Origin of the sequence: Roseivirga seohaensis, assembly GCF_001592945.1 — a bacterium.
Classification (GTDB): domain Bacteria; phylum Bacteroidota; class Bacteroidia; order Cytophagales; family Cyclobacteriaceae; genus Roseivirga; species Roseivirga seohaensis.
On record NZ_LRPB01000005.1, the window covers coordinates 1 to 56,856 of the forward strand.

General features: G+C 38.5%; 58 protein-coding genes, 1 tRNA gene and 1 other RNA gene (1 of these 60 only partly in view). 30 read left to right on the top strand and 30 right to left on the bottom strand.

Going from position 1 to position 56,856, the window contains the following annotated elements; genetic code table 11:
- Positions 1-128: 128 nt before the first annotated feature.
- Positions 129-653, bottom strand: coding sequence for an NADPH-dependent FMN reductase (locus AWW67_RS02560; protein WP_053224573.1), 525 nt, complete (start codon positions 651-653; stop codon positions 129-131).
- 161 nt (positions 654-814) lie between these two features.
- Here AWW67_RS02560 and AWW67_RS02565 point away from each other — a divergent pair, with 161 nt between their 5' ends.
- Positions 815-1,633 carry a purine-nucleoside phosphorylase gene (locus AWW67_RS02565; RefSeq protein WP_062300043.1) on the top strand — a complete coding sequence of 273 codons (819 nt, stop codon included), beginning with the start codon at positions 815-817 and terminating at the stop codon, positions 1,631-1,633.
- Between the two features lie 140 nt (positions 1,634-1,773).
- Here AWW67_RS02565 and AWW67_RS02570 read toward each other — a convergent pair whose 3' ends face one another.
- Entirely contained in the window at positions 1,774-2,088 is a 315-nt protein-coding gene (locus tag AWW67_RS02570; RefSeq protein ID WP_053224575.1) for a YbjQ family protein, read from the bottom strand.
- A 92-nt stretch (positions 2,089-2,180) separates the two neighbouring features.
- Between AWW67_RS02570 and AWW67_RS02575 the strand changes: the two genes are divergently transcribed.
- From AWW67_RS02575 to gldG, 3 genes are read left to right on the top strand one after another with little or no spacing between them, the layout of a single operon-like run.
- Positions 2,181-2,882, top strand: a complete 702-nt coding sequence (locus tag AWW67_RS02575; RefSeq protein ID WP_062300044.1) for an SDR family oxidoreductase — start codon at positions 2,181-2,183, stop codon at positions 2,880-2,882.
- A gap of 23 nt (positions 2,883-2,905) precedes the next feature.
- Positions 2,906-3,832, top strand: coding sequence for a gliding motility-associated ABC transporter ATP-binding subunit GldA (gene gldA / locus AWW67_RS02580; RefSeq protein ID WP_062300046.1), 927 nt, complete (start codon positions 2,906-2,908; stop codon positions 3,830-3,832).
- On the top strand, positions 3,816-6,221 hold the full coding sequence (gene gldG, locus AWW67_RS02585) for a gliding motility-associated ABC transporter substrate-binding protein GldG (protein WP_062300048.1): 2,406 nt from the start codon (positions 3,816-3,818) through the stop codon (positions 6,219-6,221). Before gldA ends, gldG begins: the two co-directional genes overlap by 17 nt.
- Before the next feature lie 42 nt (positions 6,222-6,263).
- Here gldG and AWW67_RS02590 read toward each other — a convergent pair whose 3' ends face one another.
- The 9 genes from AWW67_RS02590 to AWW67_RS02630 form a co-directional block, all read right to left on the bottom strand.
- Positions 6,264-6,581, bottom strand: coding sequence for a rhodanese-like domain-containing protein (locus AWW67_RS02590; protein ID WP_062300050.1), 318 nt, complete (start codon positions 6,579-6,581; stop codon positions 6,264-6,266).
- 70 nt (positions 6,582-6,651) lie between these two features.
- On the bottom strand, positions 6,652-7,227 hold the full coding sequence (locus AWW67_RS02595; protein WP_062300052.1) for a precorrin-2 dehydrogenase/sirohydrochlorin ferrochelatase family protein: 576 nt from the start codon (positions 7,225-7,227) through the stop codon (positions 6,652-6,654).
- Complete coding sequence (gene cobA / locus AWW67_RS02600; RefSeq protein ID WP_062300053.1) at positions 7,217-7,990, bottom strand: uroporphyrinogen-III C-methyltransferase; 774 nt, start codon at positions 7,988-7,990, stop codon at positions 7,217-7,219. Before cobA ends, AWW67_RS02595 begins: the two co-directional genes overlap by 11 nt.
- Positions 7,990-10,134, bottom strand: a complete 2,145-nt coding sequence (locus AWW67_RS02605) for a ferredoxin-like domain-containing protein (protein ID WP_062300055.1) — start codon at positions 10,132-10,134, stop codon at positions 7,990-7,992. Before AWW67_RS02605 ends, cobA begins: the two co-directional genes overlap by 1 nt.
- A 165-nt stretch (positions 10,135-10,299) precedes the next feature.
- Positions 10,300-10,710 carry a response regulator gene (locus AWW67_RS02610; RefSeq protein WP_053224583.1) on the bottom strand — a complete coding sequence of 137 codons (411 nt, stop codon included), beginning with the start codon at positions 10,708-10,710 and terminating at the stop codon, positions 10,300-10,302.
- A gap of 6 nt (positions 10,711-10,716) precedes the next feature.
- Positions 10,717-12,960: a PAS domain-containing protein gene (locus AWW67_RS02615; RefSeq protein WP_062300056.1), complete on the bottom strand. Its 2,244-nt coding sequence runs from the start codon at positions 12,958-12,960 to the stop codon at positions 10,717-10,719.
- A gap of 268 nt (positions 12,961-13,228) precedes the next feature.
- Positions 13,229-14,533 (bottom strand): dihydrolipoamide acetyltransferase family protein, encoded by a 1,305-nt coding sequence (locus tag AWW67_RS02620; RefSeq protein ID WP_062300058.1) that lies wholly within the window; start codon positions 14,531-14,533, stop codon positions 13,229-13,231.
- A gap of 80 nt (positions 14,534-14,613) precedes the next feature.
- Positions 14,614-15,858, bottom strand: a complete 1,245-nt coding sequence (locus AWW67_RS02625) for a competence/damage-inducible protein A (protein ID WP_062300060.1) — start codon at positions 15,856-15,858, stop codon at positions 14,614-14,616.
- 7 nt (positions 15,859-15,865) lie between these two features.
- Positions 15,866-17,047: a trans-sulfuration enzyme family protein gene (locus AWW67_RS02630; RefSeq protein WP_062300062.1), complete on the bottom strand. Its 1,182-nt coding sequence runs from the start codon at positions 17,045-17,047 to the stop codon at positions 15,866-15,868.
- 152 nt (positions 17,048-17,199) lie between these two features.
- Here AWW67_RS02630 and AWW67_RS02635 point away from each other — a divergent pair, with 152 nt between their 5' ends.
- The 5 genes from AWW67_RS02635 to AWW67_RS02655 all read left to right on the top strand — a co-directional run bounded on the left by AWW67_RS02635 (position 17,200) and on the right by AWW67_RS02655 (position 22,618).
- Positions 17,200-17,979 (top strand): DUF6503 family protein, encoded by a 780-nt coding sequence (locus tag AWW67_RS02635; protein ID WP_062300064.1) that lies wholly within the window; start codon positions 17,200-17,202, stop codon positions 17,977-17,979.
- A 305-nt stretch (positions 17,980-18,284) separates the two neighbouring features.
- Positions 18,285-18,758 (top strand): nucleoid-structuring protein H-NS, encoded by a 474-nt coding sequence (locus AWW67_RS18860; protein ID WP_141655366.1) that lies wholly within the window; start codon positions 18,285-18,287, stop codon positions 18,756-18,758.
- A 71-nt stretch (positions 18,759-18,829) separates the two neighbouring features.
- Complete coding sequence (locus tag AWW67_RS02645; protein WP_245620839.1) at positions 18,830-19,369, top strand: hypothetical protein; 540 nt, start codon at positions 18,830-18,832, stop codon at positions 19,367-19,369.
- The gene (locus AWW67_RS02650; protein WP_062300067.1) at positions 19,366-20,199 is read left to right on the top strand and encodes a hypothetical protein; all 834 of its coding nucleotides are present in this window, start codon (positions 19,366-19,368) and stop codon (positions 20,197-20,199) included. The genes AWW67_RS02645 and AWW67_RS02650 overlap by 4 nt, the downstream gene beginning before the upstream one ends.
- Positions 20,186-22,618, top strand: coding sequence for a leucine-rich repeat domain-containing protein (locus AWW67_RS02655; RefSeq protein ID WP_062300069.1), 2,433 nt, complete (start codon positions 20,186-20,188; stop codon positions 22,616-22,618). Before AWW67_RS02650 ends, AWW67_RS02655 begins: the two co-directional genes overlap by 14 nt.
- Before the next feature lie 151 nt (positions 22,619-22,769).
- Here the strand turns inward: AWW67_RS02655 and fabF are convergent, their stop codons facing one another.
- The gene (gene fabF / locus AWW67_RS02660) at positions 22,770-24,017 is read right to left on the bottom strand and encodes a beta-ketoacyl-ACP synthase II (RefSeq protein WP_062300070.1); all 1,248 of its coding nucleotides are present in this window, start codon (positions 24,015-24,017) and stop codon (positions 22,770-22,772) included.
- Positions 24,014-24,619, bottom strand: a complete 606-nt coding sequence (locus AWW67_RS02665) for a TetR/AcrR family transcriptional regulator (RefSeq protein WP_062300072.1) — start codon at positions 24,617-24,619, stop codon at positions 24,014-24,016. The genes fabF and AWW67_RS02665 overlap by 4 nt, the downstream gene beginning before the upstream one ends.
- A 134-nt stretch (positions 24,620-24,753) precedes the next feature.
- Between AWW67_RS02665 and AWW67_RS02675 the strand changes: the two genes are divergently transcribed.
- Together AWW67_RS02675 and AWW67_RS02680 are read left to right on the top strand one after the other, a co-directional pair.
- Positions 24,754-25,299, top strand: coding sequence for a DsrE family protein (locus AWW67_RS02675; RefSeq protein WP_071387037.1), 546 nt, complete (start codon positions 24,754-24,756; stop codon positions 25,297-25,299).
- Between the two features lie 77 nt (positions 25,300-25,376).
- A complete protein-coding gene (locus tag AWW67_RS02680) occupies positions 25,377-25,919 on the top strand; it encodes a DsrE family protein (RefSeq protein WP_071387038.1) in 543 nt (180 codons plus the stop codon).
- A gap of 6 nt (positions 25,920-25,925) precedes the next feature.
- Here AWW67_RS02680 and AWW67_RS02685 read toward each other — a convergent pair whose 3' ends face one another.
- Complete coding sequence (locus AWW67_RS02685) at positions 25,926-26,993, bottom strand: zinc-dependent alcohol dehydrogenase family protein (protein WP_221405245.1); 1,068 nt, start codon at positions 26,991-26,993, stop codon at positions 25,926-25,928.
- A gap of 102 nt (positions 26,994-27,095) precedes the next feature.
- On the opposite strand from AWW67_RS02685, the gene AWW67_RS02690 reads away from it, so the two are divergent.
- Positions 27,096-27,533, top strand: a complete 438-nt coding sequence (locus tag AWW67_RS02690) for a hypothetical protein (protein ID WP_062300079.1) — start codon at positions 27,096-27,098, stop codon at positions 27,531-27,533.
- Between the two features lie 52 nt (positions 27,534-27,585).
- On the opposite strand, the gene AWW67_RS02695 is transcribed toward AWW67_RS02690, so the two are convergent.
- The 4 genes from AWW67_RS02695 to mscL form a co-directional block, all read right to left on the bottom strand.
- Positions 27,586-29,043 (bottom strand): M20 family peptidase, encoded by a 1,458-nt coding sequence (locus tag AWW67_RS02695; protein ID WP_062300080.1) that lies wholly within the window; start codon positions 29,041-29,043, stop codon positions 27,586-27,588.
- Between the two features lie 40 nt (positions 29,044-29,083).
- The gene (locus AWW67_RS02700; protein ID WP_062300082.1) at positions 29,084-29,956 is read right to left on the bottom strand and encodes a cation diffusion facilitator family transporter; all 873 of its coding nucleotides are present in this window, start codon (positions 29,954-29,956) and stop codon (positions 29,084-29,086) included.
- Between the two features lie 6 nt (positions 29,957-29,962).
- Positions 29,963-30,697 carry a 23S rRNA pseudouridine(2604) synthase RluF gene (gene rluF, locus AWW67_RS02705; RefSeq protein ID WP_062300084.1) on the bottom strand — a complete coding sequence of 245 codons (735 nt, stop codon included), beginning with the start codon at positions 30,695-30,697 and terminating at the stop codon, positions 29,963-29,965.
- A 149-nt stretch (positions 30,698-30,846) separates the two neighbouring features.
- Positions 30,847-31,272: a large-conductance mechanosensitive channel protein MscL gene (gene mscL, locus AWW67_RS02710; RefSeq protein ID WP_062300086.1), complete on the bottom strand. Its 426-nt coding sequence runs from the start codon at positions 31,270-31,272 to the stop codon at positions 30,847-30,849.
- A 315-nt stretch (positions 31,273-31,587) separates the two neighbouring features.
- Between mscL and paaN the strand changes: the two genes are divergently transcribed.
- Positions 31,588-33,249 carry a phenylacetic acid degradation protein PaaN gene (paaN, locus tag AWW67_RS02715; RefSeq protein WP_062300088.1) on the top strand — a complete coding sequence of 554 codons (1,662 nt, stop codon included), beginning with the start codon at positions 31,588-31,590 and terminating at the stop codon, positions 33,247-33,249.
- Positions 33,250-33,314: 65 nt separating this feature from the next.
- Here paaN and AWW67_RS02720 read toward each other — a convergent pair whose 3' ends face one another.
- Positions 33,315-35,525, bottom strand: a complete 2,211-nt coding sequence (locus tag AWW67_RS02720; protein ID WP_062300090.1) for a WG repeat-containing protein — start codon at positions 35,523-35,525, stop codon at positions 33,315-33,317.
- Between the two features lie 73 nt (positions 35,526-35,598).
- Positions 35,599-36,831 (bottom strand): glutamyl-tRNA reductase, encoded by a 1,233-nt coding sequence (gene hemA / locus AWW67_RS02725; RefSeq protein WP_311316217.1) that lies wholly within the window; start codon positions 36,829-36,831, stop codon positions 35,599-35,601.
- 248 nt (positions 36,832-37,079) lie between these two features.
- Here hemA and AWW67_RS02730 point away from each other — a divergent pair, with 248 nt between their 5' ends.
- From AWW67_RS02730 to AWW67_RS02740, 3 genes are all read left to right on the top strand, one after another.
- On the top strand, positions 37,080-38,030 hold the full coding sequence (locus AWW67_RS02730) for a ComEA family DNA-binding protein (protein ID WP_062300094.1): 951 nt from the start codon (positions 37,080-37,082) through the stop codon (positions 38,028-38,030).
- Positions 38,027-39,535, top strand: coding sequence for a bifunctional ADP-dependent NAD(P)H-hydrate dehydratase/NAD(P)H-hydrate epimerase (locus AWW67_RS02735; RefSeq protein WP_062300096.1), 1,509 nt, complete (start codon positions 38,027-38,029; stop codon positions 39,533-39,535). Before AWW67_RS02730 ends, AWW67_RS02735 begins: the two co-directional genes overlap by 4 nt.
- Positions 39,536-39,631: 96 nt before the next feature.
- Positions 39,632-39,967, top strand: a complete 336-nt coding sequence (locus AWW67_RS02740) for a T9SS type A sorting domain-containing protein (RefSeq protein ID WP_053224605.1) — start codon at positions 39,632-39,634, stop codon at positions 39,965-39,967.
- A gap of 95 nt (positions 39,968-40,062) precedes the next feature.
- Here AWW67_RS02740 and asnS read toward each other — a convergent pair whose 3' ends face one another.
- Positions 40,063-41,508, bottom strand: coding sequence for an asparagine--tRNA ligase (gene asnS, locus AWW67_RS02745; RefSeq protein ID WP_062300100.1), 1,446 nt, complete (start codon positions 41,506-41,508; stop codon positions 40,063-40,065).
- Between the two features lie 260 nt (positions 41,509-41,768).
- On the opposite strand from asnS, the gene rpoN reads away from it, so the two are divergent.
- From rpoN to AWW67_RS02760, 3 genes are all read left to right on the top strand, one after another.
- The gene (gene rpoN, locus AWW67_RS02750; protein WP_053224607.1) at positions 41,769-43,229 is read left to right on the top strand and encodes an RNA polymerase factor sigma-54; all 1,461 of its coding nucleotides are present in this window, start codon (positions 41,769-41,771) and stop codon (positions 43,227-43,229) included.
- Between the two features lie 218 nt (positions 43,230-43,447).
- Complete coding sequence (locus tag AWW67_RS02755) at positions 43,448-43,849, top strand: phosphatase PAP2 family protein (protein WP_176699985.1); 402 nt, start codon at positions 43,448-43,450, stop codon at positions 43,847-43,849.
- A 3-nt stretch (positions 43,850-43,852) separates the two neighbouring features.
- On the top strand, positions 43,853-44,632 hold the full coding sequence (locus tag AWW67_RS02760) for an enoyl-CoA hydratase-related protein (RefSeq protein WP_062300104.1): 780 nt from the start codon (positions 43,853-43,855) through the stop codon (positions 44,630-44,632).
- A 78-nt stretch (positions 44,633-44,710) separates the two neighbouring features.
- Here AWW67_RS02760 and AWW67_RS02765 read toward each other — a convergent pair whose 3' ends face one another.
- On the bottom strand, positions 44,711-45,418 hold the full coding sequence (locus AWW67_RS02765) for an outer membrane beta-barrel protein (RefSeq protein WP_062300106.1): 708 nt from the start codon (positions 45,416-45,418) through the stop codon (positions 44,711-44,713).
- Between the two features lie 129 nt (positions 45,419-45,547).
- Here AWW67_RS02765 and AWW67_RS02770 point away from each other — a divergent pair.
- The 8 genes from AWW67_RS02770 (at position 45,548) to AWW67_RS02805 (ending at position 50,860) form a co-directional block, all read left to right on the top strand.
- Positions 45,548-45,621 (top strand) — tRNA-Arg (locus AWW67_RS02770).
- A gap of 110 nt (positions 45,622-45,731) precedes the next feature.
- Entirely contained in the window at positions 45,732-46,274 is a 543-nt protein-coding gene (locus AWW67_RS02775) for a GNAT family N-acetyltransferase (RefSeq protein ID WP_062300108.1), read from the top strand.
- Positions 46,275-46,406: 132 nt separating this feature from the next.
- Positions 46,407-47,093 carry a DUF2064 domain-containing protein gene (locus AWW67_RS02780; protein ID WP_062300109.1) on the top strand — a complete coding sequence of 229 codons (687 nt, stop codon included), beginning with the start codon at positions 46,407-46,409 and terminating at the stop codon, positions 47,091-47,093.
- Positions 47,094-47,259: 166 nt separating this feature from the next.
- Entirely contained in the window at positions 47,260-47,595 is a 336-nt protein-coding gene (locus tag AWW67_RS02785; protein WP_053224613.1) for an arsenosugar biosynthesis-associated peroxidase-like protein, read from the top strand.
- 3 nt (positions 47,596-47,598) lie between these two features.
- Complete coding sequence (gene arsS, locus AWW67_RS02790; RefSeq protein WP_062300111.1) at positions 47,599-48,651, top strand: arsenosugar biosynthesis radical SAM (seleno)protein ArsS; 1,053 nt, start codon at positions 47,599-47,601, stop codon at positions 48,649-48,651.
- 7 nt (positions 48,652-48,658) lie between these two features.
- The gene (arsM, locus tag AWW67_RS02795; RefSeq protein WP_062300113.1) at positions 48,659-49,630 is read left to right on the top strand and encodes an arsenosugar biosynthesis arsenite methyltransferase ArsM; all 972 of its coding nucleotides are present in this window, start codon (positions 48,659-48,661) and stop codon (positions 49,628-49,630) included.
- 149 nt (positions 49,631-49,779) lie between these two features.
- Positions 49,780-50,340 (top strand): RNA polymerase sigma factor, encoded by a 561-nt coding sequence (locus tag AWW67_RS02800; protein WP_071387039.1) that lies wholly within the window; start codon positions 49,780-49,782, stop codon positions 50,338-50,340.
- Positions 50,330-50,860, top strand: a complete 531-nt coding sequence (locus AWW67_RS02805) for a hypothetical protein (protein ID WP_062300115.1) — start codon at positions 50,330-50,332, stop codon at positions 50,858-50,860. Before AWW67_RS02800 ends, AWW67_RS02805 begins: the two co-directional genes overlap by 11 nt.
- Here the strand turns inward: AWW67_RS02805 and AWW67_RS02810 are convergent.
- From AWW67_RS02810 to AWW67_RS02825, 4 genes are all read right to left on the bottom strand, one after another.
- Positions 50,847-51,557, bottom strand: a complete 711-nt coding sequence (locus AWW67_RS02810) for a cell division ATP-binding protein FtsE (protein WP_062300118.1) — start codon at positions 51,555-51,557, stop codon at positions 50,847-50,849. The two genes, AWW67_RS02805 and AWW67_RS02810, sit on opposite strands and share 14 nt — an antisense overlap.
- A 3-nt stretch (positions 51,558-51,560) precedes the next feature.
- Positions 51,561-51,764 (bottom strand): hypothetical protein, encoded by a 204-nt coding sequence (locus AWW67_RS02815; RefSeq protein ID WP_053224804.1) that lies wholly within the window; start codon positions 51,762-51,764, stop codon positions 51,561-51,563.
- 52 nt (positions 51,765-51,816) lie between these two features.
- Positions 51,817-52,473 (bottom strand): fructose-6-phosphate aldolase, encoded by a 657-nt coding sequence (gene fsa, locus AWW67_RS02820; RefSeq protein WP_053224619.1) that lies wholly within the window; start codon positions 52,471-52,473, stop codon positions 51,817-51,819.
- Between the two features lie 115 nt (positions 52,474-52,588).
- Positions 52,589-52,951 (bottom strand): hypothetical protein, encoded by a 363-nt coding sequence (locus tag AWW67_RS02825; RefSeq protein ID WP_053224620.1) that lies wholly within the window; start codon positions 52,949-52,951, stop codon positions 52,589-52,591.
- A gap of 222 nt (positions 52,952-53,173) precedes the next feature.
- On the opposite strand from AWW67_RS02825, the gene AWW67_RS02830 reads away from it, so the two are divergent.
- Positions 53,174-53,512 carry a single-stranded DNA-binding protein gene (locus AWW67_RS02830; protein WP_062300120.1) on the top strand — a complete coding sequence of 113 codons (339 nt, stop codon included), beginning with the start codon at positions 53,174-53,176 and terminating at the stop codon, positions 53,510-53,512.
- A gap of 81 nt (positions 53,513-53,593) precedes the next feature.
- Here AWW67_RS02830 and AWW67_RS19170 read toward each other — a convergent pair whose 3' ends face one another.
- The 4 genes from AWW67_RS19170 to ffs all read right to left on the bottom strand — a co-directional run bounded on the left by AWW67_RS19170 (position 53,594) and on the right by ffs (position 55,151).
- Entirely contained in the window at positions 53,594-53,722 is a 129-nt protein-coding gene (locus AWW67_RS19170; protein ID WP_260310861.1) for a hypothetical protein, read from the bottom strand.
- A gap of 205 nt (positions 53,723-53,927) precedes the next feature.
- Complete coding sequence (locus AWW67_RS18950) at positions 53,928-54,080, bottom strand: hypothetical protein (protein WP_157608601.1); 153 nt, start codon at positions 54,078-54,080, stop codon at positions 53,928-53,930.
- 133 nt (positions 54,081-54,213) lie between these two features.
- Positions 54,214-55,008, bottom strand: coding sequence for an MIP/aquaporin family protein (locus tag AWW67_RS02835; RefSeq protein WP_053224622.1), 795 nt, complete (start codon positions 55,006-55,008; stop codon positions 54,214-54,216).
- 45 nt (positions 55,009-55,053) lie between these two features.
- Positions 55,054-55,151, bottom strand: an RNA gene (ffs, locus tag AWW67_RS02840) — signal recognition particle sRNA small type.
- A gap of 195 nt (positions 55,152-55,346) precedes the next feature.
- Between ffs and AWW67_RS18955 the strand changes: the two genes are divergently transcribed.
- Complete coding sequence (locus AWW67_RS18955; RefSeq protein WP_176699986.1) at positions 55,347-55,517, top strand: hypothetical protein; 171 nt, start codon at positions 55,347-55,349, stop codon at positions 55,515-55,517.
- A 2-nt stretch (positions 55,518-55,519) separates the two neighbouring features.
- On the top strand, positions 55,520-56,856 hold the 5' portion of the coding sequence (locus AWW67_RS02850; protein ID WP_062300123.1) for a tetratricopeptide repeat-containing sensor histidine kinase. 346 nt of this gene lie beyond the right edge of the window; the window shows 1,337 of its 1,683 coding nt (coding positions 1-1,337); it begins with the start codon at positions 55,520-55,522; the stop codon falls past the right edge of the window.

Here is a 56,856-nt window from a genome sequence, read left to right on the forward strand (position 1 = left end):
TTAATCTCTTGGGGTTTTTTTTATGTACAATCTTTCCTAAACGAAATGAGGGAAAGGTACTACTGTAGTTATTAATGAGTTTTTTAGCTAGGTTTTGCCGGCAGACTCCTTAAAAGAAAAGTTGCCAATCAGAATTTTATAAATTTATCAATCTGAGTATTGATAAGCTCGTTATACAGGGCGTTTGTAATTCGGCCATTGATAAAGTTACTTTCTATAGCGGCTAGTTTAGGTTTAAGCGCAAATACATGCATTCCTAAATAATTAAAAATATCTGTGAGGTGAGACATTGCAAAAACTCCGCCTTGTACGCCTGAGGAAATACCCACTAATGCAGCCTTTTTATCTCTAACTCCTTGAGGGTATTTTAATCCATCGATGAATGTTTTAAGTATACCAGGGAAAGAACCGTTGTATTCAGGGACGATAAAAATAAGTTTTTCAGCACTTTGAACTTTATCTCTCATCGTATTGAAAATAGCGTTATTTCCATTGTTTTCGTAAAGAGCCGTTCCCGTGAAATCATGGGGTAAGTCAACGAGATCAACAATTTCGGCAGAAATGCCTTTTTCTTGAATAATGGATTGATAGTAATTTGCGACTTGTCTACTAACTGAATTAATACGATTGGTTCCTACTACAATTGTGATCATGTTGTGATTTGATTTCAATTCGAAATTAAGGCCTTTGCCTGAAAGAGCATAGAACTATACGCTTTTATAGAAGTATGATTATGGAATTAAGTTTTGACTTTTAAAGTTCCTCCCAAAATGAAATCTTTTGCATCTTTGAAACTGAATTGAGAATTGATACTATGGACTATACCAAACGAGTTTTTGAAGCACTTAACTATATTCAATCCGAAAACGATTTTAAGCCTGAATTTGGTATTATACTGGGAACGGGTTTAGGGGCTTTAGTAGATAAGATTAGAATTGAGCACACAATTGAATATAAAGAAATACCTCACTTTCCTATCTCAACAGTAGAGAGTCATAGTGGTAGGCTGATTTTCGGAGAACTTTCAGGAAAGAGGGTTGTAGCTATGCAGGGGCGATTTCATTATTATGAAGGTTACGACATGAAACAGGTAACTTTTCCTGTCCGTGTATTAAAGCTTTTAGGTATTAAGAAACTTTTTGTTTCAAATGCTGCTGGTGGTGTGAATTTAAGCTTTCAGGTGGCTGATTTAATGATTATTGAAGACCATATTGATTTGACTAAGGAGAATCCGTTAACAGGTGCTAACCTTGATGAGTTTGGTGGACGCTTTCCAGATATGAGTGAGCCTTACGAGCGAAAAATGATTGATCAGGCTTTATCGATTGCGAAGGAAGAAGGGATAAGGTGTCATGAAGGCGTATACGCTGGTGTGAGCGGCCCTAATTTAGAAACAAAAGCTGAATATCGTTTTTTGAAAATCATTGGAGCAGATGCTGTTGGAATGTCTACTGTACCAGAAGTAATTGTAGCTCGACATATGAATCTTCCTGTGTTTGCTATTTCTGCTATAACTGATTTGTGTGACCCAGATCACTTGGAAGTGGCTGAACTTTCTAAAATATTGGCAGCGGCAGCAAAGGCCGAGAAGGGGATGACTATTCTATTACAGAAGTTGATTGCGCTACAGTAATTGTTAATTACTACGTTTTTCAAATTCTTCGCTACTGCGTTGATTGATTCGTCTTTTTATGCCAAAAGCTATTCTGACAGCGATTACAACCCAAATTGTGATCGCTGTCCATATAATTAAAGCGGCCATTTTTGAATGAATTACTTCAGCTTAACTGCTGTTCCATAGGCAAGTATTTCAGCTGTTCCTTGCATAATCATAGCGGTTGTAAATCGAACATTGATAATAGCATGCGCTCCTAGTTTTTCAGCGTCCTTCGTCATTCTAAAAATTGCCTCTTCTCTTGATTCAGCTTGTAGTTGGGTGTATTCATCTATTTCGCCCCCAACTAAATTTTTAAAGCCAGCGAAGATATCCCTACCTACATTTCTAGCCCTTACAGTACTACCTCTAGCTATACCTACGATCTCTATAATTTCTTTATTCGGAACAAAGTCTGTTGTTGATAGTATCATTTTCTTTTTTTTGAGAAGTTACTAAAAAATCGTTTTAAGATTAACATTGCTTTACAGTTCCATAATCAGTTTTAGCTTGTTAATTTCACACTATGGATATTCAAGGGAAAGTGGCCATTGTAACTGGCGTAAGTAAAGGAATTGGTTTGGAAACGGTGAAACAATTGTTGGAAGGTGGAGCCATTGTAGCGGGATGGGGAAGAACGGAACCGAAACTGGATGATCCTAATTTCCATTTTTTCAAGACAGATGTTTCTGATTGGGATAATGTTCAGGCTTCTTATAAAGCCACTTCTGATAAGCTTGGTAAGGCAAGTGTTTTGGTGAATAATGCTGGAATGGGTTATCAAGGGCTTATTCACGAAATGGATGTGGCCGAATGGAGAGAGATGTATGACATCAATGTTCATGGATTATTTTATTGCATTAAAGTAGCCGTACCTAGCATGATAGAATTGGGAGAAGGGCATATTGTTAATATTTCTTCCATTGCAGGAACAAGTGGAATTAAAACAATGTCAGGCTATGTAGGAACAAAACATGCGGTTCGAGGAATTTCACATTCTATTTTTCAAGAGCTAAGAGAACATGGAATAAAGGTAACGACAATTTACCCAGGTTCAACCAATACCAATTTCTTCGATAGTATTGAATTGGCAAATGCCAACGATAATATGATGCGTCCGCAAGATGTAGCAAACTCCATTGTTCAGTCTGTTCAAACTTTTGCAAATTACCATGTGGTGGATGTAGAAGTTCGTCCATTATGGCCAAAAGGAAAGCCCAATAAATAATATTAGGCCTCGTTAAGGATTCAATGTCGATACAGGTAAAGCAACTCACCAAAGTTTACGGACAACAAAAAGCTGTTGATGGAATCTCTTTTGAAGTAAACAAAGGAGATATTCTTGGTTTACTCGGACCTAATGGTGCGGGTAAATCGACCACAATGAAAATTGCGACAGGCTACCTGCCGCCTTCCGAAGGAGAGGTAATTGTGAAGGGGTTTGATATTGTGAAAGAGTCTAAAAAAGCGAGAGCCATTATTGGTTATTTGCCTGAGCATAATCCGCTGTATTTAGATATGTTCGTTCACGAGTATTTGGCTTTTATTGCTTCCCTTCATCAAATAAAAGGAGAGAAGAGGAAGCAGCGGATAGCTGAAATGATTCGGCTTTGTGGCTTAACACGTGAGCAGAATAAGAAGATAGGCTCGCTTTCAAAAGGGTATAGGCAAAGAGTAGGCTTGGCTCAGGCATTATTGCATGACCCTGAAGTGCTTATTCTCGATGAGCCCACCACTGGCTTAGACCCCAACCAGCTTGCTGAAATCAGAGGTTTAATTAAGCAAATCAGTAAAGATAAAACGGTAATTCTTTCGACTCATATTATGCAAGAAGTGAAAGCTTTGTGTAATAGAGTGGTGATTATAAATCAGGGTAGAATTGTGGCCAACGATTCGGTTGCTCATTTGATTTCGGGTGTAAAACAGGTTTTGTATGTTGAATTATCTAAACCAGTTGATCTTAAAGCTATTTCTGAAATTAAAGATTTTCAGTTTAAAGATTTAGGTGCAGGAAAATACCAGGTTACATCAAAGGTGAATAAAGATATTCGAGAGCGATTTTTTAAACTGGCTTCGGAAAGAAACTGGGTGATTTTAGAGATGCAACTTATTGAACAAGACCTAGAACAAATTTTCTATGACTTAACTAACCAACAGAGCAATGTGGGCGATTTATAGAAAAGAGGTTCAACAGTTTCTGAATTCGTTGATCGCTTATGTTGTGATCGGTGTTTTTCTTACTGGTATTGGGTTATTGATGTGGGTTTTTCCTGAAACCAGTGTAATCGACTACGGTTATGCTCAGCTTGATACGCTTTTTTCGCTAGGCCCTTTTGTTTACATGTTTCTTATTCCGGCCATTACCATGCGGATGTTGGCTGAAGAGAGAAAAGCAGGCACTTTAGAGTTGCTGCTTACCCGTCCATTGAGTGACTTTCAGATTATTTTAGGGAAGTACTTGGCTGCTTTTTCTTTGGTAATTTTCTCAGTGCTTCCTACGCTTGTTTATTATTATTCGGTTTATCAGCTCGGAAATCCAGTTGGGAATTTAGATACACCTGGAATTATTGGATCTTATATAGGCCTTATTTTATTGGGTGGTGTATTTACATCCATTGGGCTATTTGCATCCGCACTCAGCGAAAATCAAATTGTAGCTTTCATTCTGGCCGTATTCTTCTGCTTCTTTATGTTCACTGGCATAAGTGCATTGGCCGATATATTTACAGGTCAAACTGCCCTTTATATTGATGAAATGAGCCTTTCATTTCATTATGACGCCATGAGTCGCGGCCTGATTGACTCAAGAAATCTAGTGTATTTCTTCAGCACTATTACTGTTGTTTTGCTGCTTACCTCGCTAAAATTTGCTGCGCGAAGAATGTCATTTAAACCACACAGGGTAAAGGCAATTAGAATATTTGGATTGGGTTTGTTCATCGTTTTTGCGGTCAATGTAGTTGCTGCCAACTTCTTTTGGAGGTTTGATTTAACAGAAGAAAAACGATATACACTTCAAGAGCCAACAAAGGAATTATTGAGAAAATTGAATCAGCCTTTACATGTTGAAATTTTATTGGGAACCGATTTACCAACCGAATTTCAGCGTTTTCAAAAATCTATTGTGGAAACCGTAGAAGAGTTGGGTGTTTATAGCAACCAGCCAATTTACTATTCAATTAACGATCCTGGAGCTGCATCTACGGAAACGGAGCGGAATAAGAATTATCAGGCTTGGATGGACTCGGGGCTGTCGCCCACTAGAATATTTGATAATGATAATGGAACGGATGTTCAGAAGCTTATTTTTCCCTATGTGGTGCTTCGTTATGGAGATCGAACTTCCAGTGTTTTATTACTGAAAGGGAACCAAGGGGCGTCATTTGAAGCAAAACTTAACCAATCACTAGAAGGAATTGAATATGAACTAGCGACTGGAATTCAGCGGATTGCTGATATAGACAGAAAACGCATTGGGTTACTTCAGGGGCATGGAGAGCTTGATTCGTTGAATATTTATTGGTTTGCTCGGGATTTCTCTGAAGCATTTGATATAGTGCCTGTCGATTTGAGTGAGGCAAAGGAGTTGAAAAACTTCGATGTGATTATTATGGCAAAGCCTACCAAGGCTTTTTCTAGGGAAGATAAGTTTAAAATTGATCAGTATTTGATGCATGGGGGAAAGGCTATTTTTATGGTCGATGCTCTTGGAGTAGACATGCGTCAAGCGGGTGGAGTAGGTACTTTTGGCTTGCCTTACACGCTAGATCTGGATGATCTGTTTTTTCGTTATGGAATTAGGTTGAAAAATGATTTCATCTTGGATGTACAGAATTTCGGTCGATACCCAGTACGAATGGACGATTCTCAAACAATTACGAATTTACGCTGGCCGTTTTTCTTTGGTGCTTCGTGGTTTAGCGATCATCCGATTACTCGTAATTTAGATGCCGTTTACACACGTTTTACCAGTACGATTGACACAGTAGCCGCTCAAGGCATTAAGAAAACTCCGCTGATATTCACCTCGCAATATACTCGAATTCTGAATGCGCCAGCACCTGTTTCGTTTGAGGAAATCGCAGCGGAGAATGACCCAAGTCTTTACCAAGGAGGACAACACCCTATTGCTTATTTATTGGAAGGAGAATTTGAAAGCCTTTTCAAAAATAGAGTTTTGCCTAAAGAAGGAGTGAATACCAATAATTTTAAAGCCGATAGCCCCAATACAAAAATCATTGTAATTGGCGATGGCGATATTATCAGAAATGAAATGCAGCGAGGAGTACCGCTCGATTTAGGTTTTAACCCTTATGCTGAAGGTGAAGAAAAAAGAGTATTCGCCAACAAAGACTTTATGATGAATGCGCTGACCTATTTGATAGACGATGATGGGTTAATTCAGGCAAGAAATAAAGAGATTAAGCTACGGCCTTTAGATAGAATTCGAGCGCAAAAAGAGAAGTTGAAATGGCAGTTGATTAACCTTGTAGGGCCAATTGTTTTGTTAGTGCTCTTTGGAGTGATTCGCAATTTTATTCGCGTTAGAAAATATAGCCGATTTTAGGTTTTCAGAAGGTTGAATAAGTTTCAACCTTCTGAAAACAGTTTAGTATTTCGTTAAGTTATTGTCAATTTCATCGGCATAGGCCAGAATTCCACCTTTAAGGTTATAGAGATTTTCGAAACCATGGTTTTGCTCTAACCAGTTGATTACATCTCCACTTCGTTTTCCGCTTCGGCAATGAATCACCACTTTCTTATCGCGACTCACTTTATCTACGTTGTCTGGAATGGTGTTCATGGGAATTAATTCTCCACCAATTTCAGCTATTTCAAATTCATTTTGTTCTCTTACATCAATCAACTGAAAGTCTTCTCCTGATGCTTTTAGTTCTGCTAGTTCCTTTACGGTAATTTCTTTCATAACACTATTTAATATGGAATTGAAAATTAGTGAATTAACATTGAATATGAGGACTATGTTGCTAATCCTTTTATTTGTTTATCAGGTGTTCAGTCAATTTATTGAGCTCTTTTACTTTTTTACTGAAATCTCCTTTTATGTTATTTCGAATCATTTCCATATTGCTAATCAGGGTTTCAATTTCATCTGGAAGTAAATCATTAAAAAGCTCTCTTAATCGTTTGGCAATGGTTGGAGATTTTCCATTGGTTGAAATTCCAATTTTTAAATCGCCTTTGGTAACTATACTTCCCATATAGAAATCACATAATTCGGGGGTGTCGGCTACGTTTACCAAAATGCCTCTTTCTTTGGCTTCGGTATGTATAGTTTTGTTCAATGCTCGATTTTCAGTTGCAATAATAACCAACTGCATTTCGGTCAAATCTTCATTAAAAAACTCTCGTTCTATTAGCTTTACAGAAAGGTGATCTTTAGCTAATACTTTGATTTCATTCTTTATTTCTTTGGCTACCAAAGTGACTTTAGCGTTTGGGCTGCTTTTTAACAAGAAGCTTATTTTCTCTAGCCCAACATCGCCTCCGCCAACAATGAGTACATCGAAAGCATGTACTTTGAGAAAAACAGGGTAGAGTTCATTGACCATGAGCAAATACTTGTTGTTGAATAGAAGAGAGCTTTTGTTCTTGACGGAGGTTTACAGTCTCTCCAATAACGATTATGGCAGGTGCGCCAACTTCACTTTCTTTTGCTTTTTCTTGAATGTCATCAATCGTACCGACTACAATTTTTTCGTTTGGTAATGTGCCATTCTGAATAATTGCAATTGAAGTGTTTCCTTTTTTTACTTCTTGAAAAACTTGACAAATCTCAGTTAACTTTCTAGTGCCCATTAGAATTACTATTGTGGCCGATGATTGTGCCGCAATGGTAATATCTGGCGATAACTCGCCTGTGCTGGTAGTGCCAGTAGTTACCCAGTAACTTTGGTTTATACCTCTGGAAGTAAGGGGGATGTTCTGTAGTGCAGGTACGGCATGAGCACTGCTGATACCGGGAACCATAGCAGTAGAGATACCATGTTTTTGAGCATAAACAATTTCTTCATAGCCACGGCCAAAAATAAATGGATCTCCTCCCTTTAAGCGAACCACATGTCCTTTTTCTTGGGCAAAGTATACTATCAATTCATTGATGGCATTTTGAGTGTGGCTGTGTTTTCCTACACGTTTGCCCACGTAGATAAGTTCTGCTCGCTTGGTGGCATAGGTTAACAACTCCTTACTAACCAATGCATCGTAAAGAATGACATCGGCATCGGCAATGGCTTTAATTCCCTTTACACTGATTAAATCTGGATCGCCCGGGCCTGCGCCTACAAGGGTTAATTTTGGATGTATACTCTGCATTAGGCTTTATAGAAATCGGTGATTACGGTTTTGTCTACACCATTTGCATCAGCCAATTGCTGGCTTCTATAGGTGTTGGCTTTTATTAGAAAATGTTCTGCAGCATTGTAAAAGCTGTTGGCAAACTCTTTTGATGGTTCATTCTTGTTGATTTGGAGTACGAAATCTTCAAATGAAGGCTCAAATTGAAAAAGAGCTTTGTTTTGAAAGGTTTGATCGAAGCTCTGGAGAATGCCTATTTGTGTATTACAACTTACATCTTCACTAAGCAGTAGGGCCTTGGCCGCAATCACAAAGGCATTGTAACTATTGTAAATAGCATCGGCATAAATGCCTTCATCTAAGCCTTCTTTAGACCAATCCAGTCTTTCTTTAGCTTCTTCAATTACCGTTTGAATTACGTCTAATGTTACACTAGCGCATTCGCCCACACCAATTTCCGGACTAAAGCTTTCTGATTTCCCCCAGTCCACATAGTCTGAAGCCTCGAGTGCTTGTACATCCGTCAATGGCTTGAGCAAATGATAGAAATGCATTTTCCCTAAACGTTGATAGAAATCGTTAAAATATTCGCCTTCATTGGCTTTTTCTGCAAACTCATGAAGAATAATAGATAAGGCCAAGGGGATTTTCTTAGTAGGTACTTTTATTATTTTTTCTGCAATAAAGCCTTCCCCGTTAGGGGAAATACCACCACCAATAACCACTTGCATAGCAGGAATAACAAGCGCACCATTTTTTATTGAACTTCCGTGGAAGCCAATGTTTGCTGCCATATGCTGACCACAGGCATTCATACAACCACTGATTTTGATTTTGATAAAGGATTCATCAATCAAATGTTTGAACTCATTGTTGAGCATGTGTTCGAGGGTTGTAGACAGGGCGGTGCTATTGGTAACAGCTAAATTACAAGTGTCGGAACCGGGGCAAGAAGTAATGTCGTGTGTGGAATTGAATCCAGGTTTTGCTAGGCCGAGTTCAGTTAATTTTTGAAAGAAGAATGGTAGTAATTCTTTCCGAACATACTTAATAAGCAAACCTTGGTTTACAGTAACTCTAATGTCGTCTGCCGTATATTTTTGAACCAGCTTGGCCAATAGTTTGACGGTAGAAGAATGAATGTCTCCTAAAGAAACTCGTACCCAGATACCAAAGTAGTCTGATTGTTTTTGTGGAAATGCATTGGTGCGTTGCCAGTCTTCAAACTGTTGCCAGTTTTCTAAAGTTACCGGTGGAATCGAAGGGTTTTCAGGGAGAGTGATTTTTTCATAATCGTTATTCACCTCAAATGACTTTACCTTTAATGCTTTTTGCTCTTCGGCCACAAGCTTTAACAACTGATCAAAACCAATTTTCTTTACCAAAAACTTCATTCTGGCTTTGTTTCGATTGGTACGCTCGCCATACCGATCGAATACTCTAATTACAGCTTCTGTAAACGGGATGAACTGATCGGCTGGTAAGAATTCATGTGCAGTTTGAGCAATCATAGATACGGCTCCTAATCCACCTCCAAGCACTACTTTAAAGCCTTTGATACTTTGACCGTTTTCTTCCTTCAGTTTAGGTATGAACCCTATATCATGAAAATAAGTATAAGCAGAGTCTTTGTCATCTGATGCAAAGGCAATTTTGAATTTCCTTCCCATATCTTGGCAAATGGGGTTTCTAAGGAAATAATGGGTTAACTCATGGGCATATGCCGTAACATCAAACGGTTCGTTTGGATTGATGCCTGCGTCTGGCGATGCAGTTACATTTCTAACTGTGTTACCGCAAGCACCACGCAATGTAATTTGCTCTTCTTCTAATTCAGCCCATAGGGCAGGAGAATCCTGCATTTTAACAAAGTGCAGTTGAATATCCTGACGCGTGGTTAAGTGTAAATTACCCGTTGCGTATTTATCAGATACCTCAGCAATCTTAACCAGTTGATTTGAGGTTACTTTTCCATATGGAAGTTTAATGCGCACCATTTGAACACCAGGTTGGCGTTGGCCATAAACGCCTCGCGTTAAACGAAAGAGTTTGAATTTGTCTTCTTCAATTTTGCCTTGTTGAAACCTTTCAATCTTTGCTTTGAGCTCAAGGATGTCTCTTTTGGCGGCTTTGCTTACTTGTGTAGAAATGTTCAGATCCATACTTTGAGTTTTAGTGATTTGATTTCTGGTGCAAAGAAAAAGAAAGAATATAAAATCTACCAAATTAGTAGGGTAATAATTTTCAAAAGATTTTAATAGAAGAAGGAGGGTTTAGGTTTTGAGATAAGAAAACGGTGTGCGAAGCTATTGATTAGCTAGTTTGAGTTACTTACTAAAGTATTTCTCACGAATCTCTTCTAAGTACTCAGTGGTGAGTGGCTTGCTGGTGAATTCGCTTACTTCGTTTATTTCGTTCGCTTTTTTAATATATTCTGGATTTTTAGAAGTAGACAGCATAACCACTATGATTCTTTCGTTTTCAGGTTTGTCCAGCTTTGCATAAGCTTCTAAAAACTCCCACCCATCCATTCTAGGCATGTTAATATCAAGAAAAATCAAATCTGGCGATGGGTTTTCTCCTTTCAAACTTAATTGAAGGTATTCTAAAGCCTCTTGTCCTCCGGTAACCGATACTATTTCTTCTGCAAATTCAGATCTTTCTATCACGATTTTATGATAGAAATTATCAGCCTCGTTGTCGTCAACTAATAATACGCAGGGGATTTTCTTTTTCATAATTAATTAATTTGGAATAGAAAAATAGAATGTACTACCTTGATTGGGTTGAGAATCGACCCATATTTTGCCACCATGTAATTCTGCAATTTTCCGACACCGGGCTAATCCAATCCCTGTTCCTTCATAAGTGTCATGATTATGAAGCCGTTGAAAAATCACAAATATCTTCTCTTTATATTTTTCATCAATGCCAATTCCATTATCCTTTATAGCAAAAGTATATTGATTAGTTTCTTTCTCTACAGAAATATCAATTTCGGGAGTGGTATCGGGCTTGCAGTATTTAATGGAGTTAGATATTAGGTTTTGAAAAAGAGATCGTAACTCGTGTCCATAACCTTTAACTTGTACTAGTTTGTTAATTTTAAGTTTGACTTTCTTTTTTTCCAGCTGGGCAGATAAATCAACCTTAACTTGATCCAATATATGATTACAGTCAATAAGTGTTGGTTCCTTTTCGTATTTCCCAATGCTTGTATACTCTAATAATGCATGCAGCAAGTCTTGCATTCGCTCTACCGAACGCGTGATATAGCTTAGGTATAGATTTGAATTTGCATCTAATTTATCTTGGTATTTCCAATTGAGCAGTTCAACATAGTTTGCCACAGTTCGAAGAGGTTCTTGTAAATCGTGTGATGCGATGTATGCAAACTGATTCAACTCTTTATTTTTCTGTTCTAATAACTGAAGGTGGTGTTGGATGGATAATTCAGTTTTTTTACGTTCGGTAATGTCTTGGAATGTACCCGTTACTTTTGTGGTTTTTCCGTTTTTTGTAATAGGCCTACCAATTGCACGAACCCATAATTGTTTACCTGTTGCTGTTATAAATTTAACTTCTAGATCAAATGGCTCTTTTAGGTCAATGGCCTTTTGAACAGCTTTTTCAATTTTAGACCGATCATCAGGATGATAATATTTAATTCCTTCTGCTAAGTTTGGTTGTTGACCGGGGTCTAGTTCATAAATAAAATATGTTTCATCTGTCCAATCAATTTGCAATGTGTTAACGTCTAATTCCCAACCGCCAATCTTTGCTGTTTCACTCATGTTGGCTAATAATGCCTCATTTTTTCTGAGGCCTTCTTCGGCCATCCTTTGTTTGGTAATGTCATAAACAATGCCTTCGCGAAACATTACTTTTCCAGCAGTATTGCGTCTTATGTAGGTGGTATCAAGCACCCATTTTGTTTCCCCATTTTTTGTAATAAGCCTATAAGGCTCATGATGATACATGTTATTTATGTTACTTGAATTGGCTTGTAATACCTCAAAACTGACACGTTCTCGATCTTCTGGATGTATGATGTCATCATAACTAATCCGTTTGTTTAAAAAATCCTCAGTTGAGTATCCGGTAAGTTCCAAAACATTATTTGACACAAAATCGACAGGAAGGTCTTGAATGTTTTTCCATCTAAAAACAACTGCTGGACTGCGGTTGATTATGTTATAGGCATATCTAAGGGCAGCTTGCGCTTCTTTCCTCTCTGTTATGTCTTGCATTGTGCCAATCGACCCAATAAAGTTGTTGTCCTTATCATACTTTGCTTCTGCTGTTAATTCAAGGTGTAGCCACTTTCCGCTAGAATGTTTTGCTCTAAACTCAAATTGAGTTTTTGTTTCATTAGAAAGAGACTCCACTAATTTATCAAATGAAGGTTGATCATTCGGATGTAACAAGCTATAAAAGCTATCTCTTTGGGGTTTGAAGTTGTTAGGACTTAACCCAAATAATGCAAACAACTCGTTTGACCACCATATCTCATTCATACTAGTGTCGAAACTTCCGATCTTGGCAATTTTTTGGGCTTGATTAAGGTTGAACTCAGTGTCTTTTTGTGAGTTTCTGTTTAGAGAATTGAGTGTTTTTAACTTGCTTTCTGTGATGTCGATCTGAACAATAGTGTAATGTTCAATTTTTCCTTGATTGTTTTTAGTAGGAACAATAGAGGCTTGTGTCCAAAAATAGGTTCCGTTTTTTTTTCTGTTTTTCAGTTCTCCTTTCCATGCGTGGTGAGAAGAGATTTGACTTTCGATGGTTGAAATGAGGTTGTGATTTTCACCCAATAATTCTTTTCTACTGTAATCAGAGATGTTACAGAAGTTGTCGTTTACAAAAGTGAAGTTGCCTTTCGTATCAACAACAGATATAATGGAAGCCTGGTTTAACGCCTCGAGAAGTGTGTTTTGCCCTTTACTAGTATTCGCTAGTTCATGTATGTCTTCGGATTTTAAATTCACTTTTTATAAATTCTTACCTCATTTTGTTATGAATTATTTTAAGATAACTGCTTTTGCTTAATTGTTTAAGCATATGATAAGATACTTAATTATATACTAAATGCCATATTTGGTTTACTTTATATAGAAATTAAAATAGCGAAATTTTCTGATCTATTGGTAAATGTATGAGCTGTGAAACTATGTGAAATTGATTTTTCAGCTTAAAGGGCAATAAAAAAACCTCAACCATTTCTGATTGAGGTTTTAGGGTTGATTTTCTAGAATATTATAGGGTTTGTTTTAGATCAAATTTCTCTAAATAATCAGCTACTCTTCTTACCACCATTCCACCTAAAGAACCATCTACAACTCTGTGGTCGTAAGAATGTGAAAGGAACATTTTATGACGAATCGCGATTGCATCGCCCGAAGGTGTTTCAATTACTGCTGGTTTTTTAACCACTGCACCTAAAGCCATAATTGCTACTTGAGGTTGCATGATAATTGGAGTTCCCATTACGTTACCGAATGAACCCACGTTTGAAACGGTAAAAGTACCGCCTTGCAAATCATCTGGTGTCAATTTGTTTTCACGTGCTTTTTTAGCCAAGGCATTTACCTTTTTAGTAAGCCCAGTTAAGTTGTATTGGTCGGCTCGGTGAATTACAGGAACGATAAGGTTACCACTAGGTAAGGCTACAGCTAAACCAATATTGATGTCTTTTTTCTTAATGATTCTAGTGCCGTCTACCTGAATATTGATCATTGGGTAGTCTTTTATGGCTTTTACAATGGCCTCAATAAAGATTGGAGTGAAGGTAATTGGCTCACCTTCTCTTTCCATAAAGCCATTTTTCACCTTGTTTCTCCAAGCAACTACATTCGATACATCTGCCTCAACAAAAGAAGTAACGTGAGGAGAAATGCGTTTAGAATCTACCATTCGCTCGGCAATCATCTTACGCATTCTGTCCATTTCTATGATTTCATCTTCACCTGAAATCGAAACTGGCATTTGCTTTGGAGCCGACTGCACTGGCGCAGACGGTGTTGTTTGCGTTTGAGTTGGAGCTGCTGCTACACCACCTTGTGGCCTGTTTTTAACGTAGGCCAAAATATCTTTTTTAGTTACTCGGTCTTCTCTGCCAGTACCTGGAACTCTTTCCAATTCACTCATAGAAATGCCTTCTTCACGGGCAATGTTCATTACCAAAGGTGAATAAAACCTATCACCAGCGGGTTTATCTAATACAACCGCTTGATTGTTGGATGTGACTTCTGCAGGTTTTTCACTTGCTGTAGTAACTTTAGGGGCTGCAGCAGCTGGTGTAGTATCACCACCAGCAGATGCTTCTGTTTCTATTCGGGCAATTGGAGCTCCGACAGCAACTACATCGCCTTCTTTTACTAATATTTCTTTTAAAACACCTGCGTGAATGGCAGGGACTTCAGTGTCAACCTTGTCTGTGGCTACCTCCAATACAGACTCATCGGCTTCAATTGTGTCGCCCTCCTGTTTTAGCCAAGTCAAGACCGTGCCTTCCATTATACTCTCGCCCATTTTAGGCATCACCATTTCTACAAGTGCCATATTCTTATGTTCTTAGAGATTAAAAACGTTCGCATTAAAAATACAAAAATAGCATTAAACCAAATATTATCAATGTTCTATTAATTTAAACTTTTTCTAACCAAATTTAATACTGTTATTTCTGTTAATTCAATATTTAATATCCTATTCTGTGTTAATTGAAGTCGTTTGGTTATGGTTTGTTTGCCATCTGCAAAGGCAATCCATACCGTTCCTACTGGTTTTTCTTCAGAACCACCGCCTGGTCCGGCAATTCCACTGCTAGCTACACCAATGTCTGAGTTAAATTTTTCTCTAACCCTCTCGGCCATTTCTTTAACACATTCTTCGCTTACCGCACCATGTTTTTCAAGTGTGGAAGCCTTCACACCTAACACATCAATCTTAAATTGGTTGTGGTAAGGTACAATTCCGCCCTGAAAGTAAGTAGATGATCCGGGAATTTGAGTGATTTTATGTTGAATAAATCCACCCGAACAACTTTCTGCTAGCGCAATTGTTTTCTTTTGGGCCAGAAGAAGTTGGCCTACGGCTTCTTCTAAGCTTGTTTCGTCATAGCCGTAGATGTATTTACCGCCTAGAGGAATAAATGCTTCAATCAGTTGTTGTACATCTTTTTCCAGTTGGCTGCGGTCGTCACCAAAGGCAGTTAGCCTTAATTTTACATGACCAACACTCGGAAGATAGGCCAAGCGAATATGATGGGGGAGGGCTTTTTCCCAATCTTTTATTTTATCTGCTAAAAAGGATTCACCGATTCCTACCGTTCTAATTACCTTATGGTAAATTACTGGGGTTTGAAAGAAAGTACGAACCTTCGGAATAATGAATTCCTTCATTACATTTTTCATCTCATGAGGCACCCCGGGCATGGAAACAAATATTTTACCGTTCCGCTCATACCATGTGCAAGGTGCAGTGCCCAAAGAGTTATGGATCACCTCGGCAATTTCAGGAACTAGCGCCTGCCTTCTATTCATCTCTGTAAAATCCCTTCCTCGTTTTTCGAAGAAGTCTTTCACGTGTGCCAAAACACTAGCGTTTTCTACAATTTTGCAACCAAAATATTTGGCCAGACTGGGCATAGTAAGGTCGTCATTAGTTGGGCCTAAACCGCCTGTAATTAACACCAAATCTGCTCGGCTTTCGGCTTCTGTAAATGCATGCAGAATATCTGGTTCATTGTCGCCAACCGTAGTTTTTCTCACTACTCTAATTCCAAGCAGATCGAGTTCAGCACTCATCCATTGGGCGTTAGTGTCTAAAATTTGACCAAAGAGAATTTCATCTCCAATGGTCAGGATTTCCGCAGTTACGTTTTTCATATGGAAATTATTGGGCGGCTTTTAAGGCTTGCTCAATGTCGGTTATAATATCTGTAATATGCTCTAAACCTACTGAAACCCTAATCAGTTCCGGAGTTATTCCCACTTTTATTCTCTCTTCTTCCGAGAGCTTTGCGTGTGTGGTAGAAGAAGGGTGAGTTACAATGGTTCGGCTGTCGCCTAAATTCGCAGTAAGGGAACAGATTTTAATGTTGTTCAAAAATGTTCTTCCGCTTTCTAGGCCTCCTTTAATGCCAAATGCTACCATTGCTCCACCAGCCTTCATTTGCTTTTTAGCCACTTCATACATAGGGTGTGATTTTAGAAAGGGATATTTAACCCATTCTACAAATTCTGAATTTTCGAGAAATTCAGCCAGCTTGAGTGCATTTTCAGAATGGCGATCCATGCGTACAGCCAAGGTTTCTAAGCTTTTAGAAATTACCCAAGCATTAAAGGCAGAAAGGGCAGGGCCAGTACTTCTACTAAAGGCATAGATTTCATCAATCAATTCTTTTTTACCAACCGTAATTCCACCCATTACACGGCCTTGTCCATCCATGAATTTGGTGGCCGAATGAATTACTAAGTCGGCACCATATTGAATGGGCTGTTGTAGGTAAGGAGTAGCAAAGCAATTGTCGACCACTAAAATGAGATTGTGCTTTTTTGCAAAATGCCCCAACCATTCCAAATCAATAATATCTACAGCTGGGTTTGTTGGGGTTTCTACATATAAAATTTTGCTATTGGGTTGAACCGCATTGTCCCAATCGCTGGTATTGTCAATGTCCACATAAGTGGTGTCGATATTCCATTTGGGTAATATTTTACCGAAAACAGTATGGGTTGAACCAAAAATGGATCGACAAGAAATAATATGGTCGCCCGAAGAAAGTAAGGCAGCGAATGTAGAGAAAATGGCAGCCATTCCTGAAGCAAAAGCGTAACCAGCTTCTGCCTTTTCCATTTTGCAGACCTTGTCTACTAGTTCTTGTAGGTTTGGGTTGCTGAAGCGACTGTAGATGTTCTTATCATTTTCACCAGCAAAAGCCGCACGCATTTCTTCAGCGTCTTCATAAGTGAAGCTAGAAGTAAGGTACATAGGAGTAGAATGCTCCTGCGCATGTGTGCCTTCAATCTGAGTGCGAATGGCCTCGGTTTCGAAATGTTTTTGCTTCTCTTTCATTCAAATTATTTCTTGCCCAAATATACATTCCGAAACAGCTAGAGAAAAAGGATTCCTATCATTCTTGAACAAGTATACTAATAGGGTAAGCCATCTGACTTTGGAAATCTGTAAATTCGTGAACTTTACGGCAGAATTTAATCAATCTGAAAATGAAAAAATATTTAATAGTTTTCCTTATGGCTTCTCTAATGGGCTGTGGAGAAACAAAAACTGAGAATAAAATTGAAGAGGTAAAAGTAACTTCGCCAAAAACGGAACATCACTCAGAAAGCATCACTAAAGTTTTTGATGCTCATGGTGGTTTTGGTAATTGGTCTGAAATGAAGCAGCTTTCTTATGATATGTCCAATGGGCAGCATCACTTGATTGAGCTCCAAAGCAGGTATACTCGGATTGAGTCTGAAAAGGATACAACAGGTTTTGATGGTAATGAGGTTTGGGTAAGCCCAGCTACGGCTAATGCTTCCCGAGCTCGAATGACCTATAACCTCTATTTCTATTTTTACGCATTCCCTTTTGTGGTAGGCGATGAAGGCGTGATTTATGAAGATGTAGAGCCAATGAATATCCTGGGTACTACTTATAATGGAGTGAAAATTTCGTATGAAAACGGAGTGGGTGAGTCATCTAAGGATAATTACATCATTTACTCCGATCCGGAAACCAATAAAATGGCTTGGTTAATGTATACTGCCACTTTTGGTAGTGAAAAAGCAAGCGACAGATGGAATTTAATTAAGTATGATCAATGGCAAACCATTAATGGAATTACTTTACCAAAATCTTTGCAGTGGTATCAATATAAAGATGGCGAAGTAGGTGGAATGAGAAATGAAGTGCTTTTCGAAAATGTAAAGCTTTCAAAAGAAGTACCAAGCATGGATAATTTCAAAATGCCTGAAGGTGCTCAAATTGCTCCAAGAGGTTAAAGCTGAATTTAATTTTCATGAAATGTCGCAATGGGTTAATTCCTGTTGCGACATTTTTTTTGTGCAGATTCTTACTTAAAAACTCGGTAAGAAATGACAAGTTAATGAGTCATTCTTTCCCCATATTTGTCCGCTTACAAGATTCTTGTTTTCATTTTGACAGCAATTTTCTCTATTCGAAAAGAAAACTTTGTGAAAAGTTGCTAAAAGAGCTGTTTAGTGAAAATAATAGTAGCTTGGAACAGAACTTGCTTAATGAGAAATCGTTTAACGAAGCCATATATATGAAACCAAATTCACACAACATGAAAAGCATCTTTAAATTAGTGCCAGTCTTCTGTTTACTGCTCTTTGTAATGTCTTCTTGTAAGAGTCAAAAAGCGGTGGTTGATGCCAACCAAGAACCAGAAGAAGTTATTGAAGAAACCACTCCCGAGCCAACTCCTCCTGTAAAGGAAGAACCAAAAGTAGATCCAGAGGCAGCCAATAGGGCGCTTGACGCTAGGTTGTCTAATTATTTTGGGCAAATCGCGAATGCTTCGTCTATTAATGCGGCAAATAATAATATCAGAGAAGCCGTTGGAATGTTTAGTAATGGAGAAGCTCCAGTATTGATCATTTTTTACGCAGCCAATGGAACTGAAGATTTTGACGAACCAACTACGATTACTAAGTACCTTAACTATTTAAAGGACCTTAAGAAGGCTCCACATAAGGTAAAAGAAATGGTGATGGATTCTCAAGGCAGAATCAAGGAACTAGTATTAGTAAAGAAATAGTCAAAAATACCCTAACACAAGAAATTATGAACAATCAAATATTTAAAAGACTTTCTTATGTGGTTGCTTTAATGGCCTTTTTTGCTGTTTCAACCCAAGCTCAAAGTCCTGTAGATCCCAATCGTGAAAAAGCAATTGACTCACTAGCCTTAGAAAAAGTTAAAGACTTAGGAAAGTACATTGCCATTATTGGTAATAAGGATACTCCTTTTTCTGAAGCCAACCGCGTAATGGATAGGGCCGAAGAATTATTCGCTCCGGGTAGCGAAATGGGCGTGTCATCACTCGCTTCGGAAGAAATCAAGTACTACAAAGTACGTGAGTATTTCCAGCGATTAATGGCCCTTAACTATGATAAGGTAAATATTGAGTGGTACGATGTTCAATATATATCTGATTTAGAAAGACAGCCCGATGGCCGATATGTTGGTGTAGTTACTATCTATCAGAAGTTTGAAGGAACTACTGCGGATAAAATGAACTATAAAGACACAACTAAAAAGGATATTACCATTTACGTAGAAAAGAAAAAGACTCAGATTGCTGGTAGAACTATCGAATTTTGGGACGTAATTTTGGGCGATATCAGAGTATCTGAAACTTCAGTATGAAAAAACTAATTCTTCTTTCACTTTCTTTTTTCTTCGTTTTTACCTCATATGCTTCTGCCCAAATTGTGGGCGAAAATTATGAAATCGAGCAGCAACTGTTGGCAAGCACGAAGCAACTCAATCAGTTTTTTAAGCGCTTTAACGGAGAAGAAGACGTAAAAGGAAGAACGTTTGAGCCTGATGATAGGCAATATCGCAATGAAAGATTGCGTAAAAAATACCTCAGTATCCTCTTCGATGAGGAGGATACTGATATTTCTTCTCAAGCCAAGAATGACTTTATAGAAAGAGTAACTCAAGGTGATAATCCTGAATTTTTAAATCTCCACTCCAAAGATTGGTTTGCAGTAGTAAACACTACTTTTCTATACAAAGGGAAAGAAATGCCATTACTGCTCTATATGAAAATTCAGCAGGAGGCACTTGGTTACGAATGGGTAATTGCCGATGTGGCTTTCGATCCTTACAAAACAATGTTTGACAAACAGCGAGGCGAAACCAAAGTGTTTTTGCACCCAATGAGCCACGAGCTTGACTTTATGAATTTACGAAAGGCCCTTGTGAAAGGAGGCGTTCCAGAATCATATACTTTGGCCGATTACAAACCAGATTTCTTAACCATATTTCTATATGAGGTAAAAATGGGGATTCTTCAATTTCAAACTGTAAACCGAATGAATTATCATTTCTTTGGTATTGATGGCTGGTACTTTTCTCTCACCAATTTTAATCGTGCCAACGATAATTCAGGTTGGTTAATTTCAGACTTACTTCAAGTCAACACTTCTCAAAAAGAAGATTTATTGAAAATAATTTATGAGAAGAAATAGACTCATATTATTACTGCTCTTTTTTAGTGCAAGTGCCTCATTGTGGGCGCAGTCTCCTGTTTTGCCCGACTCGGTATTGGAAAAAAAGAAGGAGGGAGTAAAGGAAATTATAAGTGCGTTAGAATATTACCTCAATGTAATTGGTTCAGAACGAACCGCAGTAAGCGAAAAGGAAGTGATTATTAGCAACAGCTATGCAAAGCTTTTTGTCGACCCCAAAGTTCAGGTAGAAGATGACCTGGAAGAGAAAAGATCAACTCCAATTTTTAAAGACATTCAGGCCTACTTAAAAGACATTGATTTCTTTTTCAAGAATGTGGTGTTCGATTTCGAGATCACAGAAATATTGGTCCAAACCAAAGAGAATGGCACGCCCTTCTATAAGGCCGAAATCATAAGAAATTTGCAAGGTACTTCACTAGGTGGAGAGCCTGTAAACAGTAGCCAAAAACGATTTATAGAGCTGAATTTAGACCCGAAAAAGAGTGAACTTAAAATTGCCAGTATATATACAAATAAACTGAGCAGAGATAAACAGTTAACGGAATGGTGGTCTTTGCTGACCTTAGGGTGGAAGCAAGTTTTTAGAGATAAAATTAAGTTTGAAGGAGACAGTATTAGCAATCAGGATTTGGTGCGTTTGGCTTCTATCGATTCCCTTGATTTATCAGGAAATGACCTTGTGCTTAATCTTGATCCAATTTATCAGCTTACCAACCTAAAGTATCTGAAAATAAGCAATACATGGATTAATGATCTAAAACCTTTGCGATCTATCAATACATTAAAGTCACTTGATGTTTCCAATACTTCAGTTTTCGACCTTCAGTACCTAAAATACCACAACGAAATTGAAGCGCTTAATCTATCTAATTGTCATGTTGAGGATTTCTCATTCTTGAAGTCGTTCGAGAAATTGAAGAAACTGAATCTTTCTAGAATCAAACAAATAGATTTGTCATTCATAAGTGAACTGGTTTCTTTGGAAGAACTCAACTTATCTGAAGCCGCACAAACGGCAACCGTTGATTTTTCTAAGTTGAATAAGCTTAAGAAGTTAGATTTATCAGCAAGCGATATTATAAATCTGAATGGGTTTCAGTCGGCTATTGCGCTGCAAGATTTAGACCTTGAATTGACAAATGTAAGTGACTTAACTTCGCTTTCGGGTTTAGGGCAATTGAAGACCTTGAACATCACCAATACTAAGGTAGAATCACTTGAGCCACTGAATCAGGTGAAATCTTTAACAAAGATATACTGCGACAATGCACCGCTGGAAGAAGTAAGTACAGAGGCTTATGTAGAGGCTAATCCACGAGTTTTGGTGGTGAGAAATACCAAGCAATTAGAACAATGGTGGGGTGGTATGTCAGACATGTGGAAGGGCGTTTTAACAAAATATATGGATACGCCTAACCCTGATAATGAAGATTTAATTCAGCTCTTAAGAATCGATTCTTTGAACTTAGAAGGAGCTGGAATTATAACTTTAGCGCCACTGGCACAACTGAAGAAAATCGCGCATTTGAACTTAAATTCTAATCCATTAAAGAACCTTCAAGGCCTTGAGTCATTGGAACGTTTAGAAACCCTTACCCTGAATAATACTTCCGTAGCGGATCTTTCGCCTTTGGCAAACTTATCTAACTTAAGACATATTGAGGCTGAGAATACCAAGGTCAAGAATATTACAGACTTGGGGCGGTTGGCCATGTTGAAATACCTGAGTTTAGAGGGGAGTAATGTGGATAAAACTGCGGTTTCGTTAATACTCGATAAGAAGGAAGACCTGATCGTGATTTTTCAAACCAAAGCTTTAAATGCTTGGTGGGGAATATTAAGCGAGCCAATGAAAAGAGCCTTTAAAGAGAACGTGGTAATGGCTGCTCAGCCAACGGCCAAACAATTACATCAATTGGTTTCCCTTGAAAGGTTGAATATTCAAGGCTCATCGATTACTAGCTTGGTGGAATTGTCGGAGTTTTACCGACTGAAAGAGCTTAGCCTAAACCGGCTTGGAATGAGAGATTTGAACTCATTACCAGACCTAAAAACTTTAGAGTCTTTGAGTTTTACCGAAATGCCGGTAACAGATTTATTGTCTGTACTCAAATTCAATAACCTCAAGTCACTGAACTTTAGCAATACGGCCATTGGTGATTTACGCCCGCTCACAACGATGACGAAATTAGAGCGAATCAATTGCTCAGGAACGAATGTGAAGCGTTTCACTGGGCTCGAGGGACTTTCTAACTTGAAATGGATAGACTGTTCAAACACCAAAGTCTTCAAGTTCGACCGATTGACAGAACTTAAGAAATTAGAAACGGTTATCTGCTTCAATACCTCTTTGCGCAGCAACGATATCGAAAAGCTGAAAAGTGCTCTCCCAAATGTGGAGGTGGTGTTTTATTAGGCTTGATGAAAAATATAGAACCCTCCAAAAGTTCAAAGCTTTTGGAGGGTTGAGTTCACCTCTTTGTTAAGGATTTATAGGTTGAGTTTCTACTTGAAAGAAATCAGCCTGACCTTTCTTAATTTCGTTTCGACCTACTAACTATTAACTACTAACTATCCTCAAACCTCTTAAACACCGCGCTGGCCATATGTCCGCCAAAGCCAAAAGTGTTGCTCAATGCATATTTTACTTCGCGCTTTTGTGCCGAACCAAGGGTGAGTTCAAATTTACCATCAAATTCTGGATCAACGTTTTTCGTGTTAATCGTTGGAGGAATAATGCCATCTACAATGGCCATTACACTAGCAATTGCTTCTATTGCACCTGCCGCACCAAGTAAATGACCTGTCATGGATTTCGTAGCTGAAATATTCAAATCAGGATTCGTTCCAAAAACTCTTTCAATCGCGATCAACTCACTTGTGTCACCTACTGAGGTGGAGGTGGCGTGCATATTGATATAGTCGATATCTTTTGGCTCAATACCCGCATCATTGAGGGCTTCTTGCATTCCTAAGAAAGCACCTTCTCCTTCGGGGTGAGTTCCGGTTAAATGATACGCATCTGCGGCCATTCCTCCACCTGCTACTTCAGCTATAATGGTTGCGCCTCTGGCGATTGCGTGCTCGTAAGATTCCAGAATTAAAGTACCAGCGCCTTCGCCCATTACAAAGCCATCGCGACTTACATCGAACGGACGGCAAGCAGTTGCTGGGTTCTCGTTATTGGTAGAAAGTGCACGAGAAGCGGTGAAGCCGCCCAGTCCAGCCGCGGTAATTGGGGCTTCCGATCCCCCCGTAATAATCATGTCGGCCTTGCCCCATTTAATATAGTTAAAGGCATCTATAATGGCAGTGGTAGAAGAGGCGCAAGCAGAAATGGTGGTGAAGTTCACGCCTCTTAGGCCGTATTTGATAGAGATAAGTCCCGAAGCAATGTCTGCGATGATTTTGGGAATGAAGAAAGGGGAGAAGCGAGGAGTTTCATCATTTTTCACATAGTCGATCATCTCTTCCGTAAAGGTTTGAATACCGCCATTTCCTGATCCCCAAATCACCCCAATTCGATTTCTGTTCAGTACATCAAAATCAATTTTGGCATTTTTGATGGCTTCTTCTGTAGCAATTAGGGCGTACTGCGTAAAGGGATCCATACGTCTGGCTTCATTTCGCGGAATGTAATCTTCCACATTAAAGTCTTTCAATTCGCAGGCAAAGTGGCTTTTGAATTTCGTGGTATCGAACCTCGTGATTGGTGCACCACCGCTTTTTCCAGCTTTTAGGTTGGCCCAATACGTTTCTAAATTATTTCCAATTGGGGTCAAAGCCCCCATTCCTGTAATTACTACTCTTTTCATGTTGTTATTTTTAATTGGTGATTGACCAATGATTTCAAGTTTTCAATAATGTTAAAAAACGATGCTGGATCGTTTGCGGTTTTTGCTATCAGAATACCACCTTCAATGGCGGCAATGTAGAAATTGGCATAATTGGTCGCATCAACTTCAGGTTTGATTTCGCCAGATTTTTGCCCCTCTTTAATTACGCTGGCAATTTCAGATTGCCAATTCATTAATATCTTTTTGGCCTTTTCCTTAAAAAAGGGATAGAAGTCATCTGCTTCTACCGCTACATTCATTAAGGGGCAACCGCCATTGTTGGCCACAGTTTCAAAGTTCTGATGATAGAAATTGAGTAAACCAATGAGTTTGCCGATGCTCGATGGGTTGGCAGCCCATGTTATTTGTAAACCCTTCTGCAAGAATTTTACATTGTGATTGAAACAAGCTTCTGCCAAATTTTCCTTATTTCCGAAGTTACCATAAATGGCACCTTTGGTTAATCCAGTGGCGCTGGTAATGTCTGACAAAGCTGTGCTCTGGTAACCCTTTTTGTTAAAAATGGGAGCTACCGTTTCTATGATCCTCTTCTTTGTTCTTTCAGATTTAGCAAAAGTCACATGTAAAAATATACCAATCGGTATATTTTTACAACAAGCCAGAGCTTTAATTTCAAGGCGGTAATAATTTTATTTCTATGGTTTGAATTTACTGGTTGGAATATTGTAATTGAACTGGTCAAAAAAACATTCCTATGAAACTTAGAATCATCTTTGCCTTTTCTTTGCTCCTCATTACTCAGTTGAGCTTTTCTCAAGAAAAGAAGTGGGTAAACCCTATCATTAAAAACTACGGTAGAATTTTAGAGTTGGAAAAGGTGGATGTTGCGCCTGACCCAAATATGGAATATAAAATTCTGATTGAGTTGGTGCATAAACTAGATAAGCCTGAAAATGCGGCTTTTGCTGCAACAAATGTGGCGCGTCTGATTAACCTGCACGGTGTAGGAGGAGTGAAGCCTGAAAACCTTAAAGTGGCGGTGGTGATTCATGCGGGTGCCACGAGTTCTGTTTTGAACGCTGACGCCTACAAAACAAAATATGAAGTAGAAAGCCCCTATGCTCCTTTGTACAAAGAACTGATGGAAGCTGGTGTTGAAGTGATTGTTTGTGGTCAGTCGTATTCCATGTATGGAAATAAGGTAGAGGACTTAATGCCTGGCGTGAAAATTGGGACTTCTGCTCTCACCACTATAAGCACCTATCAACTTAAAGGCTACGCTTTTTTTAAGTGGGAATAATCCTTTCCAAAAAGATTGATTGATTTATTCTTTGAAATTGTGTCTATTGGGTTCGATTGTAAATAACCCTGAATAGCATGACAAAATTGAACAAATACCTCTTTGCTTTTGCCGCCTTGTTAATCGTTAACATCGGTTTTTCACAAGAAAAAATTAACCCAATCATTAAAGGATACGGAGGAATCATTGATGCTCCTTTTGCTGTCGAAAAACCAGACCCTAAACTGGAATACAAAATAGTTATTGATATTGCTACTGGTGATGCTGACCCCAAAGCTGTAATGTATTCTTTAGAGAATGTAGCCCGACTTTTGAACTTGCATGCCATGGGAGGAGTGCCTGCCAAAAACATGAAGGTGGTGTTGGCTATTCATGGGCAAGCTATATGGTCTACATTAGATAATGACACTTACAAAGCAAAATACGGAGTAGACAACCCACATATTCCTCTTTTCAAAGAATTAGAAGGAGCAGGAGTGAAGTTATTTGCTTGTTCTCAATCCATTTTAGGTCGCGATATTGATCACACAAAACTTGCCCCTGGTATCAAAGTGGCTACTTCAATGTTAAGCACACTTACTACCTACCAGTTGAAAGGCTATGCGGCTTTGAAGTTTTAAGGCATATTAGAACCTATTAATCACTTTCACACCTACTCCCTGAAATTCATTCATTTTGGGAAGTAGGTTTGTGGCTTCTTCTAAAGAAATCAATTCGCCAATCAGTTTTTCGGGTTGAAGTTTTCCTGACTTAATCATGTTCATCATTTCAGGGTAAGCATGGGCTTGCATACCGTGGCTGCCAATTATTTCTAACTCATTGGCTACCACCAAATGCATGGGTATTTCTGGTAGGTAATCGTTGCCAGCCATTAAGCCTACTTGAATATGCTTGCCTCTTTTTCTAAGGTTGTCAATGGAATTGAAACAGGTGGTTTTACTCCCGAGCGCATCTACCGAAACATGTACACCGCCATTCGATATTTCTTTGACCGCCTCAACCACATTTTCTTTTCCGCCATTTATGGTGTAGTGCGCGCCAATGGTTTTTGCAAAAGTCAATTTGCTATCGTCAATGTCTACAGCAATTACTTGAGCACCCAAAGCTTCGGCAATCATAATGGCAGAAAGCCCAACACCACCGCAACCATGCACCGCTAGCCAATTTCCTCCAGTTGTTTTGGCTTGGTGCGCTACTGCTCTAAAGGAAGTGATAAACCTACAACCCAAACTGGCTGCGGTTTCAAAACTGATTTCATCGGGTAAGTGCACCAAATTAGTGTCGGCATAATGAATACCTACATATTCAGCAAAACTCCCCCAGTGAGTAAAGCCAGGCTGAAATTGGTGATCACAAACTTGCTGATTGCCCGAATTGCATTGTTCACATCTTCCGCAGCCACTTACAAAGGGAACTGTTACCCTGTCTCCAATTTTGAATTTGGTAATGCCTGAGCCAAGTTCTATTACAGTTCCAGCCAATTCATGCCCAGGGATATGGGGTAATTGAATATCCGTATCGTGTCCCATCCAGCCATGCCAATCACTTCGGCACAAACCTGTGGCACCTACTTTTAGTACCACTCCACCAATAACGGGTTTTGGGTCGGTTACGGTTTCGATTGTAACTGGACCTTGAAATTTGGTGTAAAGCGCGGCTTTCATACGGAAGATTTTCGGTTTTTTCGTGTCCAAATTAAGAAAATCAAGAGATTCTAATTCACCGATAATCAATGATCGTGTTTTTTATTTTATGGCTCTTTTGTGCTTACTTTGTTAAACACTAAAGAAAGCAATATGTACAACGGATTACTTCACGCTCACTCTGGTTTAAGGTGGATCGTTCTGATTTTATTATTAGCCGCCATTTTTAACGCTTTTTCTAAAAAGAAATCGGGAGTATGGACGGCAAAAGACAAGAAAATTTCACTTTTCGCTATGGTTTTCACCCATATTCAACTTTTAATTGGTTTGGTCTTATATTTTATTAGCCCGAAAGTGAATTTTGTGGAAGGCTTTATGAAAGACGATGTGCTTCGCTTTTTTGCGGTAGAGCACGTATTGCTGATGGTGGTTGCGATTGTCTTAATCACAATTGGTCATAGTAAGTCTAAAAAAGCTGTAACTGACGCTAAGAAATTTGGTGCTATTGCTACTTTCTACCTTATCGGACTGATTCTGATTTTGGCATCTATTCCTTGGCCGTTCAGAAACTTAGGGGCGGGTTGGTTTTAAACATAGCCTTCGAAAATATGTAAAAGAAGCAGAAGTCAACTCTTCTGCTTTTTTATTGCCCTTTACTGTTCAAGATAAGCTGTCGGTAAAAGCGAATGGCGTTCTTGTAATCTTCTACTGGAATGCGCTCGTCAATACCATGAAAAGTGCTGATGTTTTCTTCATTAATATGGTAGGGCACAAAGCGATAGATGTTTGGGCTGATGGCTCCAAAATGCCTAGAGTCTGTAGCTGCGATAACTAAGTTAGGCGCGGTTAAAACTCCATCGAAAACTTCTTTAATAGACTTATTAATGGTGTTGTATCCCGAGGTTTCCACAGGAGAAACTGGGGATGGCTCTGAATTGAAACCGAAAAACCTGGTTTTAACACGTGAATCGTCAATGGTTTGATTTACATGGTTCAGCACATCTTCTGAAGTTTCTCCCGGAATAATTCTGAAGTTGATCAAAGCTCTAGCATGTGTTGGAATAATGTTCTCTTTAATTCCTGCATTGAAAATGGTTGGAGCGGTCGTAGTTCTGATCAAGGCATTTCCAGCTCCGCCCGCGCTTTCATAGGTACTTAAAACAAGTGGTTTGAAGATAGAAAGATTAGCGAAAGCCATTTTATTCACAAAACCCATTTCAGGCCCAATCTGATTGATAAAGCCTTGCATCGGTTCTGAAATTGTTCCTTTGGATGGATTGCTTTTCACCTTAGCTACCGCTTTGGCTAATACATCAATGGCTGTTTCCGCGTCAGGTCGGGAAGAATGACCACCATCCATATCAACCGTCAGTTCAATGGTGGTAGAGCCTTTTTCGGCTACTCCAATAAAGGCCACATCAGAATCTACACCCGGTACAAGTTTTTGGGTGATGGCATATCCTTCATCCAAAATATATTCAGCATGAATTCCCTCATGCTCCAAATATCGAGCAATAGCAACTGCGCCTTTTTCTCCGCCTACTTCTTCATCGTGACCAAAAGCCAAATAGATAGTTCTTTCAGGTTGGGCACCTTCAGAAAGAAGCATTTCTACAGCTTCTAAAATACCGATTACCGAAAACTTATCGTCAATAGTGCCACGGCCCCAAATCACTCCGTCTTTCACAATTCCGCCAAAAGGATCGACCGACCATTTTTCTGGGGAAGCAATAGGAACCACATCAATATGGCCCATCAGTACAATAGGCTTAAGTGTTAGGTCTTTTCCCCTCCAGCTAAATAAATGGCTGTATTGGTTAAAGGTTTTGTGTTCTAAAATAGAATCAATTAGAGGGTAATTGTTCTTAAGAAATTCATTGAAGGACTCGAAAGCGGTGGAATCAAAATTGGCTGGGTCTTCGTGAGAAATGGTTTTAATCTTTAAAGCTTCTGTAAGTCTTTGAATTGAAGAATCAGGGATTTTAATTTTTGAGACTGGCTCAACCTCTAATTGTTTCGAACTAAAAATAAAGGTTTTGAAAAGCACAAAGGCCACAAAAATGAGGAGGAGTACTAGTATTGCTTTGAGGAATTTCTTCATGTTTAAATGAGATTGAGCCTAAATATAAAAATTGTCGGCTTTATTCTTCGGGTTCGATGTGAATAAGCACATCGGCTATTTCGGGCATTTCGTTTTGAATTGCATTTTTCACCTCATGGGCAATGTCATGTCCTTTTTTAACAGAAATTTCACCTTTAACCGTAAGGTGTAAATCTACATGGAACGACATACCTGTTTTTCTAACAAAGCACTTTTCTGTACCCTGAACTCCAGAAACGGTTTTAGCTACTTTTCTGATGTCGACAATTAAATCATCATAAACGTGCTCATCCATAATTTCGCCAAGGGCGGGGCGAAAAATCAGAAATGCATTGTAAATAATAAAACCTGAAGCGAGTAGTGCCGCCCAATCATCTGCTGTTTCATAACCTTCCCCCATATAAACGGCAATTGAAATTCCGATAAAGGCCAATAAGGAAGTGATGGCATCGCTTCTATGATGCCAAGCATCGGCTTTCAAAGAAGTGCTTTTAGTTTTGTCGCTCTTCTTAGATACAAACCGATAGAAAACCTCTTTTAGAATGACGATTGCCGCCAAAACTACTAGTGTGAATTTTTCTGGAACTTTATGTGGCGTGCGAATATGCTGGATGCTTTCATAAGCAATTACTGTGGCTGAAATCACTAAAATTCCAACCACAATAAAAGTAATAAGTGGCTCGGCCTTGCCATGCCCGTAAGGATGATTCTCATCCGCAGGTCGGGTAGAATATCTTAACCCGAAAAGAACTAGTAATGAAGCAAATACATCTGTAGTAGACTCAATGGCATCGGCAATGAGGGCATAAGAATTACCAAATACGCCTGCAATTCCTTTTGCAATGGCTAAAAATGCATTGGCAATCGCGCTAAAAATGGCGGTATTGATGGCCGTTCGTCTATTCGATTCCATGATTCATTAATCATCATGAGTTTTGGAGGATGTAGAAATCAATCGGTTGATTTCAGCCATTTCTTTTGGGGTAATGTCGCGCCAAGTACCAACAGGCATATTCAATATCACATTCATGATGCGCACCCTTTTTAATTGTCGTACTTCATAATCTAAATACTCGCACATTCTTCGTATTTGTCGATTGAGTCCTTGCGTCAACACGATACGGAACTTGAGTTTACCGATTTGTTCTACTTCGCATTTACGCGTAACCGTATCTAAAATAGGTACACCATTGCTCATCTTTGAAATAAAATCTCGTGTGATGGGCTTGTTTACTGTAACGATGTACTCTTTTTCATGATTGTTTCTGGCGCGTAAGATCTTGTTCACAATGTCCCCATCATTAGTAAGGAATATGAGGCCTTCACTGGGTTTGTCTAATCGGCCAATGGGGAAAATTCGTTTTGGGTAGTTTATAAAATCAATGATATTATCTTTTTCCACTTTTACATCCGTGGTGCAAACAATTCCTACAGGCTTATTAAAAGCAATATAAACAGGCTTGTCTTTTGGTTCAATCACAGGTTTTCCATCTACCGCAACATTATCTTCCTTTGTAACTTTTGTTCCCATTTCGGGTACAGCGCCATTGATGGTTACCCGCCCTTCCTCAATCAGTTTATCGGCTGCTCTTCGCGAACAGTAGCCAATTTCACTTAAGTATTTATTGATTCTAACAGGCTGGTCAGTAGTCATTCGTTAATTATTGAGTGCTGATGTGTCTGGGTTGAAATTCAACCATGCAGTATTTTGACGCAAATTACAGAATTCTATTGGCAGAGACGCATAAAAAATGCCGCCTCTGCAAAAGCAAATGGCGGCATTTAAAGATTATTGTTTGAGATTTACTTCTTTAACAAATCTCTGATTTCAGTTAAGAGTACTTCTTCTTTAGAAGGCGCAGGAGGCGCAGCAGGAGCTTCCGCTTCTTTCTTCTCCATTCTTTCTTTCAAATGGTTGTAAGATTTTACCACCATAAAAATAGCAAAAGCTACTATTACAAAAGTAATGATGGTGTTAATGAACACTCCGTAAGCAATTGCTACTTCTGCAGTAGCATCGCCAGCACCGGCAGTAGTTTCGGCAACGGCCTCTTGTAAAACCAATTTCATTTCTGAAAAATCAACACCACCTAGAAGGATTCCAATCGGGGGCATTAAAATGTCATTTACAAATGACTTGACGATGGCACCAAAATAAGTGGCCATAATTAAACCCACGGCTATTTCTAGTACATTTCCGCGGATGAGGAATTTCTTAAATTCTTTCATGTTTAGCTTTTTTTGTTTAGTAATTAAGATTGATTATTCACGATCTCTTTTTGTCTGCCTAAGGTTGAAAACAGGCATTCATAGCGATAGCGTGGAATAAGATAACGATTTTTAAAATAATTCAATCTTGTTACTCTTGTAAAGGCAAATTAGAATAACAGCATTTACAAGAATTGCTCGCTGCGGGTTAAATAAAATTTGGAATGAGGGATTCTAAGAGTATATCTCTTAGAGGGCGCAATATACGAATATTCAGCTTAGCTTTCTGTTATATGTGAATCGATTCCATTAAATTCGACCAAACAAACGTTCGTTATGGGATTGACAACTGCACAAAAAGACATACTAAATAAGGCGGTAAAAGCCTTACATACTCGTGGATTTCACTCACAATACCCTGAGCATCCGGCACCAGCCATTTATGGCGAAACGGCCGATGCCGATGGAAAAGAGGCTTTCAAAGCCTTAAGAAAAAAGAATTTTGAAGAATTAAAACAAGAAGGAGCTACTTCATGGATAGGCGAGGAGCATTCTCCTTATTTTGATGCGCCAGTAGGGCCTAAGTATCCAGCGTTCAGTAACGAAGAATTAATAAACCGTGCCGAAAAGGCTTTCCATTCTTGGAGAAAAGTGAGCTTAGATGATAGAGCGGCTGTTTTGATTGATGCTTTAGATCGTTTCTCTAAGCGCTTTTTCGAGAATGCTTATGCAACAATGCACACCACAGGCCAAGGTTATATGATGGCTTTTCAGGCCTCTGGCCCACACGCTGCCGACCGTGCATTAGAAGCAATTGCCGCTGGATATGATGAATTGAGCCGTTTCCCTTCTAAAACCACTTGGGACAAACCAATGGGTAAATACAACTTGGTGGTGAACAAAGAGTGGAGGGCAGTGCCAAAGGGTATTGGTTTGGTGATTGGCTGCTCTACCTTCCCTACTTGGAATTCGGTACCAGGTGTTTTTGCCGATTTGATTACGGGTAACTCTGTATTGGTGAAGCCACACCCAGGTGCTATTTTACCAATGGCCATTGTGGTAGCTGAAATTAGAAATGCATTGAGAGACGCTGGCTTCGATGCCGATGCTTGTCAGTTAGCGGTTGACGTGCCGAATGCTCCAATCACTAAAGAATTGGCTGAACACCCTAAGGTGAAATTAATAGACTTTACAGGAAATTCTGAGTTTGGTAGCTATTTAGAGAAACTTCCAAAAGCAGTATTTACTGAGAAAACTGGTGTGAACTCAATCATTTTGGATTCGGTAGTTGATATAGATAAAGTCATTCAGAACATTACCTTCTCGGTATGTTTGTACTCGGGCCAAATGTGTACCGCACCTCAAAACTTCTTTATTCCAGAAGGTGGCGTGAAAACGCCAGATGGTGTGCTATCATTCGATGAGGTAGCCCAGAAATTTGCTGACTTCACCAACGGTTTGATCGATAACCCTAAGGCTGGACCATTTGTATTGGGAGCCATTCAAAACCCAAATACAGGCGAAAGAACTAAAAATGCAGCCAAAGAATTAGGCGGTAAGGTTTGGTTAGAATCTAGAACCATTGAAAACCCAATTTTCGCGACTACGAGAACCCAAACACCAGTGGTAATTGAGTTAAACTCTGCTGATAAGGACAAGTTCGCAACTGAGTTTTTTGGGCCGATTGCGTTGCTTATTAAGACAAAAAATACGGAAGAGTCTGTGGCTTTGGCTAAAGAATTGGCAGAAGAACATGGTGCTATTTCTTGTGGTGCTTACACTACGGATGAGGCCATGAAGGAGTACATTGCAGATCAGATGTCGTTGGCGGCAACTCCAGTTTCATTCAATTTAACTGGCGGTATTTTCGTGAATCAAAACGCTGCTTTCTCTGATTACCATGTAACAGGAGGAAACCCAGCAGGTAATGCTTCATTTACTAACCCAGGTTATGTAAATGGAAGGTTTACTTGGGTTGGAATGAGAGAATTGGCTTAAGAGACGCGAGTTTAACCTAAAATATTGAAACCACCTTCGGGTGGTTTTTTTATGTTGAAGTGGTTTTACTTATTGATACTGATTTCAGTCCATCCTTGCCTTTCCATGGCCAGAAAAATATCTCCTGATTGTTTGATGACATCAAATGCAACTGGTACACGGTCGCGGCCTTTAATATCGACAACTCCGTATTTGCCATTTCGGCTGACGATAAAGTTAATATTGTCGTTGGTAGAAATGGAATCAAATTGAGGTGTTCGAACCAAGGCGCCTTCATGGTTTGCTAAACCGAATTGATTATTTTTCTCAAGCAGAATAAAGCCTTGTTTTCTTATCAACTGATCATAAATGGCATCTAACACAAAGGTTCCATTAAGGTCGATTAGCCCATATAAACCATTGGTTTTCACTAGTGAAAGCCCATTGTTAAAAGATTCCACAGATTGAAGGGTGGGTTGAATTGTGATTTGGTCTTCTGTATTAATAAAGCCCCATTTACCGTTGATCATGATGGCACAAAGGCCTTGCGAAAACTCCTTGGCCTGTTGGTATCGGTTGGCAATCGTCAATAAGCCTTGTTCCGAAACAAAACCCCATTCATTTTCCATCATTACCGAAATAAGGCCTTCACTATAAGCCCTAACCTGTTGCGTTTTTGAATCGAGTTTAAAGGTTTGAGTATTTGGGATTTGTAGCAGCTCAAACTTGTTTTTCGATTTCAGCACTAAAAAATCAGGTGCTATTTGGTATACCGAATCATATGCGTTTGGACTGAGCTGATTTGCATTGAAATCATAGATTTTATAGCCATCATTTGTCCGCTCCGAAAAAGCTTTTTGATATGGAATAATAGGATAAATACTTCGGAAAATCTGTTGCTCGAATAAATCATAAACACCATGCTCTGTTCCTTGTTCGTAGAAGATTCGATTAGCAATAATCTGGATGCTGTCCTTGTATGGTGTTATTAACCAATTGCCATTGGGCTTAATGATGCCCTGATTTCCTAAATATTCTGCAATGGACATCCCATTTTCAAAATCATTAATCTTATCAAAAATAAATGGTGTTTGCTCGTAGCCTTCATGGTCGAGTAAGCCGTATTTTCCATTTTTAAGCGCTAAAAAGGAACCGTCTTTTCTTGGGGTAATTTCCTCATAAAATTGAATTCCAATTCGTTTTCCACTGAGGTCATAGGGAATCCAATTTTGGGCATCTTTTCTTTTTGATTGGGCAAGAATTACAGACTTATAAAACTGGATTGAATCGAATTGATAAGGAAGAATGTTTCTTCCTTCAGAGTTGATCACACCTTTAAAACCATCTTTTTTAACGGCCAATAGATTTGAGTGTGTATGTGTAATTTGCATTTCCTGCACATAATGCTCAAAGGAATTCTCATTTGTAATGTTAACTATTCCAATATTTCCATTGGTCTGAATACCCATCAAGTTCTTGTCGATGTACCAAACTTCATCATGCGCAAGAGTTTTTGGATTCGATTCAAGCGTAAATACAGTCCATTTGTTAAATGGGAGCACCTCTGCCTTGCCATTTCTTAAGTTTAAGGATTTGTATTCAGGAGGAATTATTAAGGTTCCTTTTCTGTCAATCAGGCCTTCTTTGTTATAATATTTTACTCTGAAGGTGTTTTCATTGTACCGAAGAATTAACTCGTAAAGAAAACCGGAAAGAGGTTTGCCTTGTAAATTGTATAGTGCATAAAGTCCTTGGTTGTTCTGAACAGAAAGCGTTTCACTATCAATTCGTTCTATGTGATTGTACTCTAAAGGAAGTAAAACGTTTCCGCTCTTATTGAGTACACCGAACTGATTATCCTTTCCTGTTTTTTTTGCAACAATAAGGGCATCGCCCACGGGGTCAATCCATTGATATTCAGAAGGAACAATGATATTGCCTTTCGAGTTAATAGTGCCGTAGTCATTGAGTATAGAGAAGCGACTTCGTTCACCAATAATAAAAGTGTTATCGGTAAAAGGGTAAAGTTCAGAAAAGAGGTGGCGTGTAATTTTTGATCCATCAACATTGGCCAAGGCCCAGCGCTCATTTTGCTTGAGTCCAATAAGACCACCTGATGCTTCAAGTTTGCCTTTTGACCAACCAATATCATCATATATGGCTTTAATTACTACTTGATTGGTGGTGCTATTTCGGAGTCCAACCTTCCCATTTTCAGAGAATTTCTCATAGGAATCATTGCCCAATATAGGGTGAATGAAATGTAAGGTTAAGATGAGATAGATTAAAATGCGCAATTCTCAATATCAAAACGCAAGCTTAATAAAATTTGATACGAATTAGAAGGAGGCTGAATGACTTTCGGCTCGATTATTTTTCTTTCGGAGTGTTTTCCAGATCGAAAAGCTCATTAAGTACATCAATTAAAGATTCAGCATCGCCTCGTTTACATGCAGCTTTTAATTGCAATACGGGAAGTTTAATGATCTTTTGAGTGATACTCTTAGAGAAACGCTCAGCAAATTCTTGTACTTCGGGTGAAGCGTTTTTCAAATGCCTGGTTATCTCATCTTGACGGATTTGCTCCAGCGCATTCTTGAGTTTATGAATGGTGGGTGAAACAACCATCTCTTTCGACCAGTCATTGAATTCAGCTATGGCCTCTTCAATAATGGCTTCTACTAAAGGGATAGAAGCTTTCCTTTTTTCAACAGCAGCCGAAGCTTTGTCATTGATTTCGTCAATATTGAACAAAGTAACGCCACTCAGTTTTCCAACTTCAGGGCTAATACTTCTAGGAATAGAAAGATCAACGAAGAATTTGAAACCATTATTTATTTCCCCTACCAATTCTTTGTTAATGATTGGGGTACTGTGGGCTACAGAAGAGATAATCAAGTCGTATTCTGCAACAGCTTCTTTCAGTTCAGAAAAAGGAATTACAGCTTGGTTGCACTCTAATGCTAAGGCTTGCGCTTTTTCAGTTGTTCTATTGCAGATAGCTACCTTAAGATCGGTTTCAGAAAGGTGTCTACAAACGTCTGCTCCAATTTCTCCAATACCTAAAATAAGTACCTTAGGTTCTATAATAGTAGATGCTAAATTCTGAACAAGTTCGGCAGCAGCGTAAGAAACGCTTGCAGCGCCATCTCTGAATGAAGTTTCTTGAACTACTCTTTTGCTGCTAAAGAAAATGGTATGCATTAAGCGGTGTAAAAAAGGCCCTGCCAATTGCGCATCTGCTGCCCACTGATAAGCTCTTTTTACTTGATTTGAAATTTGGAGGTCACCCACTACTTGGGCTTCGAGGCCTAATGATACTCTGAAGAGGTGATTAACGGCTTCTTCACTTTCAAATGAATTGAAATAATTTATATAAGCATCTGCATTTAAAATCCCTTTTTTGATGGCAATCAATTTAATGATTTCAATATCTAGGTTTTGTTCTGCAGAATAATAAACCTCCGTACGGTTGCAGGTAGAAAGAATTAGGGCTTCTGTTAAAGACAGAACCTCTGAAATTTCACTTAGAATGGATTTGATTGTGAGCTCATCAATGGAAATAATTTCCCTGATTTCAACTGGTGCCTTTTTGTAAGACAAACTTATCGCTCTGAATTTACCCTGCATTATTGCTTACGCCTTTCCTCTAAATTCTTCTGTGCAAAAATAGCCTCTAACTATGTGTAAAAAAAGTGATCAAAATCATGTATTCTTATTTAGAATCAGTTTAAACAACTCTATTGGTCCTTGTTGCTTATTTAATGATTTCGATTCAATTAAATATAATTGATCTTAAAGTAAGAATATATTATATTAAATCACAATTTTATAAATAGAGCCAATCCATTATGAATATTAAACGCCTAGTGAGAAACTACTTTGGGTTTTCTAAAACTCAAACCAATGGTTTTATGGTTCTGACTCCGTTAATGTTTGTTTTACTTTTTGTTCCAGGTATTTACCGTAACGTAACTGAAATTGAATACAATGAGTTCGATTCTGATAAAAGACAATTAGACAGTTTGGTTGGTTTATGGAGAAATAATATGAAGCCTAGCTTGGAGAAAGAAGTATTGCCAGGCGTCAATATTCGGCTTACTTTCATTGAACCCAATACAGCAACTCAAGAAGAGTTGATGGGAGTAGGTTTAGATCAACGTTTGGCAAGTAGAATTTATAATTACAGAACCGCGGGTGGGAGTTTCAAGGTCAAGTCAGATTTGAAGCGCATTTATGGATTTCCCGATAGTCTTTATCAAGTATTAGAAAAATATATACAGTTGCCAGACGAACTGCCTCAGCCTAAAGTAAAAGTTGCACAACCTAGCGAAAAACCTGTTAAAAGAGAGCGTAAACCGTACAGTGTAGAAAAGGAAAGTGCTTTGAAACTTGAGAGTTTCACTTTAGATATTAATAAGGCTGATTCCTTGGAACTACAAAAACTGAGAGGAATTGGGCCTGCTTATTCAAGTAGAATAGTGAAGTTTCGTCAATTGTTAGGAGGTTTTAGCAGTATTGATCAAGTCAAGGAAGTGTTTGGTATTTCTGACTCACTGTACCAAAGCATTGCTCCACAACTTATGGTGGATGAGACTTATCAACTAATTCAAATTAATATCAATTTGGCCACTTTTAAAGAACTTAACGCACATCCATACATCAGCTATGAACAGACCAAAGAAATAATGAATGCCAAAAGTAAGTACGGGAAATTTAGGTCTGCCGAGGATTTGAAACGTTTAAGCCTCTTCGATTCGATTCAAATCGTTAAATTGATTCCATATCTTCAATTTCAATGATCAAAATTTTAAGTGCTGAACAAATTCGCAGATGGGATTTGTATACAATTAAAAACGAACCTATTTCTTCATTTGATTTGATGGAGCGGGCTTCGGAGGCTTTTGTAAAACTGTTATTAACCAAAATTAATCATAAGCTTAATGTCGATGTAGTGTGTGGCCCTGGGAATAATGGGGGAGATGGGTTTGCTATTGCGAGATTGCTTATTGAAAAAGGATTGAAAGTGAATTGTCACTTGATTGATTTTGGAGTGAAGCTTTCGGAAGATTGCCGAAAGAGCTATCGAAAATACTTAGATATCTGTCAGGTAAACATTGTCAAACAATCTAAGGAATTAGACCTCAGCGGAGAACTCATTATTGATGCTGTATTTGGTTCTGGTTTGAACAGGCCTGCAACAGGTCTTGCAGCAGAAGTTATACAATTGATAAATCAGAGCAGTGCAAAAACTGTTTCTGTCGATATGCCCTCGGGTCTTTTTGCAGATAAAGTGAATTTAACGGGAAGGATTGTAGAGGCCGACTGGACCATCACTTTTCAAGTTCCAAAACTTTCATTTCTAATTCCTGAATCTGGTTTTTATGTTGGAGAATGGTCGGTAGTTGACATTGGTTTAGATCTAAATTTTTTAAAAACAGAAAGTTCTGATTACTCAATTTTTGAAAAGAGCGACATCGATCGCTCCCTTTTTATTAGGAAAAAGTATGACCATAAAGGCAAATACGGCCGAGTATTGATGGTAGCTGGTAGTTTAGGTAAAATAGGTGCGGCTTATTTGTCGTCCAAAGCTGCTCTTAAATCCGGTACGGGACTTCTTACCGTACATATTCCTAAAGTGGGTTATGGGCCAATACAGACATCTTTACCTGAAGCCATGGTTTCTTTAGATTCAGAAGAGGAATTTATTTCTCAGGTAGATAATGTTGACGCCTTCGATGCCATTGGAATTGGGCCGGGGCTGGGGACTAACCCAAAGACAGGAAAAATACTTAAGTCGCTATTCACATCTTTTAACAAGCCTATGGCAATAGATGCGGATGCTTTAAACCTAATTGCATTAGATAAAGAGTTGATTGATTTAGTACCCAAGGGTTCTGTACTTACGCCCCACATAGGAGAGTTCAATCGGTTATTTGGAGAATGCGATAACGGATTGGAGCGAATTGAGAAAGTGAAGTCGATAGCAATTGAAAAGCAATTGGTAATAGTATTGAAAGGAGCACATACTGTAATTGCTACACCAGACGGTAAAGTTCATTTTAATTCCACAGGGAATTCTGGAATGGCTACTGCTGGATGTGGAGACGTGTTGACAGGAATCATCAGCGCATTCATAGCACGAGGAGGTGACACTTCGACTTCTGCAAAAGTCGGGGTTTGTATACATGGGTGGGCTGGCGATTTAGCTGAAAAAACAGTAGGAAAAACCGCATTGATGGCATCAGATTTGCTATCTGCATTACCAAAAGTTTTTAGCAACGTAGAGAGTAGTGATTTTATTTGAAAAAACTGTAACTTTAACTAAACCTTTAGCGTGACTTTGGGGTCTTTATAGACGATGAATCTTTTAAACCGAAACATATCAATCTCAAAAACATTAATGATTCTGTCATTAATGCTGTTTTCGGTAATGGCCAATGCTCAAAATGAGACTTTAGCCAATTTAAAGATGAACAATGACCCAAAGGTTAAAGTAGAAGTTTTCCCCAATCCAACATCTGATTTTCTGACAATCGACTTATCGAAGTTAGATTTGAAACAACCAAAAATTGAAATCAGAAATATTATTGGTAGCAAAATGGAAATGACTTCTGAAGATCTTGGTGATAAGAAGCATCGTGTTGATGTTACTACCTACCCAAGAGGTTATTATCTAGTATTGGTAAAAGACGATCAGTCTAAATTTCAGCAAACGATTCGTTTTTCCAAGAAATAGATTTGATTAAAGAAATTGCTATAGAAAGTCTATGGCGTAAAAAAAGGTTTGAACTAATCAAGTTCAAACCTTTTTTCGTTTGAAGGATGGTTCTATTAGAACTCTGCATTTCCTGGTGTTCTTGGGAAAGGAATTACGTCTCTAATATTGGCCATGCCTGTAACAAATATAATCAGCCTTTCAAAACCTAATCCGAAGCCGCTATGAGGTGCAGAACCATATCTTCGGGTATCTAAATACCACTCCATTTCATGAGTAGGCACTCCCATTTCGTTCATTCTGCTAACAAGCTTGTCAAGCCTTTCTTCACGCTGAGAACCACCAACTATTTCGCCAATTCCAGGGAAAAGGATATCCATTGCACCCACTGTTTTTTCATCATCATTCATTCTCATATAGAACGACTTGATGTCTTTTGGGTAGTTGGTTAGAATTACTGGTTTTTTGAAATGCTTCTCTACCAAATAGCGTTCATGTTCCGACTGAAGGTCGGTGCCCCAGCCTTCAATTAAGTATTGGAATTTCTTTTTCTTGTTGGGGTTGCAGTTTCTGAGTATATCAATGGCTTCAGTATAAGTAATTCTTTCAAAGTCGTTTTCTGCCACAAACCTCAGTTTTTCGGTGAGCGTCATTTCGCTCTTTTCATTCGCAGGCTTGTTTTTCTCCTCTTCAATTAAGCGTTGTTCAAGAAACGCTAAATCATCGGCACAGTTCTCTAAAGCGTAATTGATTAAGTATTTTAAAAATTCTTCCGCCAAGTCCATGTTGTCTTGAAGGTCATAGAATGCCATTTCAGGTTCTATCATCCAAAATTCAGCAAGGTGTCTTGTTGTGTTTGAATTTTCAGCTCTGAAAGTCGGCCCAAAGGTGTAAATATCGGAAAGTGCTAAAGCGCCCAATTCACCTTCTAGTTGACCCGAAACAGTGAGGTTAGTTTCTTTTTCAAAAAAGTCTTCTTTAAAATTAACGGATCCATCTTCTTTTAAAGGAGGGTTTTTAGCGTCTAAGGTAGTTACACGGAACATTTCGCCTGCTCCTTCTGCATCTGACCCCGTAATAATTGGGGTGTGCATGTAGAAGAATTTCTTTTCGTTAAAGAAGTTATGGACTGCAAAAGCCATAGCATGGCGAATTCTTAACACAGCGCCAAAAGTGTTGGTGCGAGGTCTTAAGTGCGCAATTTCCCTCAAAAATTCCATCGAATGCTTTTTGGGTTGCAATGGGTATTTTTCTGGGTCGGCAGCACCAAGTACTTGAATTTCTTTCGCGTTGATTTCAAATTTTTGTCCCGCACCTTGAGATTCAACGAGGGTTCCGTTTACAGCAATGCAGGCTCCCGTTGAAACTTGTTTAAGAATTTCTTCCGAAATCAAATTAGGGTCGGCTACAATTTGAAGGTTATTGATTGTGGATCCATCATTGAGCGAAATAAAATTCACATTTTTATTACCTCTTTTGGTTCTTACCCATCCCTTAACAGTTACCTCAATATTGGTTTGACTGCTCTTTAATAACGCTTCAATTTTGATTCTTTTTGTCATAATAAACCCGAGTTGGTTTTTAGTAAAAAAAACGAATGCAAAACAAGTCTTTTTTGAAGTGATTCACAACGTGATTACTAAAAATAAGCATTGAGAACATATTCCGAACAATGTTGTGGAGTGTTCGTAAAACCTACTTGAAATAGTTTTTTGACACATTTGTTAAATTTGCATGATTTTTGTTAAAAAGTCGGCTAATCTAATTTGTTCCTCAATTCTTTATTCTAAATTTGCTTATAACCAATAGGATTTTTCTATCAATGCAAAAACTTAGTCTAAATCAGTCTCTTAGCCAAAAGCTGTCACCACAGCAAATACAGTTTATTAAGCTGTTGCAAGTGCCAACTGCTGAGTTGGACACCAGGATTGAGGAAGAACTGGAAATCAACCCGGCTTTGGAAGAAGGAAGAGAGGAGCCTGAGGCCCCAACTACAGAAGAGGATTTTGATGAGCCATCTGACGAAATTTCTTCAACTGAAGACCTAAATGTTGAAGATTATTTGGGAGATGATGAGTATGCAGGTTACAAAATGCAAGGTGATGGTAATTACTCTGAAGATGACGACAGAGAAATGCCTGTAGCTATGCAAAGCTCTTTGAATGATCAATTGGAAATGCAATTGGGATTTTTGGGTCTTGATGAACGCCAAACTTTAGTCGCTAAACAACTTATTGGAAGTATTGAAGGCGATGGGTATATCAGAAGAGAGTTAGATGCAATTGTAAATGACTTGGCCTTTGCTCAAAATATAGAGACAGACGTTGATGAGCTGGAAGATTTGCTTCGTGAAATCCAGCAGTTTGATCCGCCAGGCATTGGAGCAAGAAATTTAAAGGAATGCCTTTTAATTCAACTTGAGAGAAGATGGGAAGAAGATGACCCAGATCCAGCAGTAGAAATGGCCAAAGCTATTCTGTCAATTTGTTTTGAGGAGTTTACAAAGAAACATTACGATAAGATTATAAAGAAACTCAATATTGAGGATGAAGTACTAATGAAAGATGCTATTCATCTAATCACTAAACTGAATCCAAAACCAGGAGGTGTTTCTGGTGGAATGGCTAAAACTCAATATTTAATTCCTGATTTTATTCTTACCAATAATGATGGCGTGTTTGATTTAACGTTGAATTCACGAAATGCACCTGAGTTAAGAGTGAGTCAGTCGTACTCAGATATGTTTTCAGCTTACGACAAGAGTGATAAGAAAGATAAGAAACTGAAAGAGACAGTTTCTTTTGTAAAACAAAAACTCGATGCAGCCAAATGGTTTATCGATGCCATTAAGCAACGTCAGAATACACTCTTGCGCACTATGGACGCGATGGTGAGGTTTCAGTATGAATTCTTTTTAGAAGGTGATGAAACGAAACTTCGGCCAATGATTTTGAAGGATATTGCGAATGAAATTAATATGGATATTTCCACAGTTTCGCGTGTTGCTAACTCAAAATCGGTTCAAACAGATTTTGGTATCTTTCCATTGAAATACTTTTTCTCGGAAGGTATCTCGACAGTTTCTGGAGAAGATGTGAGTAGCCGAGAAGTGAAAAACATTTTAAGTCAACTGATAGATAATGAAGATAAGAGTAAGCCATTATCAGATGATAAATTAGAGAAATCGCTGAAAGCAAGAGGTTATAATATTGCCAGAAGAACCGTGGCCAAATATCGAGAACAATTGAATATTCCTGTCGCCAGATTAAGAAAAGAACTATAGGGTTGAAGTTACTTGCTCAAATTGTATCTACTGTTTTCCAGCCATTGCTTATGCCATCGCTGGTTTTTTATACTTATCTCTTTCATGTTGACAACAGTTCAAATCTTACTGAAAAAGGCCGTTCTACTGTGCTGCTTTTAATTTTTCTCACTACTTGTGTCATCCCTGTTTTTATTGTTTTGCTCTTTAGGTTTACTAAAGTGATAAAAGATTTACACATGAAAGAAAGGCGTGATCGATATCTGCCTTTTGCATTCATCTCAGTTTTCTATATTCTGGTTACTTATTTAATGAGTCGTCAGGTTTGGTTTAGTCCAAGTATGGCAGTAATCATGATTTCAATGACCACCGTAGTAATAAGCACCAATCTTATTACTTACTTCTGGAAAATAAGTGCGCATGCGGCTGGTGTGGCTGGGTGGTTGGGTTTTATTATAGTGTTTACTAGAATCTATTCCAGCGGTAATACTTTGTTTTGGCCTTTGGTTATCGCGGTTATGTTAACGGGTATCGTGATTTGGTCTAGATTATATTTAAATGCCCATAAGCCCTCTGAATCATTGGCTGGTTTTGTTTTGGGCTTTTTAGTTTGTTTCAGTTCTGTATTATTATTTGTTTAGTATATGTATGAATTTATAAAGTTTGAAAAAGAAGATGGCGTAGCTACGCTTACTTTAAACCGACCAGATGTGTATAATGCCCTAAACGATGAAATAACCTATGAAATCCAAGCGGCTTTAAAAGAAGCAAAGAGAGATAAAGAAGTTAGAGTATTGGTGCTGACTGGAGAAGGAAAAGCATTTTGCTCAGGACAGGACCTGAAGGCTTCCGCCAAAAATCCGGGTCGTTCGTTTTCAGACTCATTACACAAAAGGTACAACCCAATTATTAAGGCAATTACTGAAATGCCAAAACCAGTAATTTGTAAATTGAATGGGGTAGCGGCTGGAGCAGGTTGTTCTTTTGCATTAGCTTGTGATTTGATTGTGGCTGGTGAAAGCGCAAAACTGATTGAAGTTTTTGTGAATATTGGTTTGGTATTGGATTCGGGCTCTTCTTACTTTTTACCTCGATTGGTGGGAAGTTCGAAAGCTTTTGAATTAGCCACTATGGGTACTAGAATTTCAGCCTCAGAGGCAGAGAAAATGGGGCTTGTATCTAAATGTGTAGCAGATGAAGAACTTGATAATGCAGTGAAAGTTTATACAGATTATTATGCTTCGGCCCCAACAAAGGCGATTGGTTTAATGAAAAAAATGTTGAACAAGTCGCAGAATTCTAGTTTAAAAGAAATGCTCGAGTATGAGGCTTATTGTCAAGATATTGCAGGCGCTACTTATGATTATAAGGAAGGAACTACCGCTTTCTTAGAAAAGAGAAAAGCAGCATTCAAAGGCGAATAAAATTTGAAAATTGAAGGCATAAAAAAAGGGAAGATTTTTCTTCCCTTTTTTTATGCTAAATATCGTTTAAATCTTTAATTAGAATCCAGTGAGTGAAATACCAAAAGATAAACCTTGAGTATCTACTCCGCCAGCTGGAGCAATATCGAATTTGTCTGAAAGTTCGTAATATCCGAAAAGGCTAAATCCTCCAAATCCTACTCTAGCCTGTACTCCATATCTGAATTTTTGAAACCCAAGATCCTGACGGTCTTTAATCATTCTTTGGTCTGCTGCGTTATCTTCGAACTTCACTTTGGTGAAAGAAGAGTAAAGAACACCCACTTTTGCACCTAAAGCTACTCTAAAGCCTCTGCTCAAATTGTTTTTGCTTGTGTAGTACCTAAACTCCAATGGTATGTCTAAGTAGTTTAAACCAACCTTCGACTTATCAAAAGTATTTGCTTGAGGATAAACCGTTGCTAAATCTGCTACAGCTACACTTCTTACATTTGAGTTGTTTACACTTGTTCTAAGAGTTTTTCCATTTTCAAGAGTAAATCTTTCCATACCTAAGCCAATACCAGGAGTAAAGGTCAGTCCGTTATCGCCAATCGGTAAGTCGTAATAATAAATTACGTTTACTGTTTTTGAATTGAAACTGCTAAGCTTAACATCTGTTGGAGCGTTTAAAAAGGTATTCAAACCCCAGTCTACAACAAGACTTCCCGGAAGGTCTGGTCTTTGAGCTCTGGCAATTGATCCTAGTGTTAAAACTCCTATAAGTAGTATTCCTAATTTCCTCATGTTTATTGGCTTTTTTGAGCTGGGCAAAGATAGTATTTTTTGAAAGTATTAATAACTAGCTTTTGCAAAGTAGAAGAATTAATTACCTTTGCAGACCAAATTTAACGGGATTTAACGAATCTTGGTTTTGGCCTCGTAGCATAACTGAATAGTGCACTTGATTACGGCTCAAGAGGTTGCAGGTTTGAATCCTGCCGAGGTCACATAAAAGCCCTTTCCATGTAAGTGGAAAGGGCTTTGTTTTTTAGCCGTGTTTAAGAATTATTAACTTCTGATTTAGAGACTAGTAGCGGCATTTTTCTACTTTCCCTCTATGATTCACCTTCAGAGCAAAAGACTTGATCTTCACTTATTATCCTTAGCTGATTTGCAGCAAGTTCATGCATTACACAGCATTCCAAAGGTAGATGAGTTCAACACCCTTGGTATTCCACAAAACATAGCGCATACTCAATCCATCATTGAGCCTTGGATTTTAGAACATCAAAAACTTGACGCCAAACAGTATACTTTTGCGATTCGGACAAAGAAGACGAATGATTTTGTCGGCCTGATTGCATTAAAATTGGGGAATGTCAAATTTCAAATTGGCGAGGTTTGGTTTAAACTCCATCCTGATTTTTGGAACAAAGGGTACGGAACTGAGGCTTTAAAGTTAGTGTTAAGCTTTGCTTTTGACGATTTGAAACTTCATAGAATTGAAGCGGGCTGCGCTGTAGATAACGTGGGTTCTGCCCGAGTTTTAGAAAAAGCAGGAATGATTAAGGAGGGAAGGAAGAGAAAAGTGCTGCCATTAAAAACAGGCTGGTCCGATAATTTCGAATACGCAATACTAGACACAGACCCTAGATTTTAATTTCTTTTGTTAAATACTCTTTTTACCAGGCAGCACCTTTAAAAGTATTTTGTACGACATTGTCCCAATACTTTTCTAAGTTGTGTAAATCTTTTTGCTCGAAAACGAGTTGATAAGCTCAAAGGAAACTGAATGTCTCAAGTTAATAATACTGCTATTTTATTTTTTTCAAGAAACCTCAAAGAGGAATTCTTGGCAAAGAATGTAGGCCTGAACATTCAGCAGTTTTCTAATTTGTTTAATCTGCTGGTCAAGAAAACTCAGAGAACGATTGGTCAAACGCAGATTCCGGTAAAAACACTCTTTTCTGACGAACAAATTGGAAGTTCGTTTGGAGAGCGACTCACAAATGGTATATCGAACTTATTCTCAGAAGGTTTTGAAAACGTAATCGTTGTTGGCAATGACGCTCCAGAACTTTCTTCTGAAGACTTACTTTGGGTTAAAAATAAGCTTGAAAATGGGAAGAATGTTTTAGGAAGGGATAGCCATGGCGGAGCTTATTTAATCGGTGTTTCAAAAAAGGACTTTTGCACCACGGCTTTCCTAAATATTGATTGGAACACTAAGTTGGTTTTCAATCAGCTTAAGTTGCTTCTATCTTCAGAAGAATTAGAGAATCGTTTAATTGACTTAAATGAGAAATCTGATTTTCAGAATATACTTAAGCAAGGGCTACACTTGTCGAAAACGTTCAAGCAAATTCTGAAAGCAATTTTCAGTAACTATACTTCACACACAAACTTTAATTTCACCCTTCCAAAATCAATTTGGTTTCAACTGACAGAGCTTAGAGGGCCGCCCTCACTAGTTTCTTAACCATCCTGCTTTTTCTTGGTAATCAGCATTTCTCCTAGAGAAATCAATTTTAATCTATTTATATAAAGTAGCCCAGCCTCAATGAGCAATGTGTTTCATGTCGGATGACTTGAAATTGCTTATGTTTTGGAATTGAATAAGGGCTTCACACTTAAGAAATAATACTATGCCTAAAAAATATTACGACCCGAGCGATCTGAAAAAATTCGGGAACATAACTGAATTCCAACCTGAAATGGGAAACAAATTCTTCGATTGGTACGGAAGCGTTTTCGAAGAAGGCGCATTAACCGCTAGAGAGAAATCGCTAATTGCCTTGGCGGTGGCTCATGCTGTTCAATGTCCATATTGTATTGATGCTTACACTGATACTTGTTTGAAAAAAGGAGCTGATGAAGAGCAAATGATGGAGGCTGTTCATGTAGCCGCTGCCATAAAAGGTGGAGCTGTTTTGGTACATGGAGTGCAGATGATGAATCAAGTAAAGGAAAAACTGATGTAGTCTATGACTTTACAAACATTAAAAAGACAACAACATGCCCTTTCTATTGCTGAAAGGCAGATTAGAATTTTAGATGATCATGAGGCAATTGGTGTTGATTCTTTTGAACAGAGAATTAATGCCATTGGTATGATGCCTTTAACCCCTGTTTCTGTAGATGTATTTCAGATCAATGTGGGCAAAATGTGCAATCAGGTTTGTAAACATTGTCACGTAGATGCTGGTCCTGATCGCAAGGAAATCATGACACGAGAAACTATGCAACAATGTTTAGATGCTCTTAAGATTTCTAAGGCCACTACAGTGGATTTAACGGGAGGTGCTCCAGAAATGAATCCTGATTTTCGCTGGTTTGTGGAGGAGATTTCTAAGTTGGGTAAGCAAATCATTGTGCGTTGTAACCTGACCATAATTTTAGCCAACCCGAAATACCATGACTTGCCTGCGTTTTTCAAAAAACACAAGGTGAATGTGGTGTCTTCTCTTCCGTCATTCACAGCCAGAAGAACCGATGCTCAGCGCGGTGATGGTGTGTTTGAGAAGTCCATTAAAGCGCTTCAAATGCTGAATGAAATTGGGTATGGAAAAGAGGAGACAGGTTTAAAACTAGACTTGGTGTATAATCCATCAGGTGCATTTCTGCCAGACGATCAGGCGGTGCTGAAAAGTGAGTTTGAAAGAAAATTGAAAGAGAGTTTCAATATTGTTTTCAATGATTTGTATGCGATAACCAATCTGCCAGTGAGTCGATTTCTAGATTACTTGGTTAACAGCAGTAATTATGAGGCCTACATGAACGAGCTGGTGAATGCCTTTAATCCTGCAGCAGCGGCAGGAGTAATGTGCCGTTCTATGATTTCAATCAGTTGGGATGGCTATTTATATGATTGCGATTTCAATCAAATGCTAGAAATGAAGCTGAAAGATGGTGCGCCAGATCACATCAAGGATTTCAACCTAGATAGGTTAATGGCAAGGGAGATTTTAATTAACCAACACTGTTTCGGTTGTACTGCAGGAGCAGGCTCAAGCTGCGGAGGAACCACAACAAATTAATTATAGAATGAGTAATTACTTAGAAACCACCAAAGACATATATAAGGCAGCAGCCGAAACACCAGATGTTGGGCTTTGTTGCACTACTACTCCGGTTTGGTCATTTCCTGGTTTGGAGATTCCCAAAATCATGCTCGAAATGAATTATGGTTGTGGCAGCACTGTCCATCCAAGGGATTTAATCAATTCACCCAAAATACTTTATGTAGGAGTGGGCGGTGGAATGGAGCTCCTTCAGTTCTCGTATTTCAGCCGACAGAAGGCGGGTGTTATTGGTGTAGATGTGGTAGATGAAATGCTTGATGCTTGCAAGAAAAACATCAAGGAAGCAGAATTAACTAATGATTGGTTAGATGCTTCTTTTATTGATGTCCGTCAAGGCGATGCACTCAATTTGCCTATTGAAGACGCTTCTATTGATGTGGCTGCACAAAATTGTTTGTTCAATATTTTTCATGAAGAAGACTTAAAAAAGGCACTTCAAGAAATGTATAGAGTTTTGAAACCTCATGGCCGATTGGTATTGTCTGACCCAATAGCTGAGCAAACCATGCCTGAAAACCTCAAGAATGATGATCGATTGCGCGGACTTTGCTTGAGCGGTTCGTTGCCTTTAAAAGATTATATCAAAATGATTACTGATGTTGGATTTGGTACAGTGGAAATTAGGGCGAAAAGACCGTATAGAATTTTGCATCCCAATCAATACGATACTGCCGAACCAATATATATAGAGAGTGTAGAGGTTTGCGCTATTAAAGATCCAATGCCAGCTGATGGGCCTTGTGTGTTTACGGGCAGAACCGCAATTTATTACGGAACAGAAACCCATTTCGATGATCACGGTGGTCATATTTTATTACAGAATCAGCCATTATCGGTTTGTGATAAGACAGCGGGAAATTTGGAAGCCTTGAATGACTCAAATATTTGGGTTTCGCCTTCTACTTACTTTTATGATGGTGGAGGATGCTGTTAATCTATTTGGCTTCTCGCTATGAGAATAGTTAAGGAAGGGGGGTATGTTAAAGATTAGACCATTCCTTTCTTCAACTCTTCTTTAAATTTTTTACCTTTCCTAAGCAACCCTCATACAAGAGGGCTGTCTTTAGCGCAAGGATTAGAAATTTGGAACCGAAATATCAAAATCTTCATCAAGAGGTAATTGACCTGTGTATGTTGGGCGACCGACAAGCGCAGTATCAGTTGTACAAGCTTTATTCGAAAGCCATGTACAACGTGTCTTTTCGGGTAACCCAAAATGAACAAGAAGCTGAAGATGTGCTCCAGGAGTCGTTTTTAAGTGCTTTCAAAAACATTCATAGCTATAAAGGAACGGCAGCTTTTGGTAGTTGGCTAAAGCGAATTACGCTTAACAATGCTATTAATTTAGTCAAGAAAAGACGTTTAGATTTTGAGTCCGTTGAAGATTACGGAGCTTATGATGAGCGTTTTGATCATGAAGAAACGGATGATCGAGATTTCGATGTAAATCAAGTAAAAAAAGCGATTGAGCTTTTGCCAGACGGATATCGGTTGGTGTTAACTCTTTACTTGATTGAGGGTTATGACCATAAAGAGATTGCAGAAATATTGAACATTACAGAATCGACTTCTAAGTCGCAGTTTAATAGATCAAAAAAGAAATTGAGGGAAATATTAAAAGAGGAATTTCAACATGCAGGATAAGCTAGAAGATTTCATAAAAGAAAATAAAGAACAATTCGATACTGAAGTACCAAGAGCTGAGGTATGGAATAAGATACAAAAAGGGCTTGATAATAGCGATAATACTTCAAGCAGTTCCACACATTGGTTTTGGAAAGTGGCTGTTGCGGTGTTGCTTATTGCGGTAGCTTATTTGGGTTCTGAAAAATATTTTGGTGCCGATGTTAATAAAGAAAGCACTGCTATGGAAGAGTTTAAAGAGCTTGAAATTTTTTATACTCAGATGATCTCTGATAAGAAAACGAAGCTGTCGGAAGAGGTGGAGGCAGGTGAGTATTTCAGCTTTTTGGAAGCCGATATTCAATCCTTAGATCAGAATTATGAAGAGTTGAAAACTACATTTGAAAACGGACAAGAAACACCTCAACTTAAAAGTGCATTGGTGCATTTGCTCAAACAAAAGCTCTATTTGATAGAGAAACAATTAGAGATTTTAGAAGAAACTAAAAGTGAAACCTCAGAAGGTGTTAGCTCACTTTAAATAAACTCAATTCAACTTCATTAGAATCGAGAATACTTCCCTTTTCGCATTTAAGAACACGCTTAGGGTAATTTTTAATAAGGTTATAATCATGCGTGGCCATCAGAATTGAGGTTCCACCTTTGTTGATTTCCATAAAAGTCTGGAAAATACCATCTGAAACTTCTGGGTCTAGATTTCCAGTAGGTTCATCGGCAATTAAAAGTACAGGATCGTTAATTAAGGCACGTGCAATTACCACCCTTTGTTGCTCACCGCCAGAAAGTTGATGTGGCATTTTATTAGCCACCACTCCCAAACCAACACGCATAAGCACTTCGGCCAACTTGCTTTTCATCTTAGCTTTGTTTTTCCAGCCAGTGGCTTTCATTACAAAGTAGATGTTTTCAGCAACCGAGCGATCGGGAAAGAGCTGGAAGTCTTGAAATACAACTCCTAGTTTTCTTCTTAAAAGTGGAACATCCTTTCGTTTGATATTCTGAATGTCATGATTTGCGATTCTGATTTTACCCAAACGAAGAGGTAAATCGGCATAAAGCGTTTTTAACAGAGAACTCTTTCCGCTTCCTGTTCTTCCAACCAAATACACTAACTCTCCTTTATTAATGGAAAGCGTAATGTTGTTCAACACAGTTTTGTCGTCTTGAAAAATGGTGGCATCCTCGATGCGAACAATGGGTTCTCCTGAAAAAGGCATAATTTAAATATCCAGTTTTTGAAGTTTACCGAAAGGTAAGTTATTGATTACTTCTTGCAATTCAGTTTCTTTCCCTTCAAGGTCATACTTTTCTAACTTTTTTAACGGTCGGTCGGCACGAAAGTATGCTATGAGCACGAAATTTTCGTCTCTTAACTGAATGTAATCTGGGATTTTAGCTTTCCCTTTTACTTTAATGATATACATATTCCTAAATAACTTCGGGTCATTTGCATAACCCGAAGTTGGAACTAAAGTTTTATCCATTTGCTTTGGCGTGGTCGGCAAGAAATTGTGCCAAACCTTTGTCTGTTAGCGGATGGTTCAGCAAGCTAGTGATAACCTTCAACGGGCAAGTTGCAACGTCTGCACCAATTTCGGCACACTGCAATAAGTGCATTGTGTGACGTACTGAGGCAGCCAGTACTTCGGTAGCAAAACCGTAGTTGTCATAAATCTGGCAGATTTGCTCGATAAGCTCTAAACCATCATATCCAATGTCATCAAGTCTTCCAATAAATGGAGAAACATAAGATGCACCTGCTTTGGCAGCCAATAAAGCTTGACCAGCAGAGAATACTAATGTACAGTTGGTTCTGATGTCTTCAGCTGTAAAGGTTTTAATCGCCTTAATACCATCTTTAGTCATTGGTACTTTTACAACGATTTTGTCATCGATTTGAGCCAATTCACGACCTTCTTTCAACATGCCTTCGTAATCGGTAGCAATTACCTCGGCACTTACGTTGTCGTCTACAATATCACAAATCGCCTTATAATGGGCTATTACGTTATCGTGGCCAGAAATGCCTTCTTTAGCCATTAAAGAAGGGTTGGTGGTTACACCATCTAACACGCCTAAGTCGTAGGCTTCTCTTATTTCATCAAGATTCGCGGTGTCGATAAAGAACTTCATTTTGTCTATTTTAGATTGATTTGCAATGCATTACAAAGCTAATGTTTTTGTTTGCTTGAAGCGCCCTTATAAACACAACTTTTTATTGACGGCAGAAATTATCTTGAAACTAAACCTAGTTCAGTTCTTCGAGCTTTTTCACCAAGGCAAAAGTATCGCCCTCTAATGGCAAGTAGCCGTATTCATAGCAAAAGTAATAGGTGGCGCCTGCTTTTGTAGTGTAAGTAGAAGTGTGATAGTTAAAGTCGAATCCCTTTTCTATGAGTTTGTTTCTGGTGGTTTTCGATTTGCCATCAGGATTGAGTTCCTCCAAAATTCGCCTGTTTCTTCTCAATAGGTTATGGACGTTTCGTACATAGTTATTTGAATCACTGTTCTGTCGGTTATTAAAGGTATTACGACACTGATCTGAGCAAAATTTTTTATCGATTCTACCGTACATCGCGTCTCCACACTCTAAACATTGCCTTTCTTCCATGCTGAAAAATATAAAAAACGAAAACTACCACTTTTCTGAGTTGGAAGTTAAGTTATTGTAAAAGAGTGATATATCCAATTGTAAACGTTTACAAACGAATGTTACCCGACTACAAACGCTTAGCAACCGATTTTACTTTTCGACCTGCTGTTACTTTGCCATTGTCAATTCGGAAATACAAACCGAGAGGACAACAAACTTTAAAATTAAACAATTTATATCATGAGAAATTTAAGAAACAGTGTACAGTTGATCGGAAGATTAGGTCAAGATCCAGAAGTGAAAAACTTAACATCAGGTAAAAAACTTACTACGTTTTCATTGGCCACTACAGATGCCTACAAAAATGCAGATGGAGATAAAATTGAAGACACGCAATGGCATAATATTATTGCCTGGGGCAAGGTAGGAGAGATAGCTGCTGAGTATTTAAAGAAAGGTGCGGAAGTTTGTATTGAAGGAAAGTTGGTGCACAGGTCGTACGAAAACTCGGCTGGTGAAAAACGATTCGTGACTGAGATTAATCTAAACGAATTGTTGATGATGGGTGGGAAGAAATGATGCCCAATTCTTTTAAAACAGAAATGCATAGACGGTCAGGGATTGTCTATGCATTTTTTAATTATTCTACTTTTTTTCGGCTTAGCCTATAATTCCTGTTACTGAAATGAGTGTTTGGTAAGCAATGAAGGTTACGAAAACAGCAACTACTAATTTTGTTAATGAATTGGTTTTTTTAGAGGTGGTAGTTTGTGTTGTTGCAGCTTTCATAATTTCTGTATTTAAGTTCGGTAGTAAGTATCCAAATAGGGTGCCAGTGCCCTGAGCGGGTTTAAACCCACTTTTTCTTATTGAGCTTGTCCCGAATTGGGAATCATCTTGGCTTGTGGGAATAAATAAGCCTTCTCAAAACGCAGAAATGCATAGAACAAGAAATTGTTTATGCATTTTAATAATCCTTAGTTGATCTTGCGGTTTAGCCAATAAGCCCCATTACCGAAATAAACGTTTGATAAACGATGAATGCCGAAAGAATACTAAAGGTAAGTTTGATAAAGGAATTGGATTTTTTTGAAGCAGTTCTTCTTACTCTTGCCTGACCCTGATTTTGTAATGTTGCAGTTCTCATAATACTCATGTTTATATACTGATATTGAGTATTCAAATGGAATGCCATTGCGTAAAAATGATTTTAACGGGTTTTTTGGCTTAAATAGAATCCCATTTTGGGATTGCTGTATAAGCTTTGAAACCGAGAGTTGCTATTTTTTCTTTGCCTCTTCTGCAATGGCGTAAGCAATTATCAAAATGCTACTCACAATACAAGACCAGGTAAGAATTCCTGTCGTACCATTAAAAGCTAATTGATAAAGTCCAGCCCCAAGTCCGCCTCCGATGATAGGCCCTATAATAGGAATCCAAGCATAACTCCATTTCGAATTTCCTTTTCCTTTTATGGGCAATAGAAAATGTGCGAGTCTGGGGCCAAAATCTCTTGCAGGATTAATTGCATATCCAGTTGAGCCGCCTTGCGCCATACCAATAACAACGATGAGTCCGCCAACAACTAAAGGGTTTAAGCCTTCTACAAACTGATTAGCACCAATCATTAGTAAGCCAAAAATCAACACCATTGTGCCAAGAACTTCACTCAATAAGTTAGCTCCTTTTTGGTCAATGGCTCCTCCTGTACAAAAAACTCCTAGTTTCGCGCCTTTATCTTCGGTTTTATCCCAGTGTGGTAAATACTGTAGCCAAGTAAACGAAGCACCTGCCATTGCGCCAAGTACTTGGGCAATAATATAACCAGGCACTAAGTTCCATTCAAAATCACCAGTCATGGCGAGTGAAAGAGTTACGGCAGGATTGATATGTGCTCCACTAATTTGGCCAACTGCGTAAATGCCAAAAGTAACGGCTAGGCCCCAGCCAATTGTGGTAACAATCCAACCTGAGTTTTTAGCGTAAGAAAAATTCAGTGTAGTGGCAGCGTTGGTTCCATTCCCAAAAAAGATAAGGATGGCCGTGCCCACAAATTCTGCGAGATAAACGGACATAATCAAAAAGTCTAGGAAGTAATAATACGATAAAGAAGGGGATAAAAAAAGGCATCAGGATGTCGCACCGCTACAACCGCTTACCCTTGCTCTGTTCCCAGCCTGGGGGAGTTCAGCGGGAGCTGGTCGCACCCCTCTGCCGGGCGCAAAGGTATTAAGAAATTGCTAATAGGAAAACTTGAGAGCCGAAATATTAAATTATTATTCTCACTATTTCTGGGTATTTACTTCCTAAGCCCATTATGCTTATTTTAAGCTTGAATCTGGCTTGTTTCCCTCATAGAAAAGTAAGAGATTCATTGTGTGTATATTTTATCTTCAATCAAAAAAAGTGTGATATGTTAAAATCAGAAAGAAGAAATTCAGTTGAAAAGAACTTTGGGTTGATGTTTCAATCCAAAGGCTTTGTGTTTAATAAGTTTGATCCAGACCCGGAAGAGCCCGAAGAGGAAGAAGAAGGAGGTTCCAATAACCCACCACCCCCAGTCCCCCCAGTTTCTGGTAATTAAGAATGAGAGTAATCATTACAGGGATTTTGATTTTCATTCTGAATCCTTTATTCGGTCAGGATTTAAATGACCTGGATGAATTAAGGGGACAGGGTGAAAAATATAGAGCTGAGGCAAAGTATGACTCAGCTCTAATTGCTTTTCGTCAAGTTTCGGATTTGGCAGAAGAGATGGGTAATATTGAATTTCAAGTTCGCGCGGCAATAGGAGAAGCTGCCGTGTTTATTGAATTGAACGAGTCAGACTTTGCTCGTTCATCCTACCTAAAAGCAATAAAACTCTCTCAAAGTATTAACAATAAACGTTTAGAGAATAACTCATGGTATGGAATTGGAGTGACACACCAAATAGAAGGAAATATTGACTCTGCATTGTATTACTACAATAAAACAGAGGTGTTATTTAATGAAGAAAAGAATAAAGAAATGGTGGCTTCTTTACTCTCAAATATTGGGTCACTTCATTATTTAAAAGAGGAATATGATTTAGCGATTGCTAAAAGTTTTGAGTCTTCAAAACAGAATAAACAACTAAAGAATTTCAGAGTTGTAGGACTTGATTATAGAAGGATGGGAATGTCTTTCTTCAAACTTGATAACCTTGACAGTGCAAAATTCTATGCAACGCTAGCATATGAAATAGCTGATTCTTTGAAATACTTAGATGATGCTAGAGAGGTATTGACACTCCAATCTCAAATAGCAAGAAGTGAAGGTAGGTTTGAAGATGCCGCTAGATATACTGACTCATCAGACTCGCTAGCGAAGGTTATTTATGTCGATGGTAAAAATGATGAAATTCTAGAGCTAAAAGCTAAGGTTATGACTGCTTCTTTAGCACTCGAATCTGAAAAGCAGAAGAACTTGGCACTTCAACAAAGGAAATATAAAACCATAATCCTTGGTGTATCCATAATTCTTGTTGTAGCAGCTTTCATAATTATTTATGTGATTGATCAGCGTAGAAAAAACATAAAGGCTTTGGCAGATAAAAATGAAGAGATCAATAAACAGCAAATTGATGAACTGCTTCAAAAGCAAGAAATAGCTTCACTACAAGGCGTTTTAGAAGGGCAAGAAACTGAACGAAGAAGAATTGCTATTGACCTTCATGACAGACTCGGAGGTATACTCTCGATGGTGAAACTACATTTTAGCGTAGTTACCGAAAGCCTGAGTAAGGATGATCAAACCCATACCAAGTTTATGAAGGCGTCTGATTTATTGGATCAGGCAACAGGTGAAGTGAGAAGTATTTCACACAATTTAATGTCTGGGGTACTTACAAAGTTTGGACTCGTGCCCGCTTTAGAAGATCTGAAAGACAAGATTTCACAAAC

Excerpts from the sequence above, each read along its gene's own strand:
- AWW67_RS02560 (WP_053224573.1), bottom strand. The coding sequence starts at position 653 with ATGATCACAATTGTAGTAGGAACCAATCGTATTAATTCAGTTAGTAGA.
- AWW67_RS02565 (WP_062300043.1), top strand. The coding sequence starts at position 815 with ATGGACTATACCAAACGAGTTTTTGAAGCACTTAACTATATTCAATCC.
- AWW67_RS02570 (WP_053224575.1), bottom strand. The coding sequence starts at position 2,088 with ATGATACTATCAACAACAGACTTTGTTCCGAATAAAGAAATTATAGAG.
- AWW67_RS02575 (WP_062300044.1), top strand. The coding sequence starts at position 2,181 with ATGGATATTCAAGGGAAAGTGGCCATTGTAACTGGCGTAAGTAAAGGA.
- gldA (WP_062300046.1), top strand. The coding sequence starts at position 2,906 with ATGTCGATACAGGTAAAGCAACTCACCAAAGTTTACGGACAACAAAAA.
- gldG (WP_062300048.1), top strand. The coding sequence starts at position 3,816 with ATGTGGGCGATTTATAGAAAAGAGGTTCAACAGTTTCTGAATTCGTTG.
- AWW67_RS02590 (WP_062300050.1), bottom strand. The coding sequence starts at position 6,581 with ATGAAAGAAATTACCGTAAAGGAACTAGCAGAACTAAAAGCATCAGGA.
- AWW67_RS02595 (WP_062300052.1), bottom strand. The coding sequence starts at position 7,227 with ATGGTCAATGAACTCTACCCTGTTTTTCTCAAAGTACATGCTTTCGAT.
- cobA (WP_062300053.1), bottom strand. The coding sequence starts at position 7,990 with ATGCAGAGTATACATCCAAAATTAACCCTTGTAGGCGCAGGCCCGGGC.
- AWW67_RS02605 (WP_062300055.1), bottom strand. The coding sequence starts at position 10,134 with ATGGATCTGAACATTTCTACACAAGTAAGCAAAGCCGCCAAAAGAGAC.
- AWW67_RS02610 (WP_053224583.1), bottom strand. The coding sequence starts at position 10,710 with ATGAAAAAGAAAATCCCCTGCGTATTATTAGTTGACGACAACGAGGCT.
- AWW67_RS02620 (WP_062300058.1), bottom strand. The coding sequence starts at position 14,533 with ATGGCACTTGTAGAAATGGTGATGCCTAAAATGGGCGAGAGTATAATG.
- AWW67_RS02625 (WP_062300060.1), bottom strand. The coding sequence starts at position 15,858 with ATGAAAAACGTAACTGCGGAAATCCTGACCATTGGAGATGAAATTCTC.
- AWW67_RS02630 (WP_062300062.1), bottom strand. The coding sequence starts at position 17,047 with ATGAAAGAGAAGCAAAAACATTTCGAAACCGAGGCCATTCGCACTCAG.
- AWW67_RS02635 (WP_062300064.1), top strand. The coding sequence starts at position 17,200 with ATGAAAAAATATTTAATAGTTTTCCTTATGGCTTCTCTAATGGGCTGT.
- AWW67_RS18860 (WP_141655366.1), top strand. The coding sequence starts at position 18,285 with ATGAAAAGCATCTTTAAATTAGTGCCAGTCTTCTGTTTACTGCTCTTT.
- AWW67_RS02645 (WP_245620839.1), top strand. The coding sequence starts at position 18,830 with ATGGCCTTTTTTGCTGTTTCAACCCAAGCTCAAAGTCCTGTAGATCCC.
- AWW67_RS02650 (WP_062300067.1), top strand. The coding sequence starts at position 19,366 with ATGAAAAAACTAATTCTTCTTTCACTTTCTTTTTTCTTCGTTTTTACC.
- AWW67_RS02655 (WP_062300069.1), top strand. The coding sequence starts at position 20,186 with ATGAGAAGAAATAGACTCATATTATTACTGCTCTTTTTTAGTGCAAGT.
- fabF (WP_062300070.1), bottom strand. The coding sequence starts at position 24,017 with ATGAAAAGAGTAGTAATTACAGGAATGGGGGCTTTGACCCCAATTGGA.
- AWW67_RS02675 (WP_071387037.1), top strand. The coding sequence starts at position 24,754 with ATGAAACTTAGAATCATCTTTGCCTTTTCTTTGCTCCTCATTACTCAG.
- AWW67_RS02680 (WP_071387038.1), top strand. The coding sequence starts at position 25,377 with ATGACAAAATTGAACAAATACCTCTTTGCTTTTGCCGCCTTGTTAATC.
- AWW67_RS02690 (WP_062300079.1), top strand. The coding sequence starts at position 27,096 with ATGTACAACGGATTACTTCACGCTCACTCTGGTTTAAGGTGGATCGTT.
- AWW67_RS02695 (WP_062300080.1), bottom strand. The coding sequence starts at position 29,043 with ATGAAGAAATTCCTCAAAGCAATACTAGTACTCCTCCTCATTTTTGTG.
- AWW67_RS02700 (WP_062300082.1), bottom strand. The coding sequence starts at position 29,956 with ATGGAATCGAATAGACGAACGGCCATCAATACCGCCATTTTTAGCGCG.
- rluF (WP_062300084.1), bottom strand. The coding sequence starts at position 30,697 with ATGACTACTGACCAGCCTGTTAGAATCAATAAATACTTAAGTGAAATT.
- mscL (WP_062300086.1), bottom strand. The coding sequence starts at position 31,272 with ATGAAAGAATTTAAGAAATTCCTCATCCGCGGAAATGTACTAGAAATA.
- paaN (WP_062300088.1), top strand. The coding sequence starts at position 31,588 with ATGGGATTGACAACTGCACAAAAAGACATACTAAATAAGGCGGTAAAA.
- AWW67_RS02730 (WP_062300094.1), top strand. The coding sequence starts at position 37,080 with ATGAATATTAAACGCCTAGTGAGAAACTACTTTGGGTTTTCTAAAACT.
- AWW67_RS02735 (WP_062300096.1), top strand. The coding sequence starts at position 38,027 with ATGATCAAAATTTTAAGTGCTGAACAAATTCGCAGATGGGATTTGTAT.
- AWW67_RS02740 (WP_053224605.1), top strand. The coding sequence starts at position 39,632 with ATGATTCTGTCATTAATGCTGTTTTCGGTAATGGCCAATGCTCAAAAT.
- asnS (WP_062300100.1), bottom strand. The coding sequence starts at position 41,508 with ATGACAAAAAGAATCAAAATTGAAGCGTTATTAAAGAGCAGTCAAACC.
- rpoN (WP_053224607.1), top strand. The coding sequence starts at position 41,769 with ATGCAAAAACTTAGTCTAAATCAGTCTCTTAGCCAAAAGCTGTCACCA.
- AWW67_RS02755 (WP_176699985.1), top strand. The coding sequence starts at position 43,448 with ATGAAAGAAAGGCGTGATCGATATCTGCCTTTTGCATTCATCTCAGTT.
- AWW67_RS02760 (WP_062300104.1), top strand. The coding sequence starts at position 43,853 with ATGTATGAATTTATAAAGTTTGAAAAAGAAGATGGCGTAGCTACGCTT.
- AWW67_RS02765 (WP_062300106.1), bottom strand. The coding sequence starts at position 45,418 with ATGAGGAAATTAGGAATACTACTTATAGGAGTTTTAACACTAGGATCA.
- AWW67_RS02775 (WP_062300108.1), top strand. The coding sequence starts at position 45,732 with ATGATTCACCTTCAGAGCAAAAGACTTGATCTTCACTTATTATCCTTA.
- AWW67_RS02780 (WP_062300109.1), top strand. The coding sequence starts at position 46,407 with ATGTCTCAAGTTAATAATACTGCTATTTTATTTTTTTCAAGAAACCTC.
- AWW67_RS02785 (WP_053224613.1), top strand. The coding sequence starts at position 47,260 with ATGCCTAAAAAATATTACGACCCGAGCGATCTGAAAAAATTCGGGAAC.
- arsS (WP_062300111.1), top strand. The coding sequence starts at position 47,599 with ATGACTTTACAAACATTAAAAAGACAACAACATGCCCTTTCTATTGCT.
- arsM (WP_062300113.1), top strand. The coding sequence starts at position 48,659 with ATGAGTAATTACTTAGAAACCACCAAAGACATATATAAGGCAGCAGCC.
- AWW67_RS02805 (WP_062300115.1), top strand. The coding sequence starts at position 50,330 with ATGCAGGATAAGCTAGAAGATTTCATAAAAGAAAATAAAGAACAATTC.
- AWW67_RS02810 (WP_062300118.1), bottom strand. The coding sequence starts at position 51,557 with ATGCCTTTTTCAGGAGAACCCATTGTTCGCATCGAGGATGCCACCATT.
- AWW67_RS02815 (WP_053224804.1), bottom strand. The coding sequence starts at position 51,764 with ATGTATATCATTAAAGTAAAAGGGAAAGCTAAAATCCCAGATTACATT.
- fsa (WP_053224619.1), bottom strand. The coding sequence starts at position 52,473 with ATGAAGTTCTTTATCGACACCGCGAATCTTGATGAAATAAGAGAAGCC.
- AWW67_RS02825 (WP_053224620.1), bottom strand. The coding sequence starts at position 52,951 with ATGGAAGAAAGGCAATGTTTAGAGTGTGGAGACGCGATGTACGGTAGA.
- AWW67_RS02830 (WP_062300120.1), top strand. The coding sequence starts at position 53,174 with ATGAGAAATTTAAGAAACAGTGTACAGTTGATCGGAAGATTAGGTCAA.
- AWW67_RS19170 (WP_260310861.1), bottom strand. The coding sequence starts at position 53,722 with ATGAAAGCTGCAACAACACAAACTACCACCTCTAAAAAAACCAATTCA.
- AWW67_RS18950 (WP_157608601.1), bottom strand. The coding sequence starts at position 54,080 with ATGAGAACTGCAACATTACAAAATCAGGGTCAGGCAAGAGTAAGAAGA.
- AWW67_RS02835 (WP_053224622.1), bottom strand. The coding sequence starts at position 55,008 with ATGTCCGTTTATCTCGCAGAATTTGTGGGCACGGCCATCCTTATCTTT.
- AWW67_RS18955 (WP_176699986.1), top strand. The coding sequence starts at position 55,347 with ATGTTAAAATCAGAAAGAAGAAATTCAGTTGAAAAGAACTTTGGGTTG.